This is a genomic window from Aedoeadaptatus acetigenes (genome assembly GCF_025566985.1).
In the GTDB taxonomy this organism is placed as follows: domain Bacteria; phylum Bacillota; class Clostridia; order Tissierellales; family Peptoniphilaceae; genus Aedoeadaptatus; species Aedoeadaptatus acetigenes.
Map to the genome: position 1 here is coordinate 1 of NZ_JAOQJD010000001.1, position 48,748 is coordinate 48,748.

Annotated in this window: 54 protein-coding genes and 1 pseudogene; 6 read left to right on the top strand and 49 right to left on the bottom strand. The window is 50.8% G+C overall.

The window, feature by feature from the left end; translation table 11 throughout:
• Positions 1-144 precede the first annotated feature (144 nt).
• From OCV31_RS00005 to OCV31_RS00025, 5 genes are read right to left on the bottom strand one after another with little or no spacing between them, the layout of a single operon-like run.
• A complete protein-coding gene (locus OCV31_RS00005) occupies positions 145-471 on the bottom strand; it encodes a YerC/YecD family TrpR-related protein (protein WP_148471404.1) in 327 nt (108 codons plus the stop codon).
• A gap of 9 nt (positions 472-480) precedes the next feature.
• Positions 481-2,145 (bottom strand): formate--tetrahydrofolate ligase, encoded by a 1,665-nt coding sequence (locus tag OCV31_RS00010; protein WP_148471748.1) that lies wholly within the window; start codon positions 2,143-2,145, stop codon positions 481-483.
• Position 2,146: 1 nt separating this feature from the next.
• Positions 2,147-2,638 (bottom strand): 5-(carboxyamino)imidazole ribonucleotide mutase, encoded by a 492-nt coding sequence (gene purE / locus OCV31_RS00015; protein WP_148471406.1) that lies wholly within the window; start codon positions 2,636-2,638, stop codon positions 2,147-2,149.
• A gap of 34 nt (positions 2,639-2,672) precedes the next feature.
• The gene (locus OCV31_RS00020) at positions 2,673-4,016 is read right to left on the bottom strand and encodes a sensor histidine kinase (RefSeq protein ID WP_148471408.1); all 1,344 of its coding nucleotides are present in this window, start codon (positions 4,014-4,016) and stop codon (positions 2,673-2,675) included.
• 10 nt (positions 4,017-4,026) lie between these two features.
• The gene (locus OCV31_RS00025) at positions 4,027-4,719 is read right to left on the bottom strand and encodes a response regulator transcription factor (RefSeq protein WP_148471410.1); all 693 of its coding nucleotides are present in this window, start codon (positions 4,717-4,719) and stop codon (positions 4,027-4,029) included.
• A 130-nt stretch (positions 4,720-4,849) separates the two neighbouring features.
• Here OCV31_RS00025 and OCV31_RS00030 point away from each other — a divergent pair, with 130 nt between their 5' ends.
• The 3 genes from OCV31_RS00030 to OCV31_RS00040 are packed head-to-tail and all read left to right on the top strand — an operon-like array spanning position 4,850 to position 7,240.
• Positions 4,850-5,761 carry an ATP-binding cassette domain-containing protein gene (locus tag OCV31_RS00030; RefSeq protein ID WP_148471412.1) on the top strand — a complete coding sequence of 304 codons (912 nt, stop codon included), beginning with the start codon at positions 4,850-4,852 and terminating at the stop codon, positions 5,759-5,761.
• Positions 5,754-6,509: a hypothetical protein gene (locus tag OCV31_RS00035; RefSeq protein ID WP_148471414.1), complete on the top strand. Its 756-nt coding sequence runs from the start codon at positions 5,754-5,756 to the stop codon at positions 6,507-6,509. Before OCV31_RS00030 ends, OCV31_RS00035 begins: the two co-directional genes overlap by 8 nt.
• A gap of 8 nt (positions 6,510-6,517) precedes the next feature.
• A complete protein-coding gene (locus OCV31_RS00040; protein WP_148471416.1) occupies positions 6,518-7,240 on the top strand; it encodes an ABC transporter permease in 723 nt (240 codons plus the stop codon).
• Positions 7,241-7,287: 47 nt separating this feature from the next.
• On the opposite strand, the gene guaB is transcribed toward OCV31_RS00040, so the two are convergent.
• The 28 genes from guaB to OCV31_RS00180 all read right to left on the bottom strand — a co-directional run bounded on the left by guaB (position 7,288) and on the right by OCV31_RS00180 (position 31,749).
• The gene (gene guaB / locus OCV31_RS00045; RefSeq protein WP_148471418.1) at positions 7,288-8,745 is read right to left on the bottom strand and encodes an IMP dehydrogenase; all 1,458 of its coding nucleotides are present in this window, start codon (positions 8,743-8,745) and stop codon (positions 7,288-7,290) included.
• A gap of 64 nt (positions 8,746-8,809) precedes the next feature.
• Positions 8,810-10,003 (bottom strand): CdaR family protein, encoded by a 1,194-nt coding sequence (locus OCV31_RS00050; RefSeq protein ID WP_148471420.1) that lies wholly within the window; start codon positions 10,001-10,003, stop codon positions 8,810-8,812.
• Complete coding sequence (cdaA, locus tag OCV31_RS00055; RefSeq protein ID WP_108831692.1) at positions 10,003-10,794, bottom strand: diadenylate cyclase CdaA; 792 nt, start codon at positions 10,792-10,794, stop codon at positions 10,003-10,005. Before cdaA ends, OCV31_RS00050 begins: the two co-directional genes overlap by 1 nt.
• Complete coding sequence (locus OCV31_RS00060) at positions 10,778-11,350, bottom strand: DUF5317 family protein (protein WP_148471422.1); 573 nt, start codon at positions 11,348-11,350, stop codon at positions 10,778-10,780. The genes cdaA and OCV31_RS00060 overlap by 17 nt, the downstream gene beginning before the upstream one ends.
• Before the next feature lie 48 nt (positions 11,351-11,398).
• Positions 11,399-13,477, bottom strand: coding sequence for a bifunctional 4-hydroxy-3-methylbut-2-enyl diphosphate reductase/30S ribosomal protein S1 (locus tag OCV31_RS00065; RefSeq protein ID WP_148471424.1), 2,079 nt, complete (start codon positions 13,475-13,477; stop codon positions 11,399-11,401).
• Entirely contained in the window at positions 13,458-14,045 is a 588-nt protein-coding gene (locus OCV31_RS00070; protein WP_148471426.1) for a lysophospholipid acyltransferase family protein, read from the bottom strand. Before OCV31_RS00070 ends, OCV31_RS00065 begins: the two co-directional genes overlap by 20 nt.
• Positions 14,035-14,688 carry a (d)CMP kinase gene (gene cmk, locus OCV31_RS00075; protein ID WP_148471428.1) on the bottom strand — a complete coding sequence of 218 codons (654 nt, stop codon included), beginning with the start codon at positions 14,686-14,688 and terminating at the stop codon, positions 14,035-14,037. The genes OCV31_RS00070 and cmk overlap by 11 nt, the downstream gene beginning before the upstream one ends.
• Positions 14,689-15,900 carry a BaiN/RdsA family NAD(P)/FAD-dependent oxidoreductase gene (locus OCV31_RS00080; RefSeq protein ID WP_148471430.1) on the bottom strand — a complete coding sequence of 404 codons (1,212 nt, stop codon included), beginning with the start codon at positions 15,898-15,900 and terminating at the stop codon, positions 14,689-14,691. It lies immediately after the preceding gene.
• Complete coding sequence (locus OCV31_RS00085; RefSeq protein ID WP_148471432.1) at positions 15,901-16,458, bottom strand: tRNA (mnm(5)s(2)U34)-methyltransferase; 558 nt, start codon at positions 16,456-16,458, stop codon at positions 15,901-15,903. It lies immediately after the preceding gene.
• The gene (locus tag OCV31_RS00090) at positions 16,449-17,159 is read right to left on the bottom strand and encodes a pseudouridine synthase (protein WP_267303703.1); all 711 of its coding nucleotides are present in this window, start codon (positions 17,157-17,159) and stop codon (positions 16,449-16,451) included. The genes OCV31_RS00085 and OCV31_RS00090 overlap by 10 nt, the downstream gene beginning before the upstream one ends.
• Complete coding sequence (gene scpB, locus OCV31_RS00095; RefSeq protein WP_148471436.1) at positions 17,156-17,677, bottom strand: SMC-Scp complex subunit ScpB; 522 nt, start codon at positions 17,675-17,677, stop codon at positions 17,156-17,158. The genes OCV31_RS00090 and scpB overlap by 4 nt, the downstream gene beginning before the upstream one ends.
• Positions 17,655-18,398, bottom strand: coding sequence for a segregation and condensation protein A (locus tag OCV31_RS00100; RefSeq protein WP_148471438.1), 744 nt, complete (start codon positions 18,396-18,398; stop codon positions 17,655-17,657). Before OCV31_RS00100 ends, scpB begins: the two co-directional genes overlap by 23 nt.
• Entirely contained in the window at positions 18,395-19,003 is a 609-nt protein-coding gene (locus tag OCV31_RS00105) for a site-2 protease family protein (RefSeq protein ID WP_148471440.1), read from the bottom strand. The genes OCV31_RS00100 and OCV31_RS00105 overlap by 4 nt, the downstream gene beginning before the upstream one ends.
• The gene (locus OCV31_RS00110) at positions 18,993-20,303 is read right to left on the bottom strand and encodes a thymidine phosphorylase (RefSeq protein ID WP_148471442.1); all 1,311 of its coding nucleotides are present in this window, start codon (positions 20,301-20,303) and stop codon (positions 18,993-18,995) included. The genes OCV31_RS00105 and OCV31_RS00110 overlap by 11 nt, the downstream gene beginning before the upstream one ends.
• Position 20,304: 1 nt before the next feature.
• Entirely contained in the window at positions 20,305-21,102 is a 798-nt protein-coding gene (locus OCV31_RS00115; protein ID WP_148471444.1) for a purine-nucleoside phosphorylase, read from the bottom strand.
• The gene (locus tag OCV31_RS00120) at positions 21,086-21,637 is read right to left on the bottom strand and encodes an NUDIX hydrolase (RefSeq protein ID WP_148471446.1); all 552 of its coding nucleotides are present in this window, start codon (positions 21,635-21,637) and stop codon (positions 21,086-21,088) included. Before OCV31_RS00120 ends, OCV31_RS00115 begins: the two co-directional genes overlap by 17 nt.
• An 8-nt stretch (positions 21,638-21,645) precedes the next feature.
• On the bottom strand, positions 21,646-23,301 hold the full coding sequence (gene recN, locus OCV31_RS00125) for a DNA repair protein RecN (RefSeq protein ID WP_148471448.1): 1,656 nt from the start codon (positions 23,299-23,301) through the stop codon (positions 21,646-21,648).
• 1 nt (position 23,302) lies between these two features.
• Entirely contained in the window at positions 23,303-24,097 is a 795-nt protein-coding gene (locus OCV31_RS00130) for a TlyA family RNA methyltransferase (RefSeq protein WP_148471450.1), read from the bottom strand.
• Between the two features lie 4 nt (positions 24,098-24,101).
• Entirely contained in the window at positions 24,102-24,878 is a 777-nt protein-coding gene (locus OCV31_RS00135; RefSeq protein ID WP_148471452.1) for a polyprenyl synthetase family protein, read from the bottom strand.
• Positions 24,868-25,071, bottom strand: coding sequence for an exodeoxyribonuclease VII small subunit (gene xseB / locus OCV31_RS00140; RefSeq protein WP_108831675.1), 204 nt, complete (start codon positions 25,069-25,071; stop codon positions 24,868-24,870). The genes OCV31_RS00135 and xseB overlap by 11 nt, the downstream gene beginning before the upstream one ends.
• Entirely contained in the window at positions 25,061-26,392 is a 1,332-nt protein-coding gene (gene xseA, locus OCV31_RS00145; protein WP_267303704.1) for an exodeoxyribonuclease VII large subunit, read from the bottom strand. The genes xseB and xseA overlap by 11 nt, the downstream gene beginning before the upstream one ends.
• Positions 26,379-26,882 (bottom strand): transcription antitermination factor NusB, encoded by a 504-nt coding sequence (nusB, locus tag OCV31_RS00150; RefSeq protein ID WP_148471456.1) that lies wholly within the window; start codon positions 26,880-26,882, stop codon positions 26,379-26,381. The genes xseA and nusB overlap by 14 nt, the downstream gene beginning before the upstream one ends.
• 12 nt (positions 26,883-26,894) lie before the next feature.
• Entirely contained in the window at positions 26,895-27,263 is a 369-nt protein-coding gene (locus OCV31_RS00155) for an Asp23/Gls24 family envelope stress response protein (protein WP_148471458.1), read from the bottom strand.
• Between the two features lie 74 nt (positions 27,264-27,337).
• Positions 27,338-27,949 (bottom strand): ribonuclease HII, encoded by a 612-nt coding sequence (locus OCV31_RS00160; RefSeq protein WP_148471460.1) that lies wholly within the window; start codon positions 27,947-27,949, stop codon positions 27,338-27,340.
• Positions 27,930-28,793 carry a ribosome biogenesis GTPase YlqF gene (gene ylqF / locus OCV31_RS00165; protein WP_148471462.1) on the bottom strand — a complete coding sequence of 288 codons (864 nt, stop codon included), beginning with the start codon at positions 28,791-28,793 and terminating at the stop codon, positions 27,930-27,932. The genes OCV31_RS00160 and ylqF overlap by 20 nt, the downstream gene beginning before the upstream one ends.
• Positions 28,783-29,625: an HAD hydrolase family protein gene (locus tag OCV31_RS00170; RefSeq protein ID WP_148471464.1), complete on the bottom strand. Its 843-nt coding sequence runs from the start codon at positions 29,623-29,625 to the stop codon at positions 28,783-28,785. The genes ylqF and OCV31_RS00170 overlap by 11 nt, the downstream gene beginning before the upstream one ends.
• A 46-nt stretch (positions 29,626-29,671) precedes the next feature.
• Complete coding sequence (locus OCV31_RS00175) at positions 29,672-30,484, bottom strand: ABC transporter permease (RefSeq protein ID WP_267303721.1); 813 nt, start codon at positions 30,482-30,484, stop codon at positions 29,672-29,674.
• Entirely contained in the window at positions 30,484-31,749 is a 1,266-nt protein-coding gene (locus tag OCV31_RS00180; protein ID WP_148471468.1) for an ATP-binding cassette domain-containing protein, read from the bottom strand. The genes OCV31_RS00175 and OCV31_RS00180 overlap by 1 nt, the downstream gene beginning before the upstream one ends.
• 121 nt (positions 31,750-31,870) lie before the next feature.
• Here OCV31_RS00180 and ychF point away from each other — a divergent pair, with 121 nt between their 5' ends.
• The 3 genes from ychF to OCV31_RS09695 all read left to right on the top strand — a co-directional run bounded on the left by ychF (position 31,871) and on the right by OCV31_RS09695 (position 35,654).
• Positions 31,871-32,956: a redox-regulated ATPase YchF gene (gene ychF, locus OCV31_RS00185; protein ID WP_108831666.1), complete on the top strand. Its 1,086-nt coding sequence runs from the start codon at positions 31,871-31,873 to the stop codon at positions 32,954-32,956.
• An 82-nt stretch (positions 32,957-33,038) separates the two neighbouring features.
• The gene (locus OCV31_RS00190) at positions 33,039-33,728 is read left to right on the top strand and encodes a copper amine oxidase N-terminal domain-containing protein (RefSeq protein WP_148471470.1); all 690 of its coding nucleotides are present in this window, start codon (positions 33,039-33,041) and stop codon (positions 33,726-33,728) included.
• Positions 33,729-34,136: 408 nt separating this feature from the next.
• Positions 34,137-35,654: a TerB N-terminal domain-containing protein gene (locus OCV31_RS09695; RefSeq protein ID WP_148471472.1), complete on the top strand. Its 1,518-nt coding sequence runs from the start codon at positions 34,137-34,139 to the stop codon at positions 35,652-35,654.
• A 169-nt stretch (positions 35,655-35,823) separates the two neighbouring features.
• Here the strand turns inward: OCV31_RS09695 and OCV31_RS00200 are convergent, their stop codons facing one another.
• The 16 genes and pseudogenes from OCV31_RS00200 to OCV31_RS00275 all read right to left on the bottom strand — a co-directional run.
• Positions 35,824-36,000 carry a hypothetical protein gene (locus OCV31_RS00200; RefSeq protein WP_267303705.1) on the bottom strand — a complete coding sequence of 59 codons (177 nt, stop codon included), beginning with the start codon at positions 35,998-36,000 and terminating at the stop codon, positions 35,824-35,826.
• A 15-nt stretch (positions 36,001-36,015) separates the two neighbouring features.
• Positions 36,016-36,786 (bottom strand): ADP-ribosylglycohydrolase family protein, encoded by a 771-nt coding sequence (locus OCV31_RS00205; protein WP_148471474.1) that lies wholly within the window; start codon positions 36,784-36,786, stop codon positions 36,016-36,018.
• Positions 36,787-36,977: 191 nt separating this feature from the next.
• The gene (locus OCV31_RS00210) at positions 36,978-37,313 is read right to left on the bottom strand and encodes a CD1247 N-terminal domain-containing protein (protein WP_108830764.1); all 336 of its coding nucleotides are present in this window, start codon (positions 37,311-37,313) and stop codon (positions 36,978-36,980) included.
• 14 nt (positions 37,314-37,327) lie between these two features.
• On the bottom strand, positions 37,328-37,885 hold the full coding sequence (efp, locus tag OCV31_RS00215; protein ID WP_148471476.1) for an elongation factor P: 558 nt from the start codon (positions 37,883-37,885) through the stop codon (positions 37,328-37,330).
• Between the two features lie 74 nt (positions 37,886-37,959).
• Entirely contained in the window at positions 37,960-38,859 is a 900-nt protein-coding gene (locus OCV31_RS00220; protein ID WP_148471478.1) for a hypothetical protein, read from the bottom strand.
• Positions 38,852-39,373, bottom strand: a complete 522-nt coding sequence (locus OCV31_RS00225; RefSeq protein ID WP_148471480.1) for a prepilin-type N-terminal cleavage/methylation domain-containing protein — start codon at positions 39,371-39,373, stop codon at positions 38,852-38,854. The genes OCV31_RS00220 and OCV31_RS00225 overlap by 8 nt, the downstream gene beginning before the upstream one ends.
• Positions 39,309-39,626, bottom strand: a complete 318-nt coding sequence (locus OCV31_RS00230; RefSeq protein WP_148471482.1) for a PulJ/GspJ family protein — start codon at positions 39,624-39,626, stop codon at positions 39,309-39,311. Before OCV31_RS00230 ends, OCV31_RS00225 begins: the two co-directional genes overlap by 65 nt.
• Entirely contained in the window at positions 39,613-40,056 is a 444-nt protein-coding gene (locus OCV31_RS00235) for a prepilin-type N-terminal cleavage/methylation domain-containing protein (RefSeq protein WP_148471484.1), read from the bottom strand. The genes OCV31_RS00230 and OCV31_RS00235 overlap by 14 nt, the downstream gene beginning before the upstream one ends.
• Positions 40,046-41,452, bottom strand: a complete 1,407-nt coding sequence (locus tag OCV31_RS00240) for a hypothetical protein (RefSeq protein WP_148471486.1) — start codon at positions 41,450-41,452, stop codon at positions 40,046-40,048. Before OCV31_RS00240 ends, OCV31_RS00235 begins: the two co-directional genes overlap by 11 nt.
• Positions 41,453-41,557: 105 nt before the next feature.
• Positions 41,558-42,091 carry an SGNH/GDSL hydrolase family protein gene (locus OCV31_RS00245; protein WP_148471488.1) on the bottom strand — a complete coding sequence of 178 codons (534 nt, stop codon included), beginning with the start codon at positions 42,089-42,091 and terminating at the stop codon, positions 41,558-41,560.
• On the bottom strand, positions 42,084-43,988 hold the full coding sequence (gene thrS, locus OCV31_RS00250; protein ID WP_148471751.1) for a threonine--tRNA ligase: 1,905 nt from the start codon (positions 43,986-43,988) through the stop codon (positions 42,084-42,086). Before thrS ends, OCV31_RS00245 begins: the two co-directional genes overlap by 8 nt.
• Before the next feature lie 247 nt (positions 43,989-44,235).
• The gene (gene hisS / locus OCV31_RS00255) at positions 44,236-45,552 is read right to left on the bottom strand and encodes a histidine--tRNA ligase (protein WP_148471490.1); all 1,317 of its coding nucleotides are present in this window, start codon (positions 45,550-45,552) and stop codon (positions 44,236-44,238) included.
• Positions 45,549-46,313, bottom strand: coding sequence for a TrmH family RNA methyltransferase (locus tag OCV31_RS00260; RefSeq protein ID WP_148471492.1), 765 nt, complete (start codon positions 46,311-46,313; stop codon positions 45,549-45,551). The genes hisS and OCV31_RS00260 overlap by 4 nt, the downstream gene beginning before the upstream one ends.
• Entirely contained in the window at positions 46,306-46,968 is a 663-nt protein-coding gene (locus OCV31_RS00265) for a potassium channel family protein (protein ID WP_148471494.1), read from the bottom strand. The genes OCV31_RS00260 and OCV31_RS00265 overlap by 8 nt, the downstream gene beginning before the upstream one ends.
• A gap of 9 nt (positions 46,969-46,977) precedes the next feature.
• The gene (locus tag OCV31_RS00270; RefSeq protein WP_148471496.1) at positions 46,978-48,297 is read right to left on the bottom strand and encodes a TrkH family potassium uptake protein; all 1,320 of its coding nucleotides are present in this window, start codon (positions 48,295-48,297) and stop codon (positions 46,978-46,980) included.
• 75 nt (positions 48,298-48,372) lie between these two features.
• Positions 48,373-48,748 (bottom strand): annotated as a pseudogene (locus tag OCV31_RS00275) (ISL3 family transposase); the annotation flags it as partial.

Genomic DNA, 48,748 nt, shown 5'->3' on the forward strand with positions numbered 1-48,748 from the left:
GTAGCATGGCGGCCTCCTTTTTTCTCTATTTTACTATAATTGAGTGGCTTAAAGCGGTTTTAAGACACAAAAAGGGAGGGTGAATCGGTTGATTCACCCTCCCTTTGTCATCACTCTGAATCGGACCCCGCAGGATCCGATTTTTTATTTCTCTTCTTCTTCGTCTTTCTTCTCGTCTAAATAGCCCAGTCGCTTCAAGACCAAATTGTAGCCGTCGGCACCGTAGTTTAGGGCGCGATTGATGCGGCTGATCGTCGCCGTGGAGGCGCCGGTCTGCTTTTCAATTGCGTGGTAGGTTTGGTCGGAAACCAACAGTTTCACTACTTCCAGGCGTTGGGAGATGGCTTTTAATTCTTTGATGGTGCAAATGTCTTCGAAAAAACGGTAGCACTCTTCTTTGTTTTCCAAGGATAAAATAGCTTCAAACAACGCATCCATGCTATCATTTTGTATTTTTGAAGAATAACTCATAGTCACCCCTTATGAAAGGCCTGTAATGACGCCGTGGGCGTCGATGTCCATGCCGTTGGCGGCGGGAACTTTCGGCAGACCCGGCATGGTCATGACCGCGCCGGTAAGGGCCACGATAAAGCCCGCGCCGTTGGACAGGCGAATGTCTCGAATGTGAATGGTAAAATCTTCCGGAGCGCCCAGCTTTGTGGGATCGTCGGTAAAGGACATTTGGGTCTTCGCCATGCACACGGGCAGCTTATCCCGGCCGAGCTTTTTAATACGCTCGATCATGGCGAGGGCGTCGTCGGAATAGACGACATCTTTCGCGCCGTAAATCTTCTTCGAAATAATTTCGATTTTTTCCTCCACGGGCAGATTTGTGTCGTAGAGGGGCGCGTAGTTGTTGGGCGCTTCGCAAAGAGCCACGACTTTTTCGGCGAGCTCCATGCCGCCTTCCGATCCCTTGCTGAATACATCGGAAAGGGCCACGTCGACGCCCAGGCCAACCGCCAATTCGTCGATGGTTTTAAGCTCCGCTTCCGTATCCGTGGGGAATTTATTGATGGCGATGACCACGGGCACGCCATAGCTCTTCATGTTTTCAACGTGGCGCTTTAAGTTCACAAAGCCCGCTTTCAATGCGTCCACGTCTTCTTCGCCCAAATCCTTCACGGCCACGCCGCCATTGTATTTCAGGGCGCGCACCGTGGCGACGACCACGATACAGTCCGGGGTAAAGCCCGCTTCAGGTGCCGCGATATCCAAAAACTTTTCCGCACCGAGATCGGCACCGAAGCCCGCTTCCGTAATGGTGTAATCGGCCAGATGCAGGGCCGTTTCCGTTGCGATAATGGAGTTGCAGCCGTGGGCGATGTTGGCAAAGGGGCCGCCGTGAATAATCGCCGGCGTGTTTTCGATGGTTTGCACCAAATTCGGCAAAATCGCATCTTTCATCAGCATGGTGACGGCACCGGCCACTTCAAGGTCCTTGACGTAAACGGGCTTGTCGTCGTAGGTATAACCGATGATGATCCGGCCGACCCGGGCTTTGAAATCTTCCAAATCTCGAGCCAGGCACAGGATCGCCATGATTTCCGAAGCCACGGTAATGTCGAAGCCGTCTTGACGAATGACGCCGTTTTTCTTCGGACCCATGGCAACGATCACTTCCCGAAGGGCGCGGTCGTTCATATCCAAGACGCGCTTAAATGAGATTTTTTTCGGGTCGATGCCCAGTTCGTTTCCTTGGTGAATGTGGTTATCAATGGCCGCGGCGATTAAGTTGTTGGCGCTGGTAATGGCGTGAAAGTCGCCGGTAAAGTGGAGGTTAATGTCATCCATGGGAAGGACCTGTGCATAGCCGCCCCCGGCCGCACCGCCCTTAATGCCGAAGACCGGCCCCAGGCTCGGTTCCCGCAAGGTGCTGATGGTGGATAAGCCCATTTTATCCATGGCCATGGCGAGGCCGATGTTTGTGGTGGTCTTGCCTTCTCCCGCCGGCGTCGGGTTAATGGCTGTGACGAGAACGAGCTTGCCCCGCGCCTCGTCGTGATCTTCAAAGGCGCGCCCTTCGATCTTTGCCATATAGCGGCCATAAGGCTTTAATTTATCTTTCGGAATATTCAGGCGTTCGGCAATCACTTGGATTTCATCCAAATGGGCCTCCCGTGCAATTTCTACATCGCTTTTCATTTTAGGCACGAAGATCAGCCTCCAATTTTTTGTTCATTTCCGCCACTTCATCTTGTAATTGCTTTTTGTAGGCCAGGAGCCGTTCCTTAATGGCCGGATCGCCGACGGAAAGAATTTGTGCCGCCAAAATACCGGCGTTCTTTCCCCCGTTAATGGCGACGGTGGCCACGGGTACGCCGGAAGGCATTTGTACCGTGGAAAGAAGGGAGTCCATGCCCCCTCCGACGGAAGTTTTACCCGGCACGCCGATGACGGGCCGCGTCGTGTGGGCGGCGATGACCCCGCCTAAGTGGGCGGCTTTTCCCGCAATGGAAATAAACACTTCCGTGCCTTCTTCTTCTCGTTTTTTCACGTGGTCCACCACCTCGTTGGGCGTTCTATGCGCGCTGTAAACGACCACATCATAGGGAATTTCGAGCATTTTTAAGGCGCCGATCACGTCAAAGGCGATGTCTTTGTCGCTGTAGCTGCCCATAATTATAGAAACTTTCATTTATCCGTACCTCCTTAAATCCTTTACCATGTTATCAAGAGTGAGTAAAGCTGTCAATATACGCGGCCCCCTCATTCGCCGGCCCCTTCGGGAAAGAAAAGTCCACCCGGAAACCGCCGTCTTTATTTGCCGCCGTCATCACGCCTTTGTGCAAGCTGCAAATTTGCTTCGAAATCAAAAGCCCCATGCCGTGAACGGAAACGGAAGTCGAATCCGAAGCTTCCAAGCGATCCAACACCTCTTTTTTCACGCCGCCTCCATTGTCCCACACAGTGATGTGAATGCCCTCTTCCGCTTCCTTGAGCGTCACGTGAATGTCTCCCGGCTGATACATGATGCTGTTTCTGATCACATTGTCGATCATGCGGGCGAAGAGGTGGCTGTCCATATGGATCTTCGTGTCTTCACTTAACTGATTGTCGAATAAAATGCTTCGATCCTCGTGTTCGTTCAGATGAGCGACGATGATTTTCCTGAGAATAGGCGCAGGATTTTGAAAAGTGAATCGGTCGTCTCTTAAGCTTTGAAGGCGCGTGGTGTCGTTCAGGTCCTGAATGGTTTTGCTGATGCGCATGATCTCTTCTTCCATGGTCGCCACCGCATCCTTATTGGACTCGTCCTTTAAATCATTCAGCCCCCAGCTAAGTTTAGAAAGAGGCGTGCGCACGTCATGGCTGATGCCTCGAATCCATTGGCTCTGGCTTTTGCTCAGCTGCACATAGCGGGCATTGGCGTCGTTGACCGCGTGGGACACTTCCTTTAATTGCCCGGTCTCCTCCAAAGGTACATAGTCGTCGGCATAGATATTATCCAAGGCATCTTGCAGCGGATTCAGGTTTTTATAAAGATTGGCCCGCTCTTTGCGGTACATAAAAAAGACGAAAACGAGATAACCAAAAAGAAACAGAAGAGCCAAGTCCACGTTTAAGAGCAATTGTTCCACACTGTAATAATTAAAGGGCAACTTGTCCAGGGAACCCTTGGGATAGCCGAAGACCAACAGCTCGTCCCCCACCACATAGGTGAGCACCGGATAATCCTTTAAATAAAATCGCGTGAAGCGGGCCACATCCGTCATCTTGTAGTATTCGGGCACTTCAGGCGGCTTTCTCCAAGACTCCGCCACTTTTCCCTCTTCGTCGATGCGTATGGCCCACAAGCCGTTTTCTTCTAGAAAGCGGCGATTCTTTTCGCCAAAAAAAAGGTCGTCACTTTTATTTTCCATAATGTAGTCGTAGGCAACGCTTGGGGTGGTGTACTGCTTTCTCATATTGTAGTTGATGTAGAGAATAATTAGGATGAGAAAGACGAGGACGAAGAACAGTGCCACGGTAAACAAAAAGAAGCGGCGTAATTTTTTTAAAATAAACTGAAACATAATGAAGCCTCTACTGCTTTCCGATGAGCTTATAGCCCAAGCCCTTTACCGTCACCAGGCGGGTGGGATTGGAGGGATCGTCTTCCAATTTTTCCCGCAGGCGGTAGATATGGGTGATGAGTGTGTTTTCGTAGCCGAAGGTTTCTTCCCATACGGCGTCGATGATTTGGTCGATGGAGACGATGCGGTTTAAATGATTGGCGAGAAGGGCCAGGATTTTGTACTGCTTCGCCGTGAGTTTCTCTTCCCCGCCTTCTTTGATAATCGTGCCCTTCGCCGGATCGAAGAGGGCGCCGTTTAAATCCACGGGACCTTCCCTCTCTTCCCGGAAGCTTCTGCGCAACACGGCCTCCACCCGCCACAAGAGGTCTTCTGCGAGAAAGGGCTTCACGATGTAATCGTCCGCTTCCGCTTCGAAGCCCTCCCGCCTGTCGTCGATGCCGTCTAGAGCCGATAAGATGATCACCGGAATATGTGATTGCTTACGTACGGCCCTCAACAAATCCATGCCGCTTCCGTCGGGCAGCATGAGATCCAAAATCATGAGATCCACTTGGTGATTGGCCAGTTGAAAGCGTGCCTGAGCCAGATTCGACGCCGTCTTCACGGAGGTATAGCCCGCCTTACGCAGGTAGGCTTCCAAATGGTCCAACAGGGATTTTTCATCGTCTACGATTAAAATAATCGGTTCTTTTTTATTCATCTGCCACTGCCCCTTTCGCCATCATTTTACCATAGCGGGCGGCACCTTCCTCGTTTGTGATCTAAAAGTGATCTGCTGTCCATGGTTTCGTGAGCTTCGCTTTTTACAATGATAGCAAAAGGAGGCTTCTATGAATAAACTCTTAACCATCGAAAATCTAAGCAAAACTTATAACGGCAAAAAGGTATTGGACGTGGATCATTTCGATTTGCCTGCCGGCGCCATTTACGGCTTGATCGGCCCCAACGGCGCCGGAAAATCCACATTGATGAAAGCCATTTTAGGCCTTATCGAACCGGAGGTTGGCGACATGGTCCTTTTCGGCGAGAAGGTGACGCCGAAAAACCAAAAGATCCTCAATCGCAAGCTGGGCGCATTGATCGAGCGCCCCGCCTATTACGATCATCTCACGGGACATGAGAATCTTTCCATTCTCTGCACTTTAAAGGGCATAGATAAAAAGCATATTCTCCCGGCCTTGGAAGCCGTGGGCCTCCGGGCAAAGGCAAACGAAAAGGTGCGAACTTATTCCCTTGGCATGAAGCAGCGGCTGGGCATTGCCATGGCCATTATCGGCGAACCGAAGCTTTTAATTCTGGATGAGCCTATAAACGGTCTGGATCCCGTAGGCACTCTGGATATGCGCCGGCTCTTTCTTCAATTGGCGGAGGAAAAGAATACAACGATTCTGATCTCCTCCCACATTCTAGACGAAGTGGAAAAAATCGCCACCCACATCGCCATGCTTCAAAAAGGCCACTTGATCTACGACGGCACCTTGGAAAATTATCGTCGCCTTCACCCGCCGATTCTCTCCATCCGTACGTCGGACAATGAAAAGGCGGCGGAGGTCCTTTCTTCTCTGAGATGCAAAATTCGCGGTGACCGACTGATCTTAAACCACCCCTCCGATCGCGATGTGGCAAAGGCCGTGCGCGCCCTAAGTCCTCATGTAGATATTTACCGCATTGAAGAAGAACGGGAAAGTTTGGAATCCTTATTTATTCAGGACACGCAGAAGGGAGGCAGATCCATTGACTAGTATGGAATCGAGAGAATATAAAGGCTTGGGCCTCTACGCGCTTCTTTTTCTCATGCTTTGTGTTCACGTCCCTGTCTTGGGTGTCATTAGCTTTACAAATTCTTTTACAGAGGAAATCTATCCCCTTTTCTCCCTTTTAGACGCCTACTTTTTGTTTCAGTTGATCTTCAACCCGGTGCTTCTTTCTTCGTTAGTGAAAAAAGTGGTAGAAATCGAAGAGAAAAACAATATGTTTCAGCTCCAAAAAATGCTGGGCGTGGAGCCGTCGACCCTTCTCATGAGAAAATGGTCGTGGCTCAGTTTGCGCCTCTTCATTCTGCAGTTGATCGAGTGGGCATTGATCCTTCACATGGCCGCCCGTTCAAGTTATTTCAATTTTTCGCAAGTGGCAAGCGCCCACGTGGCCGTAGTGTTTTTCAGCCAATGGCTCATCGCCTCAGCCTTTGTCGCTCTCTTTCTTGTTTTGGATACGCGGTCCAAGAGCCCTTATTTCACCCTCTTCTTTTCCATGGGCGGGGCTCTGTCGGGCATTCTCTCCATGTTGACTTCCCGCGTCCTCACGCTCATCAATCCCTTTGCGTGGAGCAGCTCCCTTCTGAGCATTTCCTATGTCAAGGGAAGCGAAGGATTTGACCGCGTACTAAATCCCACGCCTTGGCTATCCTTGGTCGTTTCCCTCGCGGGTTTATTGATCTGCCTGTTCATCATAAAAAAACACACGCGCATTCGTAGCGACAAAACCATTTAGGAGGCACTATGTTTTCTGTTTTTTCAATTGAGGTCAAGAAAATAAAATGGCTTCCACTTCTCTTGGCCATTCTCGTCGTGCCGTTATTGGCGACAAGTTTCGGTACCTTTAATTACATGGGCAATCGTGGCATGCTCACCCATGAATGGGAGAGCTTGTTTACCCAGATTTCTCTCTTCTACTTCTCTTTTTTCTATGTGCCCCTCATCGCCATCATCGTCGCCCTATTGTGGCAAGTGGAGCACAAGGCGGGATTAAACTTTATCCGACTCAGCAGTGCAAAACACAGCCAATTTATTTTTGCGAAAAGCCTTTTGGCCTTATTCCTTATCGTCATCGCCCAAATTTTCTTTTTTGCTTGCTTCTTCATGGCCGGCCGCTACATCTGCGGCTTCGGTGAGATTGATTTTTCCCTTTATTTCTACTACTTCTTTGCGAGCATCCTTTTGGCCATACCCGCCGTCTTTGTTTTTTCCGCTTTAAGCATTCGTATGAAATCCTTGGGCGGCGTCACCCTTCTCTCCGTGGCCGTGACCATGGCGGGATTTATGGCTTGCGCCCAGCAGATCGTTCCCATGATCGAAAATGTCTTTGCTCTAAACACCCTGGCCTATGAAATGAATCACTTCGCCCGGTTTACCATACAGGATTCCCTCGTCGTCATCGGTTTCGCATCCGTCGAGAGCATTCTCGCCTACGCCTTCGCCCAACGACGCTTAAAATACGAATAAACAAAAAAGCCGCCCCTGTGTTTCCACGGGAGCGGCAATTTTTTTGTCTATTTCTTTGTACCGATGTAGTTCGGGCTTTCTCTCGTAATCGTAATGTTGTGGGGATGGTTTTCTTGAAGGGTGGCGGGAGTGATCTTCATGTACTCCGTATTGGTCTTGAGTTCATAAATATTTTTTGCCCCGACGTAGCCCATACCGGATTTTAAACCGCCGACGAGTTGGTAGATGACGTCGCCGACTTTTCCCTTAAAGGGCACGCGACCTTCCACGCCTTCGGGAACGTATTTCTTCGTTTCCGATTGGAAATAGCGATCGCTGGATCCGCTGCTCATAGCGCCTAAGGAGCCCATGCCGCGGTAGGTTTTGAAACGACGGCCTTCCACATAGATTTCTTCTCCGGGACTTTCGTCGGTACCGGCAAACATGGAGCCCATCATAACCACGTCGGCTCCCGCCGCAATGGCCTTGGTCACGTCGCCGGAATACTTGATCCCGCCGTCGCCGATAATGGGGATGCCCTTTTCTCTGCCTGCTTTCGAACAGTTTAAGATCGCCGTCACTTGAGGCACGCCGATCCCGGTAACTACGCGGGTGGTACAAATGGAACCGGGGCCGATACCGACTTTGACGCAGTCGGCGCCGGCTTCGATTAAGTCGATGGTTCCTTGATAGGTGGCCACATTCCCGGCAACCAATTGAATGTCGGGGAAGGCCTTTTTAATTTCTCGAATCGTGGTCAATACGCCTTTCGATTGGCCGTGGGCCGTATCGATGACAAAGAGGTCCGTGCCCGCAGCGCGAAGGGCTTCCACCCGTTCGTATACGTCGTGGGTGACGCCGATGGCGGCTCCGGCAAGGAGGCGACCGCCTGCATCTCTGGCGGAATTCGGGTATTGAATGGATTTTTCGATATCCTTAATGGTGATCAAACCCATGAGATGGTGGCTGTCGTCGATAAGAGGCAGTTTTTCGATCTTGTATTGCTTCATCACCTTCAGGGCATCGTCCATGGAAATGCCTTGTTTGCCCGTGACCAAATTGTCGCTGGTCATGACGCTGGCGATTTTTTTGTTTAAATCGTCTTCGAAGCGAATGTCGCGATTGGTAATGATGCCTTCCAGAATATTATTTTCGTCTACGATGGGCACGCCGCTGATGCGGTAGTGGCTCATAAGTTCCATGGCATCTTTGATTTCATGCTCTTTGGATAAAGAGAAGGGATCGGTGATGACGCCGTGTTCCGACCGTTTGACGCGGTCCACTTCCTTTACCTGTTCTTCCAAGGGCATGCTCTTGTGAATAATGCCGATGCCCCCTTCGCGGGCCATGGCGATGGCCATTTGCGATTCCGTAACCGTATCCATGCCGGCACTCATCAGGGGAATGTTCAGTTCGATGGCGTCTGTGATCTTCGTCTTTAAATTCACTTCGTTGGGCAACACTTCAGAATACCCGGGCATGAGCAAAATGTCGTCGAAAGTTAAACCGTCTCCTAAAAATTTCATCAAAGCCTCCTCTTTTTTCTCATTCTACGATAGACATTTATTTTAGCAAAAGACCGGTCGTCAATCAAGACGAGGATGAGAGACGTTTCGGCGTAATGCGAATAATCTCTAAATCCTTCGGCCCCTTGGCGATCACCTTTCCTTCGCGATCGACACTTAGTTGAATATCCGTCTCCCGAAGGGCATCCACCAAAGACGCGTCGCCGTAAATTTCCACGTCGATCTTCTTCGGCACGTTAAAATCGCTGAGATTGACATCTTTCATGGACGTCATGTGCTCCGTGGAGACTTCCATGGTGCGCCGCGCCGATTCCTTTTTCATGTAACGTAAAATCACGGATTCGTCGGGATTGACGAGATGGATTCCCTCCGGCACGTTTAACTGTACGGGCACGGCATTGGTGCTCATGAGCTCTTTCGCATCCACGGGCCGGGTGGGAATGCTCTCGATGCGATCAATGACGTCGGTCTCGCCGGTAATGGTCACGGTGGCCGGCGTAAGGATAGCTCGATCCCGATTAAAGTCGCCACCCTCGTCGTCGACGAAGTTCACTTCCACGGGCACACTTTTCGCCTTCGATATGGTCGCCTGAACGCCGACGGTATTCGGCGTCACCTCGATGCCTGCAATTACGTTTTTATTCTTATCCAAGGGCGAAAGCTCGACAGAGGATAACACCGTATCTTTCGCGCCGGATATGGCGATGTAGCCGGCCACGGAATGCACTTTGTCGACGGCTTTTTTCGGGCCCTTGACGGTGACTTCTTCTTGATTGACGATGATTCTGTCCAGCACCATGCCGTCGGCGGGCTTGCCTTTGGCCGTCACCGTCACCGGTTTTTGCATCGTCACCATTTCATCGACAGCGATGGTGATGGCCGAGGGATTGGACTTTTTAATTTTAATGCTCTCGTCGGAGAGGCGGAAGTGAATGGGCAGCCGTTGGGAGCCCGGTTGCACTTCGCCTAAATCCACATAGGCGGAAATATCTTCTTCTTTTAATCCGACGATGGCGCTGCGATTGCCGGAGACGACGATATTGGTGGTGTAATCGTCGTTTTGCAAAAGCTCCATTCCCGCTTCCCGCATGGTGGATTGGTTCCGAAGCTCCACTTCCACATTGGTGAAGTCCTTGGTGATCACCGGATCGATTTCCGTAATGATGAAGAACCAAAGCAAAATTGCCAGGACCAGGGAGAATATTTTCGTAATCGTGTCCCGATTGTTCGCTATAAAATTTACATATTTATCGCGCATCAAATTTCCTCCTCGTCACTCTTTGGGAAATAGATCCCCCGCAGCATTTGTTCCAAGGTAGAAAGATCCAAATGGCGGTTAATGTTTCCGAATTCGGCGACGGAGATGGATCCCGTTTCTTCGCTGACCACGATGGCGAAGGCGTCGCTTTTTTCGCTGATGCCGATGGCCGCCCGGTGGCGCGTGCCCAATTCTTTGGAAAGGCCCTTTTCTTCCGTTAAGGGCAGAAAGCAGGCGGCGGAAACGATCTGATCCCCGTTGATGATGACGGCGCCGTCGTGGAGGGGCGTGTTGGGGATGAAGATGTTGATCAAGAGACCGGAAGACAAGTCGCCGTAAATGCTCGTCCCCGTTTCGATGATTTCATTTAAGCCCGTCTTACGTTCGATCACCATTAAGGCGCCGATCTTCTGGCGGGACAAAGAGGCCACGGCGCTGATGATTTCATTAATGGTGGATTCGTCCCGGGTTCCCGACAAGACGAAGCCTTTTCGAATGGAGCTGTTTCGGCCGATAAATTCCAGGCCCCGTCGTATTTCCGGCTGAAACACGATAAATAGGCCCAAAAATCCCCAGGTCAACATGCTCTTTAAGAGGTAATTGAGCATATAGATCTGCAGGATTTCGCTGAGCTTCGTAAGGATCAGGACCACGACGATCCCCTTGCTTAATTGCTCGGCGCGGGTGCCCTTGATTAATTTAAAGAGCCAATAGATGATCACCGCGACGATGGCGATGTCGATGACGTCTTGAATCCGTAGCATCGATAAAGTTTCACTTATCCATTGCATGGTGATCCGCCTTTCCGAATAAATAAGACGTAGCGCTCGCTACAAATAAAAACAAACCGAAGGCGATGAAGCCGTCGCCGATGCTCATGACCTTTGCACTTGAGACGGCCGAGGAAAAACAGAAGCGGTCGCCTAAAAAACGAAGCCGCGTCGCCTCGTTGACCAAGCTGTGGGTCAGAACCCGCCCCTCGGTGATTAAGGCAAGGGCGCGGCTGTCGCCGATCTTTAACAGAGCTTTTGCTTCCACGGGCATGGCGCCGTTTAAGGCGACGACCGCACCATTTAATGCGAGCCCTATGCCGGCCGAAACGTAACCCGGATGGCGACCGATCACACAGCCCACGGCCATGATAAAAAGCAGAAGGGCGTGGATGGTGGAAAAGTGCGCCGCAAGGAAAGGCACCGAAGGCGCCGCCTTGAGTGCAATGAGAAAGAGGGCGGCGCCGGTGCCTGCGACGATTAAATTTTTAAAGCGGGGTTCCTGCAAAAACGTCTTGTCTTTCCACGCCATAAGAAGCCCCAGGCATACGCCTAAGATAATCCCTTCAGTTGTCATTCTTCACCTACAAAAAATGCGCTCTCCTTAGAAAGCGCATTTGTTTTATTATTCTTCGTCTTGGGATTCTTCCGCATCGACGGTTTCGAGTTGATCGAAGTTGATCAGATCGCCGATCGCCATGGAGAAGCTTTCTTCTTCAGGTTTCGCTTCTACTTGCGGTTGTTCTCTGCGACGAGGTTTTTGCTCTTTCTTTCTTTCGCGAGGAGCTTGTTCGTCTTCGCCGCCCGGTTGAAGGGCCTTCATGGAAAGAGAAATCTTCTTGTCTTCGAAGTTGATATCGGTGACGCGAACGTCGATTTCTTGACCGATTTCTAAGACATCAGACGGTTTTTCGACGTGTTGTCTGGAAATTTGAGAAACGTGCAGTAAGCCGTCTACACCGGATTCCAGGCGAACGAATGCGCCGAAGTCCAGAATGTTTACGACGGTACCTTTTACGTCGTCGCCGACTTGTACGGTTTCAACAAAGGTATCCCAGGGTTTTTGGGTGGTTTGTTTTAAGCCGAGGGCGATGCGGTTCTTTTCTTCGTCGATTTTCAGAACCAGTACCTTTACCTTTTCGCCGGGGCTTACGACATCGCTGGGATGTTTCACGCGGTTCCAGGAAAGTTCAGAGATGTGAATCAATCCGTCTACGCCGCCGACATCGACGAATGCGCCGAAGTTGGTAAGGCGTTGAACCGTACCTTCGATGAATTCGCCTTCTTGAAGGGTGCTGTACACTTCTTTGCGTTTTTCTTCGATTTCCTTGGATTCGATGTTTTTGCGAGAGAGGACGAATTTTCTTCTGCCCTTATCGAAATCGATGATTTCGCATTCTAAGTCTTCATCGACGTATTTGCTTAAATCTCTTTGGAAACGTACGGAAACGTGGGATGCGGGAATAAATCCGTTTAATCCGTCGACGTCACAGGTCAAGCCGCCTTTGACGACATTGGTGACGTGAGCCGTAACCGTTTCGCCGTTTTCAAATTTTTCTTCCATTTCATCCCAAACTTTCATGTTTTCCACGCGTTTGAAGGATAAAACGACATTACCGTCTCCATCGTCCATTTTCATTACGTAAACCTGAATTTGATCTCCTTGGTTGAAGATTTCACTCGGTTTTACATTGGGATCGTTGGACAATTCATCTCTGGAGATGATACCGTCTGCGCGGTAGCCGATATTAACCATAACCTCGTCGTCGGTTACGTATAATACCTCGCCATCGACAATTTCACCGCGGCGTACGCGCGTGAAAGAGTTTTCAATGGCCTCCATCATTTCATTGTTCATTTCGTCCCTGTTCATATTATCCATTCTACTAACAGCCTCCTTGATTACCGAATCCGGAGTGGATGCCCCGGCGGTAATACCAATTTTATTGAATTTTTTAAATGGACGTAGATCGAGTTGATTTATGGTTTGAATATGGTAGACATTATCGCAATGTTCTGACGCAATCTTTACGAGCTTCTTCGTATTTGCACTATTCTTACCACCTATAACGAGCATACAATCCACATGAGTAGCCAACATGCGACAGGCATCCTGACGGTCGTTTGTGGCTTTACATATGGTATTATACCTTAAAATCTCCCCGGTGAAAACACCTTTTAGCCTTTCTTCCACAGAATCAACCAATTTATTGGGATTTGTCGTCTGGGAAACAAGGGCAATTTGATCTTTCTCACTTAAAGGCAAGGCGTCCGCCTCATCGGCGTCTGCGACGATGTAGACCTCGTCGCCGTAAGAGGCGATGCCCTTCACTTCCGGATGGTCTTTGTCGCCGACGATGACCACGGGAATGCCCTTGGTGTTGTTTTCCTCGACGATGGTGTAAATCCTCGAGACAAAGGGGCAGGTCGTGTCTATCACGCGGTTGCCTTTCGCGCTCAACTCTTCCTTTAAGGCTTTCGTCGTGCCATGGCTCCTCGTAATGACCGTGGCGTTTTCAGGCAGATGGGCTTCGTCGATGAGCTCTACGCCTTTTTCCCGCAGGTCTTCGTTTACTTGGGCGTTATGCACAAGCTCCCCTAAGATCTTCACGTCGTCGTAGGCCTGAGCCGTCTGAAAGGCGCTTTCCACAGCGCGCTTCACGCCGCCGCAAAAGCCGTAGCATTCACTCAACAGTATTTCCAAGGTAGTTTCTCCCTTCGTAAATGGTGGCCATTAAGGCGCGCATGCGTTTTTGGTATTCCTCTTCGGTGAGTTTTTCCTTTTCGAAGGGAATCGGCACACGGAATATGTAGCGCCGTTTGCGAAAGAGTTTGTAGTCCCCTTCGATGTATAGGGGCAGAACTTCGGTCCCGGTGCGGGAAGCGAGAAGAATGGTGCCGGGCTTAGCCCGGTCGTAGTCCACGTCCTTGACCCGCGTTCCCTCCGGAAAAATGCCCACGATCTCGTTCTTTTTTAATGCCCGCATGGCGATAATGGTGCTCTTCGCATCGCCGTGGTCCCGGTCGACGGAGATGGCGCCGACGCCCTGAAGGATTTGCTTTAAAATCGGCTTTTCAAAGAGCTCCCGCTTCGCCATCCAGCGCACCTGCTTGGGAAAAAGAATCGAAACGAAGAGGGGATCCCAATTGCTCTTGTGATTGGCCACCAAAAGATAGGCCTTGTCCTCCAGCTCGGGCATGTTCACCACTTCGTAGGGATAGAGGATTTTTAAAAGCCACCCGGTAATGCCTTTCACGAAATTATAAAACATGGCCGTTCTCCACGTAATTCACCATGGTGTCCAATACTTCTTCTTCGCTCATGGCGGTGGAATCCACGAGAATGGCATCCGCTGCCTGCTTCAAGGGAGCCACGGCGCGATTTTTATCACGCTCATCCCGGGCGTGAATGTCGGCTTTAATGGTTTCCATATCCACGGCTTCGCCAAAGGCCAGGCGCTGTTCGTAGCGACGTCTCGCCCGCTCTTCTTCCGACGCCGTGAGGAAAAATTTCACATCCGCCGAGGGCAGCACCACCGTGCCGATGTCCCGCCCTTCCATGACGACGCCGCCGTCTTCAGCGAGCCGCCGTTGCAGAGACAGAAGATAGTCCCGCACCGCCGGCTCTTTCGACAGCTGCGAGGTCTTTTGGGAAATGGCCTCCGTGCGAATCACATCGCCCAGGGCCTCGCCGTTTAATTGCACGGCGCCGTCTTTGTAGTCGATGGACTGAGCGTCCACGCGCTTCAGAAGCTCCTTAGTGGAAAGATCCCCACCTTCTCTTACGGCGATGTAGGCGATGGTGCGGTAGAGGGCGCCGGTGTCGATGTATTCGTAGCCCAGACGCTTTGCCAGGGCGCTTGCGATGGCGCTTTTCCCCGCGCCTGAGGGTCCGTCAATGGCGATGGTTTTCATTTATTCCTCCTCACCGGAACACATGCCGGCTAAGTACCCGCTCGAAAATGCGATCTGTAAATTAAAGCCCCCGGTGGGTCCGTCCACGTCCAAAACTTCTCCGCAGAAGTAGAGACCCTTGGCCTTTTTGCTTTCCATGGTCGAAGGATCCACGTCCTTTACGTCCACGCCGCCGGTGGTAATGATCCCGGTATTTTCGTTAAACAGTCCGGCGTAGCGCAGGCGAAAATTTTTCAGTGTATGAATCAGCCCGCGCCGCATCTGCGCCGACAGCTGATGGGCCGGCAGATCCTGATCCACCTGCGCCTGATCCAACACCGGTGCGATCAAAGACTTGGGAAGCAGGTTCTTCATCAGATTGTGCATGGCCCGATTGGAATTGTCCTTCACTTCGCGCAGAAGCCGCTTATCAAGCACCTCTTCTGTGAGGGCGGGCTTTAAATCGAGAGACAAGTCCACTTTATCGGAGCGATTAATCTTCGATGAGAGACTCAGGACGATGGGCCCGCTGATGCCAAAGTGGGTAAAAAGCATTTCCCCAAAATCGGAGAAGCTTCCCTCTTTCGTCGTCGCCGTAAGGGCCACGTTTTTTAAGGTCAGGCCGGACAGCTCTTCTAAGTAGCTTTCTTTGAGTTTTAATCCCACGAGGCCCGCCACGGGCTTGATGATGCCCATGCCGAAATCCTCGGCGAAACCATAGCCGTCGCCGGTGGAGCCTGTGAGTCGATAGGTCATGCCTCCTGTGGCGACGATCACCTTGTCTCCGCGAAACGTGCCCCTGTTTGTCCTTAGAACATAGCCGTCTTCTTCTCTTTCAACGGATTCTACCGTGGTGTTCAGGCGAACAACTACTTTCCTCTTTTCCAGTTCCCTTGCCAAGGTTTTAATGATATCCGAGGACTTATCGCTTTTCGGAAAGACTCGATCGCCCCGCTCCACCTTTAAGGGGGTGCCGCGGCTTTCGAAGAAATCTTTCAGCATGGCGGCGGTGAAACTGTAATAGGACGAGTACATAAAGCTTGCATTGCGATTCAGGACTTCAAAGAAAAAAGGATCGTCGCAGTCGTTACAGAGATTGCACCGTCCCTTGCCTGTAATAAACAGCTTCTTTCCCAATTTTTCATTTTTTTCGATTAAGGTGACCTCTGCCGTCTCCGCCGCTTTTATGGCGGCCATCATGCCGGCGGGTCCGCCTCCTATGACCAGTATCATTTAACACCTCGCGATGCCTACCCAGTAGGGCGGGCAATGATTTTGATTGGGAAAGGTGATTTTTACCACCTTGTACGCTTTCTGATCCAATGCGCCGATCAACGCTTCCATGCCCTCGCTCTCAACTTTTCCTGCGTCGTGGCCGGGATAGATCGCGAGACTGATAAGGGCGCCGAATTTCATGTTGGCCAGGATTGCATTTAATGTCCGCTTTGTGGCGGGCCAAGTCGTGGTGATCTCCTTGTCGCCGCCGGGCAAATAGCCCAGATTCATGACAAAGGCGTCGACCTCAGAGAGCTCCACATAGCGGGAAACATTTTCGTGGCTGTCGAGAATCAGCTCCGCGTTTTTAATCGCTTCTTTTTTTAAAAGGGCCTCCGTCTTGTCCATGGCGGCCTGCTGAATATCCATGGCCAGGACGCGACTCGCCCGACGCGCGAGAAACAAGGTGTCTTTTCCGTTTCCCGCCGTGAGATCCACGGCGAGATGGTCCTTCTTCAAAAAGTTTTCCAGGACCACGTGGGACCAGGCCACGGCCGATGTAGGCATTACTTCCATGATTTTAACGCCCGAATTTCTTTTTCCCGAAGGGGACGGTACTCCCCTTTTCCCAATTGGCCCAGCTTTAGGGGGCCCATTTGAATCCGCTCAAGCTCAACTACTTCCGCGCCCACGGCTTCAAACATGCGGCGGATTTGGCGATTACGGCCCTCATGTATGGTCACTTCCATGCGGGTCTTTGCGTTTCTGTGTTCCAAAATTTTGAACGTCGCCGGCGCCGTCATGCCGTCACTGAGTTCGATGCCCGTGGACAATTTCTTTGCCGTCGTCTCGTCTACCACGCCTCTTACCGTGACGCGATAGGTCTTTTCCAGTTCGTATTTCGGATGGAGCAGGCGCTGGGTCAATTCCCCGTCGTCCGTTAAAAGCAAGAGCCCCGAGGAATCCATGTCCAGCCTCCCCACGGGGTAGAGCCGCTGCCCTTTGCCCGTGGGCACCAAATCAAGCACGGTCTTGCGCCCCTTGTTGTCGTCTACGGTAGAAACGACGCCGCGGGGTTTGTTCAATAAGACGTAGCGATTTGTCTTCGGCAGGCGCAGAAGCTTTCCGTCGACGGTGACTTTGTCACTTTCCTCCACCTTCATGCCCTGTTCCGTCACGGTTTCGCCGTTTATTTTTACACGTCCGGCGTCGATAATTTCTTCGCATTTTCTGCGGCTGGCGACGCCGGCGTGGGCCATGTATTTTTGAAGTCTCATGATTTTTCCGTCTCCTCTATTGCTTCTTCTTTCGGCAAGTCCTCTAAGCCGGACAAACCGAATTTTCGTAAAAAAGTCTCCGTAGTGCCGTACACTTTCGGGCGGCCGGGAATTTCCATGCGTCCGAGGACGGCGATTAAGTCGATGCGCTCCAGGCTTTTCAGCACCTGATCGCAGCGCACGCCTCGAATCTCCTCGATCTCGGATTTCAGCACCGGCTGCTTGTAGGCGATGATGGAAAGTGTCTCGAGGGCGGCATTTGAGAGACTCTTCGTTCGTGTCTTTTTCGCAAATTCGCTAATGGCCTCGAAGAGCTCCGGCTTCGTGGAAAGTTGATAGCTGTCGTTGACACAGACCAGGCGCAGGCCGCGGTCATCTGAAGAAAGATCCTCTTTTAAGGCATTGACGGCGTGACGTAGCTCCAGGGCCGTGACCTTGAGGGCCTCTGCCATCTCTTTTTCTGTAATTGGATCGCCCCAGGCAAACAACAAGGCTTCAACTTTCGCTTTCAGTTCCATGGATCCTTCCTTTTTTTATCAGTACAATGTCTTTTCCCTCTTGGATGCAACTGATCTTCTCAAGCTTCATGAGCTCCAACAGGGTGAGAAAAACCGTCACGATTTCGATTCGACTCTGTGCGTCTTCCATCATTTGAAGAAATCGCGGCTTCTCCCACTTCCTGAAGGCGGCGTCGATTTTTTCCGCTGCCTGTTTGAAGCTGAATTCCGCGGCGGGAATTTTTTCCAGAGACTGCCGAGCCGCTTCGTGGATCTCAAAGCGCACCATGACGTCGCGAAAGGCTTTCGCCAGGCGGGATGCGTCGCCTTCGGCCAAGAGCTCTTCTTCGGAAAAATCCGAAAAATCCTCCTGCTTCTTGTAGACGGCGCCGTCTTCGTAGGCGGCCATTTCATCCAAAAGGAGGCTCGCCGCCTTCATGCGCTTGTATTCAACAATCCGTTCTACGAGGCCGGCGCGGGGATCCTCTTCTTCCTCTTCCTCCTCCGTCACGGGCTTTGGTAAAAGCATGCGACTTTTAATGGCGAGAAGGTAGCTGGCCATGGCGAGAAAATCCACCATGGAATCCAACACCGGGCCTGAGATGCCATCCAGATAGGCGAGAAAATCGTCGACGAGGACGTGGATTTGAATATCGTAAATATCCATCTCCCGCTTTTTGATCAGATCCAAAAGCACGTCCATGGGGCCGGAAAAAGAGCCGTACACGAATTCATAACTCATGAGAGAAGCATCATGGCCAGGCCCACGCAAACTTGAATCAGACCTTCAACAGCAGGCCCGATAATGCGGGGAATAACCCCGGTGACCACGCCTAAAAACAAGATCCAGTAGAAGTATTTTTCGTATTGGTAGAAGTAAAACTCCGTCTTCGAAGGGAGGAGTGACGCCAATACCTTGGATCCGTCAAGTGGCGGCAGGGGCACGAGGTTAAAGACGCCGAGCATGGCATTGTACCAGAGAAAGTGCAGAAAGAAATTGCTGATCACAAATTGATGCTTCGACGTCCACACGAAGAAAAAGGCACCGAGAATGGCGAAAATAAAATTCACCGTCACCCCGGCCAAGGAAACGAGGATCGTGCCTTTTTTGCGGTTCTTGTAGTAGGACGGATTGATGGGCACGGCCTTCGCCCAACCGAAGCGAAAGACGATCATAAACAAAAGCCCGATGGGATCGATGTGATCCAGGGGATTTAAGCTTAATCGGCCGTCCCGCTTCGCCGTGTCGTCGCCGAGGAGATAAGAGACGTAACCGTGGCCGATTTCGTGGCCGACGATGGCGATGATTAACGCGGGAATGGACCATATATAGGTACTAATGTCCATGATAAACCTCGTCGATAATTAAAGGTGCCGCGGGAACCGGTTCTTCGGAAAAAGATACGATCGCCAGGAAGCGATGGGCCAGCTCTTCCATGGGGCGATTTTTCCCGCCATAGAATGTGGCGAGGACGTCGCCTTTTTCCACGTAATCGCCGCGCTTTTTGTGTAAATAGACGCCGGCGGCCATGTCAAGTTCATCGTCCATGGTTACGCGTCCCGCGCCTAAATCCCTCGAGATAATGCCGACTTCGTGGGCAGGCAATTGACTCAAATAGCCTTCGGTATCACTGATCACGTCGAAGGTTTTTTCAGGTTGAGGGAAAACAGAAAAATCGTCGATGACTCCGTCGTCGCCGCCTTGATTTTTTATAAAGGCTCTGAGCTTGTCCAGGGCCTTGCCGCTTTCGATCAACGCTTCCACCTTTTTTTCAATGGCTTTTTCGTCGCCGCCTTCGGCCAGGTGAATCAATTTCGTGGACAAAAACACGCAAAGGGCCGTTAAATCCTCGGGCCCTTCGCCCTTTAATGTGGCGATGGCTTCTTCCACTTCCAGCGCATTGCCCACGGCGCGGCCCAGGGGCTCTTCCATGGCCGTTAAAATGGCCAGGGTCTTTCGTCCGAAGGTTTCGCCGATGTGCACCATGGTTTCCGCCAATTTGCGGGCCGATTCTTTATCTTTCATAAAGGCGCCGTCGCCAACCTTCACATCCAAGAGCAAGCAATCGCCGTGAATGGCGAGCTTCTTGCTCATAATGCTCGATGCAATCAGGGGAATGGAATCCACCGTGGCCGTGGCGTCCCGCAGGGCGTAAAGCTTTTTGTCCGCCGGCGTAATGTTTGCCGTCTGCCCCGCAACGGCCATGCCGATGGCATTGGTGGATGCCACGATTTCATCCATGCTCAAATCCACACTCATGCCGGGAATGGATTCCAGCTTGTCCAAGGTGCCGCCGGTGTGACCCAGGCCGCGGCCGCTCATTTTGCCGAAGGGCAGCCCGTAGGCCGAGAGAATGGGCCCGATGATCAGGGTGGTCGTATCGCCTACGCCGCCGGTGGAGTGTTTGTCCACCACCGTGCCCTTAATGGAGGAAAGGTCCACGGTCTCACCGGATTCGATGATGGTGCGGGTTAAATCGGCGATTTCGTCGCCGTCCATGCCGGAAAAGTAAATGGCCATTAAGAGGGCGCTCATTTGGTAATCTTTTACGGCGCCGGAAAGGTAGCCGGCGATGGTGCTTTCGATTTCTTCTTTCGATAAGGCCTCGCCGTGCTTTTTCTTTTCGATAACTTCCAATACGCTCATATTAAATCGCCTCGATGGTCTTCGTAACCAATGCCTTAAAATCGTCGGCGACCCGTGCGGAAATTTCGATCACTTCCTCATGTTCCAAGGGTTGATTCAAAATGCCCGCCGCCATATTGGTAATGCAGGAAATGCCGATGACCTTCACGCCTCGGTGGTTGGCGATAATCACTTCGGGCACGGTACTCATGCCCACGGCATCGGCACCTAAAATGCGGGCCATGCGCACTTCCGCCGGCGTTTCGTAGCTGGGGCCTGTCATGTACATATACACGCCCGATTGATGCTTGATCTTCAATTCTTCGGCCGTGGATTTCGCCAGCGCCGCAAGCTTCGGATCGTAGGCATAGGACATATCCGGGAAGCGCTCGCCCTTGCCGTCGTTGGGGCCGATTAAAGGATTCTTTCCGTTGAAATTAATGTGATCGGTAATAATCATTAAATCCCCGGGCTCAAAACCTTCGTTGACGCCGCCGGCGGCGTTGGTCACGGTTAATGTTTTTATGCCCAGTTCGCAGAGAATCTTTGTTGGAAAGACCACATCGGCCATGTCCACGCCTTCATAGAAGTGGATGCGGCCTTTCATGGCGACGATGTTTTTTCCCGCCAGGGTACCGAAAATCAGCTCGCCGCTGTGGCCCTGAACCGTGGACTGTTTAAATCCGGGAATGTCTTTGTAGGGAATGGACACGGCGTTTTCGATGGTTTCAGCGAAATCACCTAAGCCGCTTCCTAAAATAATGCCGATCTCCGGGCGGAGGTCGGTTTGTTTATCTAAGTATTCAATGGTTTTGTTCATTAGCATCTCTCATTTCTTTTACGGCGTAGAGCCCGATAATGGTTTTTGCGTCGATAATTTCGCCCAATTTGATCATGCGCAGGGCTTCGTCCAGATCCATATAGACCACTTCCAAATCCTCTGTCTCATCCAAGTGCATTTCACCGGGCGTGGGATTTTCGCAATAGAAGATGTGGATCTTTTCGTTGGTAAAGCCCGGGGACGTATAGGCTTCAAGGAGAAACTCGGCGGATTCCGCTACGAGTCCCGTTTCCTCGGCCAGTTCCCGAATGGCAGCCTTCATGGGATTTTCGTTGTGTTCGATAAGCCCGGCGGGAAGCTCCAGAAGACATTTTTTCGTGGCGATTCGATACTGTTTCACGAAGGGGATTTTACCGTCTTCACACAGAGCCACCATGGTGCAGCCGCCGGCGTGTTCTACCACTTCCCGCTTGCCGTAACGTTGACCGTCCAGCTCTACGGTGTGGCAACTCAAAGTGACGACCTTGCCTTCATATATTTTTTCGCTGCGTATAATGCGCTCTTCAGAAATCATAAAACCTCCTAGATTCGGTTTCGTAACATTTCGCGTGCTGTCTCTCGCGTCTTTTCCGTGTCCTCGCCGCTGATCATGGTGGCCAACATGGCGATGCGTTCCTCGTCGTTGAGTTTTTGAACGTAGGAGACCGTGCGTCCCGCTTCCAGTCGCTTTTGAATGCGGTACTGGCGATCGGCCCGCGCCACCACTTGAGGCAAGTGGCTGACGACGATGAGCTGCCTGTCTTCAGATAGACGCTTCATTTTTTCCGCCACCACTTTCGCGGTCTTGCCGCTCATGCCCGTGTCCACTTCGTCAAGAATGAGGATTTCCCGCTCGTCCAATTCGGAAAAGATGCTGATAAAGGCTAAAAAGATGCGGCTGATTTCGCCGCCCGAGGCGATGTCCGCCATGGGAAGCAAATCTTCGCCTCTGTTTGTGGCGACGAGGAAGCGGACGCCGTCCATGCCGTCTGCGGCCAAAGCTTTTTCGGAAAAATCCACCTTAAATGCCGCGCCCTGAATGTCCAGCTCTTCCATCTCCCGGGCCATACGCCCTTCAAGCACTTGAGCCGCATCCATCCGGCGCTTTCTCAACCGAAGGGAAAGGGCCGTGGCCGCTTCCATTTTTTCCTCGCAGGCCTTTTTCATGGTTTCAACCACGTGTTCGTAATCGTCGATAAAGTCCAGCCGCTTCCGGCTTTCTTCCAAAAAGGCCTGGATCTTTTCGTAGCTGTCGCCGTATTTTCTCTTCATGGAATTGATCGTATCCAAGCGATCCGTCACTTCCTGCAAACGGCCGGGATCGTCGTCAAAATTTTCGCCCCTGTCACGAAGGGTTTGCGCCAGGTCCTGAAAACCGTAGCGCATGTCTTCAAAGGATTCGAAGAGATCGGCGAAATGGCTGTCGTTTTGCGCCACCTTTTCAAGTGCTGCACCGTACCGATCCAAGAGGGAGCGAATGCCCCCTTCTTCAAAGGCCAACTGATTCATTTCATTTAGAAGTTCCAAGGTTTCCGTATGGCTGTTTCTCGCGCGAAATTCTTCGGCCAAGGCTTCGTCTTCCTCTTCTTCCAGGGCCAGAGTTTCGATCTCCTCGATTTGATAGCGCAAGAGATCCCCTTCACGAGCCAAGGCCTCGGGATCCTTTACCTCGGCTTTTAATCGGTCTAAAAGCGCCCGGTACGCGCCGTAGATTTCTTTTAACTCGGCGAGATCCCTTTTGTGCTCCTCGCCGCAGAAGCGATCCAAAAGCTCCAGCTGAAAATCCGGTTTCATGAGAAAACTATTTTCGCCTTGCACTTCCGACAGGGCGAGAATAGAGCCGAAGTCTTTCAAAACTCCATTCGTCACGATTTTTCCGTTGATTTCCGACAGAGACGGCCGATCGCGGTCGATGCTTCGCTCCACAATAATCACGTCTTCAAAGGGAATGTTGTGTTCCGCGAGAAAATCCAGGGCCTTTTTGTTTTTCGTCATAAAAACGCCCTGAACCGACGCCTTCTCCGCGCCTTTTCGAATCATATTTTTTTGAGCCCGCCCGCCGAGAATCAATCCGATGGCGTCCATAATAATGGATTTTCCCGCGCCGGTCTCCCCGGTCAATACGGAAAAGCCGTCGTGAAATTCCATGGACGAGTGATCGATAATGGCGAAGTCATCGATTTGAAGGCGTAAAAACATATTAGCGAAACTCCTCCCCGGACGCCCGCACCACGCCGTCGATGTCGACGGGCTTCGATGCCGCGACCTCCTTCGTCATAAGCATTAAAAATTCCGTGTTCCCCGTCGCGCCCTGGATCGGCGAGAAGGTCAATACCTCAGGATACATACCCAAATCCGCGACGAGATCATGTATTTTATTTAAAACTTCCCGGTGGATCTCCGGGTCGGAGACGATGCCGCCCTTGCCCACCTTGCCTTTGCCCGCCTCAAATTGGGGCTTAATCAATGCGGCGATCTTTCCCGTCTCGGACAAGTAGCTCACGGCTTTGGGGAGCACCAATTCGAGGGAGATAAAGGACACGTCGATGGAAATAAAATCCATGGCGTCGTCCAGATCCTCCGCATCCAGATAGCGCACATTGGTCCGCTCCATAACCACGACCCTTGGATCCACTCTCAGGGAATAGGCCAGCTGATTGTAGCCCACATCCACGGCATAGACCTTCCTGGCGCCGTGGGCCAGCATGCAATCGGTAAAGCCGCCGGTTGAGGAGCCGATGTCCATGCACACTTTGTCCGTCAAGTCGATCCCGCAATTTTCGATGATTTTTTCCAGCTTAAATCCCCCGCGGGAGACGTATTTCAGGCTGTGTCCCTTTACTCTGATTTCCGCATCGGCATCGATCATTTGCCCCGCCTTGGCGATGCGCTCCGTGCCGATAAAGGCTTCGCCCGCCATAATCATGGTCTTGGCTTTTTCCCGAGAGGGCGCTAAATTTTTCTTCACTAAAAGGACATCTGCACGCTCTTTCACGCCATCACCTGTCTCTTTTTAAAATCTTATTGACCAGTGCTTCCGTTTCCTCGAATTGACCCACAGAGGCGAGGAGGCTTAAACATTCCTCGGTGTATTCACGGGCCTTCACCAGGTAGTCGTCGGGATTCACTTCCGCGCCGTCTTCTTCCAAATCGAAGTAGTCGTCTTGAAATTGATAGCTCAGGCCCAAGGTTTCGCCGACGCGATACAAGGTGTCGTTCATTTCTTTGGGTTTCCCCGCCAAGGCACCTGCCATGGCGAAGCAGGCCCCTAAGAGGGCGCCGGTTTTTCGCTTGTAGATCACTTCATCGCCGGAGGATGCGCCGGCGCGAATATCCAAGACCTGGCCGTCCACCATGCCCGTGGTGCCCGCAGCTTTAAATAAGTATTTCATGGCCTCGATTCCGCCCGCGGGATCCAAAGACGCCCCTTCGGCGGCAAGCTCTGCCGCTTGGGAAAGGAGCCCGTCGCCGGCGAGAATGGCCAAGGCTTCGCCGTAGGCCTTGTGGCAGGAGGGCTTCCCACGTCTGAAATCGTCGTCGTCCATGGCGGGCAAATCGTCGTGAATCAAGCTGTACGTGTGGATGGATTCCATGGCGGCAGCAAAGTAAAAGGCGGCGTCGCCTTCGTAATTCAAGTCCTTTAATACGGTGTAAAAAAGCGTGGGCCGCACCCGCTTGCCTCCCGTAAACAGGGAGTAGAGCATGGCTTCTTTTAATTCGTCGGCCGCCGAGGGGATGGCCTCGTAATATTCCTTTAATCGCTTATCAAAGTTCATTGTCGCCCTCCTCTTCCATGCCTTCGGTGAGCACGCGAACCTTTTGTTCCAGGCCCTTTAAATCTTTTTCCAGTTCCTTGTAAAGGGACGTGGCCACTTCGTAGAGCTTCACCATTTCCTCCAAGGAAAGGTCTTCATTTTCCATGCGCTCCACGATTTTTTCCAGTTGCTCCGACTTTTCTTTATAATTCATGACCGTTCCTTTCTATGGAAAGCACGCGGGCTTCGACGGACCCGTCGATGAGATCTATATTTAACACGTCGCCCACGTCGAGCTCCGTTGCCGATCGTATGTAGCGATCACAGACGCGCACCCGCGGCTTCACCCGCTCCTTGCCCATGGCCTTCATGCGATTGTCGAGCTCCGCTAAATCCCGCTGTGCATTTTTTACTGCCAGTGACGACTCACGCACCATGCGCTGCTTGAGCGCAGCAAGCTGCTCCATATCCCTCTCCGCCCGCGCCGGAAGATTCACGGCCTTTATGCGTATACCGTCGCTTTTCAGGGATTGCTCGTGAAGATTCAGCGTCTCTTTCATGCGAAAGTCCATGCGCTCTTTCACGGCCTTTTGGGCCAATCGCTTGTTTAAAATGGCCTCCATGGATACGGCCTGATGCAGGCGGTGGCCCAGGGCGTCGTTTCGCCTTCTTGCCTCTTGAAGATTCAAGGCGATGACGTGTTCCATGGTGCGAAGGCGCGCCCTCGAGGCGGAGAGAATGTCTTCCCGTGGGCTGACGATAATTTCCGCGCCGTGGGTCGGCGTCGCCGCCCGCACATCGGCCACGTAATCGCAAAGGGTTGTGTCCACCTCGTGGCCCACGGCAGATACGACCGGATGGCGTCTTTCGGCCAAGGTGCGAATCAAGGTCTCGTCGTTAAAGCAAAACAAATCTTCCATGCTGCCGCCGCCACGGGTAATGAGGACCACATCCACATCATCCCGCGCGTCCAGCCGTTTGAAGGCCCGGGCGATGGAGGCGCCGGCCCCTTCCCCCTGCACGAGGGTAGGTGAGACGATGACGGAGACGGCGGGATTTCTGTTGGCCGCCACCTGCAAAAAATCGTGAAGAGCCGCACCGGCCGTGCTGGTGACCACGCCCACGGTCTTCGGCATCTGAGGCAAAGGCATCTTTTTTTCCATATCAAATAGACCTTCTTTGCTCAGAAGGTCTTTTAATTTTAAGAAAAGTTTGTAAAGGGCGCCTTCTCCGGTGAGCTCCATGGTCTTCGCCACAAATTGCAACCGTCCGGAGGGGGCGTAAATGGCCACGGAACCGTTCATTTCCACTTCCATGCCCACGCTGAATTCCATGTCCGACGCTTCGGCGTCGTCGCGGTACATAATGCAGTCCATGCGAGCCTTGTCGTCTTTTACGGTGAAATAGACATGGCCGCTTGCCGCCGTTTTTATTTCGGAAAGCTCCCCTTTTATCAAGACGTGATTCAACATGTAATCGGTCTTGAGCACTTTTTTTGCATAGGCGAGAAGCTCCGATACGCTAATTGGGTTCATAGCCGCCTTCTCGAACGATATGGCCCAAAACGCCGTTGACGAAGCGAGCGCTGTCGTTAGAACTGTACATTTTCGCCAAATCCACGGCTTCATTTACGGAAATCGGCGGCGCAATATCTTCGTGATACATGATTTCCGCCACGGCGACGCGCAAAATAGACAGATCCACAGCGGAAATGCGGCGAATGGAACCGTCTTTTAAGTGATCGGTGATCATTTTGTCGATGGCGTCTTTGTTTTCGACAATGGTTTCGACGCAGTCGATAATGTAGGCCTTTTCATCAGGTGAAAAGGGACTGTCCGACGCGGATTCCAAACGCATGGCCGCTTTCTTTTCGCTGAAAACGTGGCGATACATTTCCTCCACCTCGTGGGCTTCCCAGACGCTTTCGAAAAAAGATTCCGCCACGTCCATGGAAAAATCGCCTCTGTGTTCCATTGCAAATACAACCTGCATGGTTCCGATTCTTGAAAGTTTTCTGCTCAACAAAATTCCTTCCCTTTATACGGATTCTTTTTCTTGGGCGCGCACGCCGTTGACGTGAACATTCACCGCCGTAATGTCCAAATCCGTCATGTTTTCAAGGCTGATCTTGACGGCGTCTTGCACTTCTTCTGCCACTTCCAAGATGTTGCGTCCGTATTCCACGACGATGGAAATATCCACCACGCTTTTTTCTTCGTCGGCGGTGACTTTGGTCTTCGATTGGCCTCGTCCGGGCAAGAAGTCGCCGATGTCTCTTTTCGTCGTGTAGCTATTATAAACGCCTTCGACCCGCGTAGCCGCTTCCTGAGCGATCCGCGTAATCACGTCGTCGGCTATTTTTACATTGGTGTTCCCCGCAGGGTCAACAAAATATTTTTCAACCATTTCTGCCTCCTATTTTACCTATTATACCATAAACCGCAGACAGGCAAAAACAGGCCCGACGGCACTTTCTGTCTCTATTTGTTTAAAATTTTCGTCAAAAAACTCATGCGATGCCCCGCCGAGGGACCGAGGGCGCGAATGGCTTCCCGGTGCTGTTTCGTGCCGTATCCCTTGTGTTTTTCTATGCCGTAGCCCGGATAGTCCTCGCCCCACTGAATGCAGAGCCTGTCGCGATGCTCCTTTGCCAATATGGACGCGCAGGCGATGGTATAAGACAGGTCGTCGCCGTGGATGATCGCCGCCTGATGACAGTCCAGATCCATGGTTTCCGCATCGACTAAAAACAGGATGTTCTTGTCCGGAAAATGGGCCATCGCCTTCTCCGCTACCGCCTTCATGGCACGCCGCGTGGCCTGTTTTATATTGATGGCATCGATTACTTGTGCACTTTCATTGGCGTAGGCATAAAAAACCGCTCGCTCTTTAATGGCCGCTTCCAGTAGGCCGCGTTTTTTCGGAGAGAGTTTTTTTGAATCCGTCACGCCGTCAATGGCCTTATCCAGAGGCATGATGACGCAGGCCGCCACCACGTCGCCGAAGAGGCAGCCGCGGCCCACCTCGTCGATGCCGGCGATGCAATCGTAGCCTTCTTTCAGATGATCCAGATCAAAATTCAGATCGGTCATCGGCGCGCTCCAAGGTAATCGGTCCCCACTTGCCGGCGCGGAATTCGTCCAGAATCAAGTGGGAGACTTTCGTGTAGTCGATTTCGCCGCCGCGGATCAAACAGCCCCGGCGTTTGCCAATGGCGTCCATGACCGCCACGGGATCGTCAAAGGTTTCCGTAAGATTGTAGCGCGCCATCATGGGGGCTTCGAACTTTTTCATGGCTTCTTTAACGAGTTCAAAGGCCAGGGTCTCCACGTCCATGATCTCGTCTTTAATGGAGCCGGTGTAGGCTAAATGGCGACCGCGAATGGGCGGATCCAGCTTGGGCCACAAGACACCCGGGGTGTCCAGGAGATCGAAGGCTTTGTGGTGGCGAATCCACTGATTGGTCTTTGTAATGCCCGGGCGATTGCCGATGGCGGCGGATTTTTTCCCTGCCAGCTGATTGATGAAGGTGGATTTCCCTACATTGGGAATCCCCGCCACCATAACCCGCAGCTTGCGCTTTTCCATGCCTTTTTCCGCTTCTCTTTCCCGCAAATCCTTTACAGAATTTTCCAGGGCTTCGGTGAGCTTCTTTTCATTGAGCTTCGATGTGGCGGAGAAGGCAATGGCCGAGGTGTCCGCCTGCCCGTTGAAGTAATCGATCCAGCGCTGTGTTTCCTTCGGATCCGCCAAATCCGATTTGTTTAAGAGCATGAGCACGGGAATGGAGGTGAGCACCTCGTCCAGAAGCGGATTGTAGCTGCTCACGGGAATGCGGGCATCGAGGAGGACCACCGCCACGTCGCACTGGGCCTTCATGCTCTTTAAAGACTCGATGGTCTTTTTCATGTGCCCGGGATACCAATTAATGTTCATCCCCCGCCTCCTTTCTCACAATGGCATCGACGCAGCGAAAGGCGCCGTAATTTTCAGGCGTTTCTTCGCAAATGCTGTCCGCCACTTCTTTTACATCCTCCGGCGCCGAAGCCATGGCAATGCCCACGCCTCCGTGGGCGATCATGGCCCCGTCGTTTCGGTCGTCGCCGACGACGATCATCTCTTCCGGAGCGATGCCTTTCATCTTGCCGTAGGTGCTCAGGCCCCGCCACTTGTCGCTGCCCTTGCCGATGATTTCAAAAAGGGAAAGTTTCGGATCCCTGCTCTTCAGCAAATGGGCCGTGAGTCCACCTTCTTTAATCACCGGCTCCTCGATTAATCCTTCGAAGACATCGGGGGTGGTGTAGCCGGCCACGGCCAGGACATCTTCTTTTAAAAGATCATCCAAGGACATTTCTCTGTACATGTTTTCGTAAAAAACAATGTAGGAGGCTTCCCGCTCCGTTTGCTCGTGGAGGGTAACCAAATCGTAGCCTTTGGCGTAGCTGTCCACGTGAAAAATCGGATGGAGCCCCCGAGCTTCGATGGCCGCCGTTAAGGGGCGAATGGCGTCTTTATCGAAAACGAAGCGGTCCAGGGTCTCTTCCGAATTTTTACGGCGAATTAAATTGCCGTTGTTGCTGATCAGGACCATTTCATCCTTGTAAGGAGCGAGTTCCCGCTTCAACGAACGAAAGGGGCGGCCACTGGCCACCACCGTTTCGATGCCCATTTCTTTCCAACGTTGCACGTACTCGATCATGGTTTCATCGAAAGGTTGTTTTCTCGCGGCGATGGTGCCGTCGAAATCCAGTGCAATTAATCGAATCATAGTCCCTCCGAATAAAAGAGCGACTCCATGAGCCGCTCGTCTTGGTTTAAAATTTTAGTTCTTTTCCTTTGTAGATAATACAGCCCAATCCCCAGAAGATCAATCCGAGCACGATGTTTGCAACCATGCCGATCCATTGGAAATCGCCACTTCCCGCCATGCTCAGCGGGTTCAATGCAGAGAAGGGGAAGAATGCCGCAATGGCTTGTGTTCCGCTTCCCATAAAGATGAGTGCGGCCCACACGAGGGCAATAGCGATAAACAAGAGCAGGCTCCCTCCTTCCGCGTGGGATGCGCGGGAAGAAATCGAGGAATAGAAAAAGCCGACACACAGAAATTCAAAGCCCAAGAGGAGCAGGCAAATGAATACCTGAAGCAGCACGAGGGCCAGGTTGCGTACGTCGTGGATCCCGAAGACGTAGGCGCTTGCAAAGGCGACCAGCAATACACAGAGAAGCACGAGGCCGTAATGCAACATATTGGCCGTGAACTTGCCGCTGTAAATTTCCGTCCGTGTAATGGGGTTAGCGTAGAGGTATTCGATGGTACCGGCGCTTTGTTCCCGAGACAAGCTCTTCGCCCCCAATTGAATGGCGAAAATCCCCAACAAGATACCCAAATATTGGAAGATAAAGGGAATGTAGTCCGTGAATTTGTCGAAGGCAACTTCGCTACCGAAACCTAAAATCGGTTGCATGTTTTCGGAAAAGCCATCGCGAAAACCGTTGGCCAGGGATAGGAGATTGTCGTCTTGTAGGAGCGGGAAAAAGGCCATTAACAGGCCGGTTAAAATCCCGAGAACCAAGAACCAAGCAAAGGCCTTGCCCCGATTGTTTTTCATTTCGAGATTAAAAACCATCACTCATCCCCCTTTTTCGGCTTAAAACTGTATTTTTCCTCGAGCACATCGTCGGAATCCACCGGTTCGATGGGCTGCGTCTTGCGGCTGTCCAGAATCATGGAATCGGAATCGTAGGCCTCCGTCTTTTCTTCGACAGCCCCTTGTTCCTCTTTCGGTGCGGCGACTTCTTCGGCTGCGTCCTCTTTTGCCGCATCCGTCGATTGCGCCTCATCCTTTAGAGGCGCTTCGCTTAAAATCACCGTGTCGTCTTCCATGGGTGCCGACGTCTCGCTCGCTTCGGCTTCAAGGGCCTTGTCGTCGTAGGCGATGATCGTGTCCTCTTCCGAGGTATCGTCAAGAGAGGTCTTCGCCTCTTGTGCCGGTGGAACCGGGCGCTCGCTGACGCTGCGGCCGGATTTAAAGATTTCCACTTTATTTTCCAGTACCGCATCTTCCAAGACGTAGTTCTTCACTTTTTGTTGATGCAATACGGTGGTCAGCGTGGGCAAGTAGCCGTCGTAGAAAAACTCCACGTCGCCGGACTCGTCTTTTAATAAGGTCGCGCCGATTTCTTCAAAGGCCCCCACGTCGATCAGCTCGTCGAAAATGCGAAGCACCTTGTCATTGTTCTTTTTATCCTTCAAATACTCGATGCCCGTTAAGCGGCCGCCGGACAAATAGGCGCCTCGATCGCTGTAGCGTTGGCCGATGGCCAAATCGTCCGTCAAGAGCAAGACGGAAAGGCCTTCGGAACTTTGAAGGCGCTTTATGTGGGTAAAAAGTTTATCCAACATGGCGCGGGACAAATCCTTCGACGGATTGTCCAAAACCAACAACTTCGGTTTTGCAATCAGGGCATTAATAATCGCCACGCGCTTGCGTTCCGAATCCGTTAAATCGGCGAATTTGTGCCGATTGTCCAATTCAAAATATTCCATCAACGACTGAATGTCGTCCGTATTCTTTAATCCATGGAATGCCAAGGTATGATTAAAAATCGCCATGGGTTTTAAATTGTCGTACATCCAAACCTCTTCCGGGACGTAGCCGGTAAATTCCTTCACGGATTTGGATTCCTTTTGGCCGTCCATATCGAAAATACGGATCGTACCCTTATTCGGTTTTAAAAAATGGAACAAAATGCGGGCCAAGGTCGTCTTGCCGGCACCTTCCATCCCCATGATCGAAAAAATCTCACCATCGAACACTTCCAAGTTAAAATCGTTGAAAACTAAATTCCGACGAAATTTTTTGGTCAGTTCATTTACTACAATAGCACTCATGTGTCACCTCGCTTTACCTTCATATTATACATGAATGCCCCATAAAATGAAATCCAATCCCATAAAAGAGCGGCAAAAACTATGGTATAATGAGCTGGATTAGGATTAGGGGGAAGTATTTATGAAATTAGGAATTATCGGATTGCCCAATGTAGGCAAGTCCACATTATTTAACGCCATCACCCAAGCCGGCGCCGAAGCGGCCAATTATCCCTTCGCCACCATCGAGCCCAATGTGGGCATGGTGGAAGTGAAAGACCGTCGACTGGACGTGTTGAGCGAAATGAGCCACTCCAAGCAAATCATTTACGCCACCATCGAATTCGCCGACATCGCCGGACTCGTAAAGGGCGCAAGCAAAGGCGAAGGCCTGGGCAATCAATTCTTGTCCCACATTCGCGAAGTGGACGCTTTGGTCCACGTGGTGCGCTGTTTCGACGACGGCAACATTATCCACGTGGAAGGCAGCATCGATCCCGTGCGGGACATCGACACCATTAATCTCGAGCTGATCTTTTCCGATTTGGAACTTTTGGAAAAGCGCCGGGATCGGGTGAAAAAACAAATGAAGGGCGACAAGAGTTTGCAGGCGGAACACGATTTAATCGAAAAAATCATCGCCGCATTGGAAGCTGAAAAACCGGCCCGTTCTTTGGACTATTCGGAAGAGGATTTAAAACTCTTATCCTCCTTCAGCCTCTTGACCATGAAACCCGTGATCTACGCGGCCAATGTCAGCGAAGACGACGTCGTCAGCGGCAACGCCTACGTGGATCAGGTGAGAGCCTTTGCCGATCAAAGCGGCGATGAGACCATCATCATTTCCGCCGCCATCGAAGAAGAAATTTCCGCCCTGGATGACGAAAGCAAAGCGGAATTTCTCGACGCCATGGGCCTCGCCGATTCCGGCTTGGACCGCCTGGTAAAAGCATCCTACACCCTTTTGGGCTTAATCAGCTTCCTTACCACCGGCGAAATGGAAAGCCGCGCTTGGACTGTAAAAAAAGGCGCCAAGGCACCGGAAGCCGCCGGGAAAATCCACACCGACATCGAGCGCGGCTTCATTAAAGCCGACACCATTTCTTACGAAAAACTGGTGGAAGCTGGTTCAATTGCACAGGCCCGAGAAAAAGGTTGGATCCGAAGCGAAGGCAAGGATTATGTCATGGAAGACGGCGATGTCGTCAATTTTAAATTTAATGTGTAAAGCAAGCCGTGCGTTTCTACGAAAAAACGACCGGCCGCATTCCATCCGAAAAGTTATAATTTAGCATAGAAAGGACTCTGATTTGCAAAGAAAAATTCTATCTGTATTGTTGGCCGTGGCCATGCTGATCGGCTTCATCCCGCAACCGGCATCTGCCCGCGACGCAAGACTTTGGGTCGAGGGCCGTTACATTACAGGCGATGTATCGCCTTATATCCACAAGAACCGAACCCTGGTTCCTCTACGTCAAGTAGCTGAAGCTTTAGGACTCGACATTCAGTGGAACACAAAGGAACGTCAGGTACACATCAAAATCAACGACGAGGACTTTATCTTTTCGCCCGGTGAATCCCATTATCGCGCCGGGGACAAAATGGTCAAAATGGATACGGAGACCGTCATTCGCGACAATCGCACCTTCTTGCCGCTTCGAGTTATCGCCGAAGCCATGGGTAAGCCGGTATCCTGGGATCAGGCCACCTATACGGCCGTAGTCGGCACGGGGTACAGTCCCGAAACGCCCTCAAGCAACGAAAAGACAGATGAAAAGAACGAGCAAAACAATCCCGTCACGCCAATTGTTCAAAACAATAAAAATAATCGGGCAATCGGCGCTCCACAGGGAAAAGGACATATTCGCGGAAATCGAAATTCGCGCATTTACCACCTTCCTCAGGATGCAAGCTACCACAAAATCGCACCGAGAAATATTGTTTTATTTGAAAGTGAAGCACAGGCCCAAGCTGCGGGCTACAGACGCGCGAAAAGATAAGGACTATGTACAGATGGTTGAGGCCGTTGGTTATAATGACCAACGGCTTTTTACTTTAATAGACATATGAGTACAAACTTCCAGGAGTCTTGGCATCGTCCCGTAGGCTTTAACTTCATTTTATTTTGTAAGGGCAGCGAACCCGTAGCATTAAGTATCTTTTACACTTTTGGTTTTATTTTCTTCCCAATCAATTTATGAACAAAATTTATAGCTGGCATTTATCTTTGTTTATGAAATCCCAATTTCCCCAAGCTCATTGCTATTCAAAAATTTCTTGGATATACTTTTGACGACAAGTGCATTTAATTTAAAATCCATGAGAACGCCATTCATTTCATCCACGGCAATTTGACCAAATTATAAATGTGAAAGAATGGAAAAAATTTGCAGTTCAGGAGGTATGCAATGAAGTTCGGTGTAAGAAAGCCTAACTTAAAAAAAAGCTTTAAAGCCAGAACTACCGGCAGGTTGAAACGCTCTGTAAAAAAAGCACTTATTCCCGGTTACGGGAAAAAAGGCATGGGTTACATAAAGAATCCAAAAAAAGCTGTTTATAACAAAGTCTACAATAAAACGACCGTCGATTTACTAAAACCTATTAAACCGGTGACCTCACCTAAGAAGATGAAAGCGAGGCAACCGAAAAAAACAAAATTTCATTACGATGCAACGAAATCCGAAGCCGTTAAGCATGTATTGGAAAAAGAAGGCTACTCTCCTGATCAATATACGACACGGTCACCACGTCGATGGTTAAAATTTATCGCGATTATTCTGGGGCTTGCATCATGGGGTGCCTTATTCGGTAGACATCCGAACATTTTCCTCGGCGTTTTCTACGGCATTCTCGCTTACACCGCGTATCAAAAATCGAAGCCTCGAATAAATATTCTAACTAATCCGAAAACTGAAGCGATTATACCGACGAAAAGCCCCGTTATCACCGACGAAAATGTAGTTGATCGTTTGCCGACTTCGACCCCTAACATTTCCTATAAAGACAATGATGCAATCGCTCCAACCAAGGACAATATGGATGCTCGAAACTTACGTGAAATTGTCCCTTCAAATGTGTTTGATCTGCTCTGGTTTTTTAATGGCCCGTATAAAAATATCGAACGAGGAACACAAACCTTCGACAATGGCTTCTACTCTTTCGAGATCAGTTTTCAATCTGAACCTTCTGCTATTAATGTGCATTTACCCATTGTTGAGGGAACAACGGATCAGAAAATTGGCTATTACCCCACTTACGACAAGCTTACTTCCGTAGAGCGTTTTACTTATTTAAAATGGCTTCAAGACATATCTCAGTCCATCGACATTTCTTACGTTTTTATTTTTTATTACGGTTTGGAGCGCTTTTTATTTACTGAAAAAATTGAGCAAGCCGTAGAAATGATTTTTGAACTTAAAAAGTACCATTCCGAGAATCAATCTTTTAATAGCTATTCCAACGATGCTATTTTAATTGCCGCTATGATGGCAGAAAGACCCGATTGGATCGCACGCTTAAATCCTCGGTGTTTGAGCGCGCCTCTTTATGCCACAATAAAAGGTGCTGTTACGAAATGTTTCTCCACCCATGAAATAATTTTGTTTTCTAAAAAAGTTGGATGGACCAACCAACGCTATATAAAAAATGAACCTCAAAAATTTGAAGCCAACCTTGCGATTTGTTTAAAAGAAAAGTTTGGTACAATTCAATTTATGATTCAAGAGGAGCAATATAAGGAAGTTTCTGACTCTATAACAATATTCCTCGCCAATTATTCTCTTTCCCAAGAAAGCAGGTTTTCAGAACTACCGGATATTTTAAGCCACCCGGATATTCAAAGCTCACTCTATTCCCTTTTGCAGGAAGCCCATGAAAGAACCAAGTTACAGCTTCGTGAAGAGAGAAAGATGAAAACCACCGAGTAAATAGATTTTAATTTCGCTAACAAAGTAAAAGCATCTAAGGAATCACTCTCCCCGAACGCTTTTTGACTTCATTTTTTCTTTATTTCCTTGCGACTATTCATTTTTTGCTTTTCATCCTCATCTGCGCTCTCTTATAAAATGAAGGATTCAAAAAAGGCTTTTTGTCTATTTAAAACATAATGATCATTTCTCCCCTTCTCAATCTTTCATCTTGCTCCGCAACGATTTTCATGTATTCATCTTTTAAATCTTTCGGTGTATCTTCTTTCAAGACTATGTATTTATAGCCGTGCTCAGTCCTCGCTTTTTTCTCAGTTAAATAGGGATGAAATTTAGGCTCCATCATTGTATTGCCTCCTTTTTATTTATTTAAAATCGAGTCGATAAGCCCTTTATTTTTCAGCGCATCAATCCATTCCTTCGGGATGCTGTCGTAGCCGTACACAATCCCCGCCAAGCCGCCCACCACCGCAGCGGTGGTGTCCGTATCGTCGCCGAGGTTCACCGCTGTAAGCACGGCTTCTGTGTAGGATGTGGTATTTAATAAACACCAAATCGAGGCTTCCAATGTGTGCAAGACGAAACCGGTGGACTGAATATCGTCCACGCTTTTGTTTTTGATCTCATCTCGCGCAACCGGTTCTTTGCGAATCAATTGCCGCGCCAGATGCACGTAGTCGACACAGGCGTCCGCGGAGAGTTTGTGGGCGTGGGTAATGGCGGAGGCGGCTCGGATCTCCTCGTCTGTCGCCTCAGTAAATGCCAAGGGCAAAATGCGCATCAAGGAACCGTTGCCGTTTGCGTGGTAATCGTCGAGCCCCTGCCCTCGTTCCAAGGCGATGCGGGTCGTGGTGCCGACATCGAAGGTCTCGCCGTTGGCGGTGTAGGCATCTCTATGGAGCCAATCGCAAAACCGCCTCCGCATATCCTCGCAGTCGATGCGGCCCGTCTCTTTAATCGAATCCAATGTGGCCAGAGTCATACTCGTGTCGTCGGACCAGGTGCCCGGTGCCTGATTCCACGAGCCGTAGCCGGTCATTTCTTTGCAGGTGAATGTTCCGCGTTTTTTAAATTCGAAAGGAACGCCCAGGGCATCGCCGACAGCTAAACCGTATATTGCTGATTTCAACATTTGATCCACTCCTCTGTTTTTAGTTCGATCATTTTCGTTAGCTCTGTTGTTAGTTTACCATTTTTACGGCCGTCGTCCTATGGGCGGCGCTTTACTTATCTAATCACTGCATATGACCTAACTTCTTCATCTGTATAAAGCAAATTTCCCGAATTTCTCCACAAAAAAACCGCCCTCAGGCGGTTCATTTCTTATTCAGCTTCGTCTTCGGATACTTCGATATCTTCGAACATTTCCTCGGCGGTTTCCGGGTAGGTTTCGAAGAAGTCGAAATCGTCCAGATCAAAGTCATCGTAGTCGTCAAAATCGTCGTCTTCGTAGACATAGTCTTCCAATTCGGCCAAGTCTTCTTCTACGACGTCGACATAGCTTTCCATGTCTTCGAATTTTTCATCGACGACTTCTGCCAATTCCGCGACCACGTCGACGAGTTCCAATAGAATTTGGCCTTCTTTCGACGATTCTTCCAGTCCCAATCCATCTGCTAAACCTTGAACATAAGCGATGCGTTGCAAAATGTTTTTCATGGTTGCCTCCTTGGCTAAATTCTGGACATATATTCGCCGGAACGCGTGTCTATGCGAATAACATCTCCCCGATCAACAAACAAGGGTACAAGTAGGGTGAATCCTGTCTCAACCGTTGCGGGTTTCGTCGCGCCGGAAGTGGTATCGCCCTTGACGCCGGGCTCGGTTTCCGTTACTTCCAATTCGACAAAGTTTTCCGGGGTGACGTTAAAAGGCTTGCCTTGATAGATTTGGATTGTCGCCATGTCGTTTTCGCGCATAAAGTTTAATGCATTTTCCACGAATTCCTTTTCGATGGGCATTTGTTCGTAAGTTTCGGTGTCCATAAAGTAGTAAAGCGCGCCATCAGAATACAAGTATTGCATTTGCTTGGTTTCGATTACGGCACTTTCAAACTTTTCCGAGGGATTGAAGGTGGTTTCCTTCGCACCGCCGTTTAAAACCGAACGAATTTTAGCACGAACGAAGGCCGCACCTTTTCCCGGTTTAACGTGTTGAAAATCCACGACTTGGTAGACGTCTCCGTCCATAACAAAAGTTACACCTTTTCTAAAATCACCAGCTGAGATCATAATTTCCTCCTTAATTGTACTGCCTATTTATTATATCAAATTGAAAAATAACCCACAAGATGTGACCCGCCGCCTTAGTAAAGCTTTTTTAATCGGTAGCCGCTCGGCTTTATGAAGTCGTCGAAAAAATAAAAGGATTGTTCCACGAGACGTGGTTGGAAATTGGCGCGGATCGGCCCGGTATTTTCGCCGATGAGAAGCCCGTCCACGACCATTTGTCCTTCCACGGCCGCCCCGGGTTCGCGAATCAATACGCCTTTGACGTGGACGTCTCCTTTTAGGGACGATCCTTTTTTCAGCCAAAGGACGCCGCTTACCTCCAGCGGGTTTTTCGTTTCCACGGCGCTTTCTATTTCCCAACGAAGTTTTTCCGTGTTTTCGAATAGGGGAATTTCCTGATTTTCTTCCGTTACCTGCACAAGTTCTCCGTCTTTTTGCTTCTGGAGCGGCTCCCGTGTGATGACGGAACGAACGCCCGCTTCAGGCGGTTTTGTAAAGCTCTCGGCGAGCATGGGCTGCCACGCCTCGTAGACGCCGGCATTTTTCATTTCTTCCACGCTGAGCACGCCGTCTTCTTGAATGAAAAGGGGATTCACGCCGTCGAAACGCAGATTTGCCTTGGCGCCGATACCCTTGTATGTGCAGGAAATTTCCAGTTTGACGGCGGTATAGCTTCCCTTTTCCGCTACGCAGGACAGACGGGGATGTTCGTCTGATACATCGTCCATGGAGACGGCCGGCAAATGATAACTTCCGCCTAATTGAATGACGTCGATGATCTTTTTTTTACTGACGCCTTCGTTGGCCAAATACGCCAACGACTCGGCGTAATAGGAGGCCTGCTTTTCGTCTTTTTCCGCGCCGAGTAAAAGCAAATTGTCTTCTATGCGGGAAAAAATCACCAAGGACAGGAGGCTGATCACTGCAAAGATAAAGACGGCCATCAGGGCGATGGAGCCGCGCCGCCTACTCATATGACCCCCTGAAGGCGACGACGCGCTTCGATTCACCGCCGCATCTCAGGCGGATCACGAGGCAATCGTCTTTCTTCTCAAAGCTGAGCCCATCTACATGCCTCAGTATGACGGTTTGTGTGCCTTGTTTTACGTTCAAACGGTTGATGGGATATTTGATGTGGCTGTGATCGGCGAAACGCGATAATTTGTCGCCTTCAAAGATATAGCTCACCACTTTGTGCCCCTCTTCTCCCGGCTCGCGAACGTAAAATTGGACGTAATTCTCTCCGATTCGATAGATGCTGTCGGCCCCAAGAAGCTCATCCACCATGCTGTTTAAGGCGAAGCTTACGTCGTTCTCGCGATTGATGCGGCCGGCGAAGGCGGCGGCGCCGTTCAGTCCGCTGAATAAAATTTGGCTAAGTAATGCGATGAGTACGGCGCCGATGGCCATAGCCAACAGGAGTTCAAGGAGTGTAAAGGCTTTTTTTCGGTCGGAGGGACACCAAGAGGCTTTTCCCCGTCTTCTCATCGAACACCTCCACTTTCTCCAATTGATCGTCGTAGCTCGAGACGACGACGTGCATTCCGGGCTCCGCCTTATCTTCGTAGGCCATGTATGATTCCATGGTGTTGACGCTTCGATTGAGCCTGTCCCGCTTCGTATTTTGTTCGTTTAATTGCTTGAAGCTGCCTCCCAAAAAGGCGCTGAGCATGACGGTAACCAGCGCGATAATGGCGGCGGCCACCATGACTTCAAGCAAAGTGAAGCTAGCTTTCTTCATCGGCTCTCTCCATTCGAATGCGTCCGTTTACCGGCGCCACGATGACGTTAAAGGCCGTTTTCCCGACGCGAAAGGTGATCGTGCCGCTATTGGACGGCCTGCCCGACGGGCTGAATGAAATAATATTCCCACCTTGCGCTGTATTGGATTCGACGAAAATCAAATCGTCTTCGTAGGGCACGGTTTTTTCAATTTCATCATATTGAATCATGTATCTGTCGTCTTTAAAAAGCATTTTCGTGTGGGAGCGCGTAATCATGGCGCGCTTTCTCAAGTCGCTGAGCTCCCCTGTGATGGTATGAATTTGGCGTTCAGCTTTAAATCGCCGAACGCCTCTCATTCCCATGACGCCGATGGTGATGAGGACCGCCACAATGGCGATGACACAAATCAGTTCCACAAGGGTCATGGCTTTTAATTTAGTTTTCATTCGATAGGATTTGAATGTTTCGAATGGCCATCACTTCGCTTACGCCGCCTTGATCCGTAAAGGTGTAGCGAAGTTGATTGACGCGAATCGTACCGTCCATGCCGTTTAAGGGGAAGAAAATACGATAGAATCCGTCGCCTAAATCCTCTTTGCGCAGGGGAAGAACTTCCTTGCTGTTTCCTTCCTCGTCGGCCAAGATCAGGCTGTAAATGCCTTCGGTCTTCGCACCGTCGGATACGTCGATGCTGAATTCATGGCCGTTTTTCGGCAGATAGAATCCGCCAGTGTCCATGATGACGACGCGCTTCGGCGCTTCTTGGCCCTCTGCCTTCATAGGCGTTTCGAATTTCACGTCGAGAATTTGATAGGCCTTGTCCACGTTGCGGTCCGTTTGCGTCTCCAGTACCACGGGCATGCCCTCATCCATGGAAGCCGACAAGAAACAATCGAAGGCCGAGTACGTCGTCAAGGCCGGCGCCAAGTTGACGGTATCTTTCGTCTTCGGCGGCGTTTCCGATTGAGGCTTCACTTGGGGTTTCGGCTGTTCTGCCGGTTTTGTGCTCGGTGTTGTCGTATGGGATGTAGACGGTGCCGTCCTGGGCGGCGCGACGGGCGTCGTCGTGTGGGATGTGGACGGCGCGACAGGCGTGGTCGTGCGGGACGTAGACGGGTAGACCGGGCGCCACGTAGATGTAGACGAAGAGGAGCTCGAAGGCGCCGTGGCCGTGCCGGTGCCCGTTGCAGGGGTCGCCGTCGTGTCCGGCGCGGCAGGCGCTGTGGCCTCCGGCGCCGGCGTGTCGAAGGTTTTCGACGATAGGCTGTTGTCCACGATGTCGTAGGGAATGGACAGGCGAATGGATGTGGCCTCCACATCCGAGGGATCTTTGTTGTAGCTGATGGAATCGATGTTCAGCTTATAGGATACGCCTTGCAGGGTTTCCAAATACTGGCTCAACACGTCGGTGGAGCCGCTGTGTTCCACGACCAAGTTCATGAGCCCTGAATTTTCACCGTCGGGCACCACTTCTTCGCTGGTTATTTCCACATTGGGATCCGACGCGATGTCGTTGGCTACGGCCTGTTCCACTTCCGTTTCTTTTAGTGTAGGTTTTTCATCGGCAAAGGCCGCTCCGTCCCCTTCTTGAGCGTGAGCCACAGCCGGCGTGGCGTTTAACGCCGCTCGAAGGGCGTCCTGCTGAGCCTTTGGCGCGTGAATAAAGGCGCCGTAGCCCGTACCCGATGCCGCCAAAATAAGCACCGCCGCTAAAGCCGCCTGTTCTTTTTTAGAAAAGTTTCCTTCTTTTATTCGATTAATTGTGTTTTTAATATAAGGCTTCATCTCGCTGTTTCGTTCGGGAATATCCCCCTTGCGCGAAGATAAAAAATCAAGTTTCACACCATCACCTCTTCAAATATTCTATCAAAGGCCCGAAGCTCTGTCGATGGAATTTCAGTGAAATCAACGCAAAAAAAGAGCCTGCAACGGGTGCAAGCTCTTATTTTAGAAAATAGCATTGGCTTTTCCGTAATCGTAAACGGCGCGGGCAATCATTTCGTGCCCTTCCGGCATTAAGTGGATGCCGTCGATGTAAAGAGCGGGATCGTTCGGAATCACTGAATCCAAATGAAGGCCGGAGGCTCTCTCGTTCAGCTCTTTCATCTTCTCTTGGAGCGACACGATCATGCTCATGCCGACAAAGAGCTCGTCATCGACGATTTCAGGCGTCGGCGGCACGATTATCACGGCTCGGGCGCCTCGCTTTCGGGCATAGGCTTCGAGGCTTTCGTAGGCCTTTATGACCTGATCCACGGTGCCTTCACCCAACAAATCGTTGGCGCCGCCTAAAACCAAGAGCACGTCTCCTTCATTTAGCACAGGAGGCATATCACAAAGCTCCGTGATCCAAGCGCCGTTCATGCCCAAATTGGCGACGGACCGGTTCAAAAGCTTTTCCAACAGGCTGACCCAGCACTCATCGAAATCCACACCGTAGCCCGCCACATAAGAGTCGCCGAAAGCGAAGATCTTAGTCAATTCTCTTGCTTTCGATTTCTTCTTTTAATTCGCCTAAGAAATCGGCAAGTTCAACATCGCTGCGTTCGTTGCCGTCGCGGTCGCGAACGGAGATCTTGCCGCTGTCCGCTTCTTTTTCGCCGACGATGACCATGTAGTTGACCCGTTCCATTTGTGCGTCGCGGATCTTCTTACCGATCTTTTCGTTGCGTTCGTCGTATTCGGCGCGGATGCCGGCATCGGAAAGTTCTTTGGTAACTTTCAGGGCGTAGTCTTCGAATTTTTCACTGATGGGAAGCACTTTGACTTGAACCGGTGCGAGCCACAAGGGGAATTTACCGGCAAAGTGTTCGACTAAAATGCCGAAGAAGCGTTCCATGGAGCCCATGAGGGCGCGGTGACTCATAACGGGTTGTTGTTTTTCGCCCTTTTCGTCCACATAGGTCAATTCAAAGCTTTGGGGCATTTGGAAATCCAATTGAATGGTTCCGCATTGCCAGGTACGACCGATGGCATCGCGCAGGTGGAAGTCGATCTTCGGACCGTAGAATGCGCCGTCGCCTTCGTTGATTTCGTATTCCATTTCCTTGCTGTCCAAGGCTTTTTTCAGTGCTTCAATAGCCATATCCCATTGTTCGTCGGTACCCATGCTGTCTTCGGGACGCGTGGAAAGTTCCACCGTGTAGTCGAAGCCGAAGGTATTGTAAAGTTCATCGGCCAAGTCGATGAGCTTAATGACTTCTTCTTGGATTTGCGAGGGTAGCATGAAGACGTGGGCATCGTCTTGGGTAAAGGTACGAACTCTGAACAGGCCGTGGAGGGCGCCGGAAAGTTCGTGGCGGTGCACTTGACCGAATTCCATGAGCTTAATGGGGAAGTCTCTGTAAGAGTGCATGGATTGTTCATAAACCAAAATGGATCCCGGGCAGTTCATGGGCTTGATGGCGTAGTCTTCGCCGTCGATTTTGGTGAAGTACATATTGTCGCGGTAGTGATCCCAGTGACCGGAGCGGTGCCACAAGTCTTCATTTAAGATCATGGGCGTCTTGATTTCGCCGTAGCCTCGTTCAATTTGCAGGTCGCGCCAGAAGCGTTCCAACTCGTTTCTTACGAGCATTCCCTTGGGATGGAAGAAGGGGAAGCCGGGGCCTTCGTCGCGGAAGCTGAACAGATCCAATTCGCGGCCGATCTTTCTGTGGTCGCGGCGCTTAGCTTCTTCCAGGCGTTCCATGTATTCGTCGAGATCTTTCTTCTTCGGGAAGGAGATGCCGTAGATCCGTTGAAGCATCTTGTTCTTTTCGTCGCCGCGCCAGTAAGCGCCGGCGATGGAGGTAAGCTTCACGGCCTTAATGTCTTTTACATTTTCCAAATGGGGTCCGCGGCACAAATCCACGTAGTCGCCTAGGGTGTAGATGGAAATTTCTTCGTCGGCGGGGAGATCTTCGATAAGTTCGATCTTGTAGGGTTCGTCCTTGAAGAGTTCTTCCGCTTCGGCTTTGGAAAGGACTTTTCTTTCAAAGACCGGGCCTTCTTTGACGATAGCCTTCATTTCCTTTTCGATCTTTTCCAAATCGTCGGTGCTTAATTGTTCGTCCAAGTCGATATCGTAGTAGAAGCCGTTTTCAATGGAAGGACCGATGGCAAATTTCGTGTTGGGCCACAGGCGTTTGATGGCATAGGCCATTAAGTGGGCCGTGGAGTGCCAGAAGATTTGTTTGCCTTCTTCGTCTTCGAATTTAACGACTTTGATGGTGCCGTCTTCGTCGATAAAATCGTGTTTGCCTAAAATCACGCCGTTGTAAACACAGCCGACGCTGGCTCGTTCCAAACCTTCGGAAATGTCGGCGATTAATTCTTTCACCGATTTCTTCGATTCGTATTCTTTTGCGCTTCCGTCAGGATAACTTACTTTAAACATCATTCACCTCAATTAAAAAAACCGACCGTCCCCAAAAGGACGATCGGTACCGTGGTTCCACCTTCATTACTTCTCAAAACATGTAACGCCTGTTAAGCGCTGCCGATTAAGGCAGACGTCGGGGTTGGTTTTCCACAAAATTAAGAGCTTTCACCGTCCTCTTTCGCTAAGGCTTTGTGTACTCGTCCCTTCATTCATGGTAAGAAGTATAGCAGATCCCTGTTGCTTTTGCAACTGTGTTTCTTCTTTATGCCTCATTCTTTAAAAAATTTATAATTTCTTCCGGGCCCATGGCCTTCTCTTCCCCGGTTTTCATGTTGCGAAGCTTGGGCATATTGTTTTGCACTTCCGCCTGACCGAGGACGATGGCATAAGCCACGTTCAGGTGGTCGGCGTATTTAAATTTCTTGCCGATTTTTCCCGACTCGCCGTAGAAGATGCAGCGAATGCCTTCGTCTCTTAAGGTCTTTAACAGACGCAGGCCTTCTTCTTTCGTCTCGTCGAAGGGAATGATCAGGCACTGAGAAGCCGCGTCGTCGTAGCTTTTTAAGAGGCCCGCTTCATTTAATTGGTAATAGAGGCGCGATAGGCCGATGGAAATGCCGACGCCGGGAAGCTTTTGCTTCGTGTAGTGGCCGGCCAGATTGTCGTATCGACCGCCGCTGCAGACAGAGCCGATGGCCGGGTAATCGTCCAAAATGGTTTCGTAGACGGTACCGGTGTAGTAATCCAGGCCGCGGGCGATTTTCATGTCGGGAATCATGTGTTTGTCCGATACGCCTAATGTGCGGGCGATAGAAAAGACTTCTTTCAGTTCGCTGACGCCGGTTTTAAATTCTTCATCGTCGATGGCCATGGCGTCGAGGGCAGCGAATACTTCGTCGGTGGTGCCGGAGATATTGATAAACTCGGCGATTTTTTCCACGGCATCTTCTGAGAGGCCGATTTTTGAAAGTTCTTCCTTCACCGAATCCACGCCGATCTTATCGACCTTATCCACGATGCGAAGCACTTCTTGGGAATCGTTGACGCCCAGAGCCCGGTAGAAGCCGTTTAAAATGCGGCGATTGTTCATGTGAATGGTAAATGCTTCAAAGCCCAGATCTTGGAAGGTCTTGGCGATAATCGAAGGAATTTCGCCATCGTTGTACAGAGACAAAGATCCGTTTCCGATGATGTCGATATCGCATTGGTAAAATTCACGGAAGCGACCCTTTTGCGCCCGCTCGCCCCGATAGACTTTGCCGATGTGGTAGCGGCGGAAGGGGAAGCTTAAATCGCTGTAATGTTGGGCCACGTAGCGCGCCAGGGGCACGGTGAGATCGAAGCGCATGGCGATGTCCGTGGAGCCTTTTTTAAAGGCATAGACTTGTTTTTCCGTTTCGCCGCCGCCTTTGGCCAAGAGAACTTCCTCTTTTTCCAAAACCGGCGTGTCGATGGGCAGAAAACCCTTCTCTTCGTAATTTTTTCGAATAATGTCCTTCATCCGATTAAAGACCAACTGATCTTTCGGCAGAAGCTCCATAAAGCCCGGCAATGTGGACGGTTGTACAATCTGTGTCATTGTCCTCCTCCTTCTATGACAAACATGGCGATGGATGCGGCCACGTTGGCGTTTAGTGAATCGATGGTTTCTTTCATGGGGATTCGCAGGCGCAGATCCACTTTTTCAAGCAGCTCTTCTCGAATGCCTCGGGCCTCGTTTCCCACGATCAAGACGATGTTTTTGTTCTCCCCTTCCACGGCCATGCTCTCGCCGCGAATATCCAGGGCCGCGAAGAGGGCACCGCGGTCTTTGTAGGCGAAGAGCTCCTCGTCTGTGACGTAAGCCACGGGCAGGCGAAAGGCCGAGGCCATGGAGGCGCGGATGCACTTGTCGTTGGTGGGATCCACCGTCCCCGGCCCGACGAGCACGCCGTCGAAGTGAAAGGCTTCGGCGGAACGAATCATGCCGCCGAAGTTTCCCGGATCCTGCACGCCGTCGGCGTAGAGAAAGCGGCCACATTCGGGGAGGCTCGCGGCGTCCGCGAGAAAGCTGCGGCACAGGGCGAGAATGCCCTGATCCGTTTCCGTGGACACCAATTCGTTAAAGAGGCGGTGATCCAAAAGAGTGACGTCCGCCTCCGCCTTTTCGATCAGGGATCGGTGCTGCTCGACTTTTTCTTTGTCGACGATCAGCTCCTTCACATAGCCTTCGGCCATGACCTCTTCGATGACCACGACGCCTTCCACCAAGAGCGTACCCGTTATTTTTCGATATTTCTTATCCTTCAATTTTTTCCACGACTTAAAGCGGCGGTTCTCCTTCGAATCAATGCTATTCATCGGATCGCTCTTTTTGAATTTGCTTCAGGTCGTCGTCGCTGCCGAAGAATATAATAATGTCGTTTCGATTCAGCACTTCCTCGGCGACGTGGCGCACGATAAGGTCCTTGGCCCGGCGAATGGCAATGACATTGACATTAAATTCGCTGCGCAGTTGAAGTTCGCGGATGCTCTTTCCGACCCAATCTTCCGCCACTTCATATTCCACGATGCCGTAGTCGTCGGACAATTCAAAGTAATCGGTAATCCCGTTGTCCGTCAATTGCTTTGCCAGGCGCATGCCCATGTCGATTTCCGGATAAATAATGGTGTGGGCACCGAGGCGCTTTAAGATGTGGCCGTAGCGCTTGGTCGGTGCCTTAGCCACGATCAAAGGAATCCCCGCTTCCACGCAGGCGATGGTAGCCATAATGGCGGAATCCAAACTGCTTCCGATGGCGATAACGGCACAGTCGAAATTGCTCAGGCCCAAATCGTCGAAGACGTCTTCGTCCATGAGATCGGCCTCAATAGCCGTGGTGACATTTTCCGACACGTACTTCACGCGCTCGGGATTCATGTCCACTGCCAAGACGTCGTTGTGCATATTATATAAGGTCTTTGCCACCGTCGATCCGAGGCGACCGAGGCCGAAGACGATAAAACTTTTAACCATGGTACTCTCCTATCCCACGATAAATTTTCCTTCCGCGTAGCGGAATTTGCGCTTGTGTTCTCTGTGAAACAGCCCCATGGCAAAAGTCGTCGGGCCGATTCGTCCCAAATACATGGTAAAGGCCAAAATTAATTTTGACGAATTTTTCAGCATCATGGTGATGCCCCGTGTGACGCCGACGGTGCCGAAGGCGGAAAAAGTTTCGAATAAGGCGTCCAAAAACTTTACATTTCCCGCTTCAAACATGACGACGGCAGAAGCGACGGTAAAGACCAAAGCCACCCCGATGACAAAGAGGGAATAGGCCTTTCGCACGATGTCTTTCCCCACGCGGCGATGAAACATTTCCGTGTCGTCGCTTCCGCGGAGGCTGGCCCAGGTAGCCGCCAAGACGATGGCGAAGGTAGTGGTCTTTAAACCGCCGGCCGTGGAGCCCGGGGAGCCGCCGATAAACATTAAAAGGCAGCTGCCAAAGGCCGTGGGATCGGTAATATATCCCATGTCCAGGGAATTAAATCCCGCCGTCCGAAAGGTGGTGGACTGAAAGAATGATGCCAAAAGCTTCTCAGACAGAGGCATGGGCGCCAAAGTAAGGGGATTGTTCCACTCGAAGACGGAGACCATGACGGTGCCTGCGATCAATAGGGCGGCGGTGGTGACGAAAACCAGTTTCGTATGGGGACTCAAGCGGCGGCGCGTTCTGTAACGCCACAGATCCGCGTAGACGACGAAGCCCAATCCCCCTAAAATGATCAAGGCGGCGATGGTTAATGTGATCAAAAAGTCGCCCTGAAAAGGCATGAGGGAATCGCCGAACAGGTCGAAACCGGCGTTACAAAAGGCGCTCACGGAGTGAAAAAGAGAAAAGGCGATGCCTTTTTTCACGCCGTAAAGCGGCACGAGATGAAACGACAGAATGAGCGCCCCCACCCCTTCGATTGCCAAAGTCAGGAGGGTGGCGAATTTCAACAGACGCACCAGGCCTGTTAAGCTGTCGGCATTGAGCTGTTCTCTAATATACAATCGTCCCGTTAAGGAAATGCGCTGGCCGGTAAAAATCGAAATCCACATAAGCATGGTCATGGTGCCCAAACCGCCGATTTGAATTAAGCCGATAATAATGCATTTCCCGAAGACGGTCCAGCCGGCGGCGGTATTTCGCACGATGAGTCCGGTGACGCAAGAGGCCGATGTAGCGGTGAACAGGGCATCGACAAAGCCTGCCGATGTGTGATTCGCCGACGCTTGAGGAAGCATTAAAAGCAATGTTCCGATTGAAATTAAAACCAAAAAGGAAATTGCCAGGACAAAGGGCGGGTTATGGGAAATTTTTTTGGTTCTATGTCAACCATTGGGGAGTCTAGTGAAAACTAGGCTCCTTTTTGTTTTCCTAAAAGCCATTCATCACCGACCTTTTGAACAAACGAAAAGCAGTTTCGTTCGAAAATGATGAAAGTTTTGCATCCCAAAGGCCACACGCTTCACGGTCTTGATCTTGTTGTGCGTTCCTTCCACGTAGCCGTTACTCCACGGGTAATCAAAGCTGTTGGTAATCTCCTCGAACCAGTTGGTGTAAGCGCGCAAGCAGTAGCGCCACTCCTTTAGCCCGCTTTTCTTAGCCTCTTCCATCCATGTTGAAAGAGCAGTAGCAGCGGCTTCTTTGTTTTTCTGAGAAAGGACGTAGGTGTAAAAGCCTTCTTTTAAGACGTAAGCGGTTCGAATGGCATCGCTCTTTTCGAGCATGGTGGCGACGAGGCTTTTCTCCCCTTGAGTGAGGTCT

Excerpts from the sequence above, each read along its gene's own strand:
- OCV31_RS00080 (WP_148471430.1), bottom strand. The coding sequence starts at position 15,900 with ATGATACTGGTCATAGGAGGCGGACCCGCCGGCATGATGGCCGCCATA.
- OCV31_RS00200 (WP_267303705.1), bottom strand. The coding sequence starts at position 36,000 with ATGATGGAGCCTAAATTTCATCCCTATTTAACTGAGAAAAAAGCGAGG.
- OCV31_RS00005 (WP_148471404.1), bottom strand. The coding sequence starts at position 471 with ATGAGTTATTCTTCAAAAATACAAAATGATAGCATGGATGCGTTGTTT.
- OCV31_RS00025 (WP_148471410.1), bottom strand. The coding sequence starts at position 4,719 with ATGAATAAAAAAGAACCGATTATTTTAATCGTAGACGATGAAAAATCC.
- OCV31_RS00115 (WP_148471444.1), bottom strand. The coding sequence starts at position 21,102 with ATGAACAAAACCATTGAATACTTAGATAAACAAACCGACCTCCGCCCG.
- OCV31_RS00070 (WP_148471426.1), bottom strand. The coding sequence starts at position 14,045 with ATGTTTTATAATTTCGTGAAAGGCATTACCGGGTGGCTTTTAAAAATC.
- xseA (WP_267303704.1), bottom strand. The coding sequence starts at position 26,392 with ATGAACCCAATTAGCGTATCGGAGCTTCTCGCCTATGCAAAAAAAGTG.
- OCV31_RS00210 (WP_108830764.1), bottom strand. The coding sequence starts at position 37,313 with ATGAAAAACATTTTGCAACGCATCGCTTATGTTCAAGGTTTAGCAGAT.
- OCV31_RS00090 (WP_267303703.1), bottom strand. The coding sequence starts at position 17,159 with ATGAGACTTCAAAAATACATGGCCCACGCCGGCGTCGCCAGCCGCAGA.
- OCV31_RS00180 (WP_148471468.1), bottom strand. The coding sequence starts at position 31,749 with ATGAGTGCTATTGTAGTAAATGAACTGACCAAAAAATTTCGTCGGAAT.
- ychF (WP_108831666.1), top strand. The coding sequence starts at position 31,871 with ATGAAATTAGGAATTATCGGATTGCCCAATGTAGGCAAGTCCACATTA.
- OCV31_RS00120 (WP_148471446.1), bottom strand. The coding sequence starts at position 21,637 with ATGATTTCTGAAGAGCGCATTATACGCAGCGAAAAAATATATGAAGGC.
- OCV31_RS00260 (WP_148471492.1), bottom strand. The coding sequence starts at position 46,313 with ATGAATAGCATTGATTCGAAGGAGAACCGCCGCTTTAAGTCGTGGAAA.
- cmk (WP_148471428.1), bottom strand. The coding sequence starts at position 14,688 with ATGAAAACCATCGCCATTGACGGACCCTCAGGCGCGGGGAAAAGCGCC.
- OCV31_RS00220 (WP_148471478.1), bottom strand. The coding sequence starts at position 38,859 with ATGAGTAGGCGGCGCGGCTCCATCGCCCTGATGGCCGTCTTTATCTTT.
- OCV31_RS00170 (WP_148471464.1), bottom strand. The coding sequence starts at position 29,625 with ATGATTCGATTAATTGCACTGGATTTCGACGGCACCATCGCCGCGAGA.
- OCV31_RS00100 (WP_148471438.1), bottom strand. The coding sequence starts at position 18,398 with ATGAGTTATGAATTCGTGTACGGCTCTTTTTCCGGCCCCATGGACGTG.
- xseB (WP_108831675.1), bottom strand. The coding sequence starts at position 25,071 with ATGAATTATAAAGAAAAGTCGGAGCAACTGGAAAAAATCGTGGAGCGC.
- OCV31_RS00235 (WP_148471484.1), bottom strand. The coding sequence starts at position 40,056 with ATGAAAACTAAATTAAAAGCCATGACCCTTGTGGAACTGATTTGTGTC.
- OCV31_RS00030 (WP_148471412.1), top strand. The coding sequence starts at position 4,850 with ATGAATAAACTCTTAACCATCGAAAATCTAAGCAAAACTTATAACGGC.
- OCV31_RS00155 (WP_148471458.1), bottom strand. The coding sequence starts at position 27,263 with ATGGTTGAAAAATATTTTGTTGACCCTGCGGGGAACACCAATGTAAAA.
- OCV31_RS00060 (WP_148471422.1), bottom strand. The coding sequence starts at position 11,350 with ATGACAACTGAAGGGATTATCTTAGGCGTATGCCTGGGGCTTCTTATG.
- cdaA (WP_108831692.1), bottom strand. The coding sequence starts at position 10,794 with ATGCAATGGATAAGTGAAACTTTATCGATGCTACGGATTCAAGACGTC.
- ylqF (WP_148471462.1), bottom strand. The coding sequence starts at position 28,793 with ATGAACATTAATTGGTATCCCGGGCACATGAAAAAGACCATCGAGTCT.
- hisS (WP_148471490.1), bottom strand. The coding sequence starts at position 45,552 with ATGACACAGATTGTACAACCGTCCACATTGCCGGGCTTTATGGAGCTT.
- thrS (WP_148471751.1), bottom strand. The coding sequence starts at position 43,988 with ATGTTTAAAGTAAGTTATCCTGACGGAAGCGCAAAAGAATACGAATCG.
- OCV31_RS00085 (WP_148471432.1), bottom strand. The coding sequence starts at position 16,458 with ATGGAAGTAATGCCTACATCGGCCGTGGCCTGGTCCCACGTGGTCCTG.
- OCV31_RS00205 (WP_148471474.1), bottom strand. The coding sequence starts at position 36,786 with ATGTTGAAATCAGCAATATACGGTTTAGCTGTCGGCGATGCCCTGGGC.
- OCV31_RS00175 (WP_267303721.1), bottom strand. The coding sequence starts at position 30,484 with ATGGTTTTTAATCTCGAAATGAAAAACAATCGGGGCAAGGCCTTTGCT.
- OCV31_RS09695 (WP_148471472.1), top strand. The coding sequence starts at position 34,137 with ATGAAGTTCGGTGTAAGAAAGCCTAACTTAAAAAAAAGCTTTAAAGCC.
- scpB (WP_148471436.1), bottom strand. The coding sequence starts at position 17,677 with ATGGAACTGAAAGCGAAAGTTGAAGCCTTGTTGTTTGCCTGGGGCGAT.
- OCV31_RS00160 (WP_148471460.1), bottom strand. The coding sequence starts at position 27,949 with ATGACCGATCTGAATTTTGATCTGGATCATCTGAAAGAAGGCTACGAT.
- OCV31_RS00110 (WP_148471442.1), bottom strand. The coding sequence starts at position 20,303 with ATGAGCGTATTGGAAGTTATCGAAAAGAAAAAGCACGGCGAGGCCTTA.
- purE (WP_148471406.1), bottom strand. The coding sequence starts at position 2,638 with ATGAAAGTTTCTATAATTATGGGCAGCTACAGCGACAAAGACATCGCC.
- OCV31_RS00040 (WP_148471416.1), top strand. The coding sequence starts at position 6,518 with ATGTTTTCTGTTTTTTCAATTGAGGTCAAGAAAATAAAATGGCTTCCA.
- OCV31_RS00105 (WP_148471440.1), bottom strand. The coding sequence starts at position 19,003 with ATGGACATTAGTACCTATATATGGTCCATTCCCGCGTTAATCATCGCC.
- efp (WP_148471476.1), bottom strand. The coding sequence starts at position 37,885 with ATGATCTCAGCTGGTGATTTTAGAAAAGGTGTAACTTTTGTTATGGAC.
- OCV31_RS00020 (WP_148471408.1), bottom strand. The coding sequence starts at position 4,016 with ATGTTTCAGTTTATTTTAAAAAAATTACGCCGCTTCTTTTTGTTTACC.
- OCV31_RS00010 (WP_148471748.1), bottom strand. The coding sequence starts at position 2,145 with ATGAAAAGCGATGTAGAAATTGCACGGGAGGCCCATTTGGATGAAATC.
- recN (WP_148471448.1), bottom strand. The coding sequence starts at position 23,301 with ATGTTTTTACGCCTTCAAATCGATGACTTCGCCATTATCGATCACTCG.
- OCV31_RS00050 (WP_148471420.1), bottom strand. The coding sequence starts at position 10,003 with ATGCGCGATAAATATGTAAATTTTATAGCGAACAATCGGGACACGATT.
- guaB (WP_148471418.1), bottom strand. The coding sequence starts at position 8,745 with ATGAAATTTTTAGGAGACGGTTTAACTTTCGACGACATTTTGCTCATG.
- OCV31_RS00230 (WP_148471482.1), bottom strand. The coding sequence starts at position 39,626 with ATGAAGAAAGCTAGCTTCACTTTGCTTGAAGTCATGGTGGCCGCCGCC.
- OCV31_RS00135 (WP_148471452.1), bottom strand. The coding sequence starts at position 24,878 with ATGAACTTTGATAAGCGATTAAAGGAATATTACGAGGCCATCCCCTCG.
- OCV31_RS00265 (WP_148471494.1), bottom strand. The coding sequence starts at position 46,968 with ATGGTTAAAAGTTTTATCGTCTTCGGCCTCGGTCGCCTCGGATCGACG.
- OCV31_RS00225 (WP_148471480.1), bottom strand. The coding sequence starts at position 39,373 with ATGAGAAGACGGGGAAAAGCCTCTTGGTGTCCCTCCGACCGAAAAAAA.